This is a genomic window from Aeromonas sp. R7-1 (assembly GCF_040908115.1).
GTDB classification, from domain to species: Bacteria; Pseudomonadota; Gammaproteobacteria; order Enterobacterales; family Aeromonadaceae; genus Aeromonas; species Aeromonas caviae.
On the sequence record NZ_JBFODD010000009.1, the window covers coordinates 1 to 57,671 of the forward strand.

The 57,671-nt window shown below is 64.0% G+C and carries 40 protein-coding genes (1 of these 40 running past the window's edge); 27 read left to right on the plus strand and 13 right to left on the minus strand.

Annotation, left to right across the window (positions count from 1 at the left end; translation table 11 throughout):
• Nucleotides 1–158 precede the first annotated feature (158 nt).
• The 4 genes from AB5Y51_RS01020 (at nucleotide 159) to AB5Y51_RS01035 (ending at nucleotide 4,890) form a co-directional block, all read left to right on the plus strand.
• Entirely contained in the window at nucleotides 159–1,691 is a 1,533-nt protein-coding gene (locus AB5Y51_RS01020; protein WP_368177904.1) for a transporter substrate-binding domain-containing protein, read from the plus strand.
• A 172-nt stretch (nucleotides 1,692–1,863) separates the two neighbouring features.
• Complete coding sequence (locus tag AB5Y51_RS01025; RefSeq protein ID WP_368177905.1) at nucleotides 1,864–2,829, plus strand: tripartite tricarboxylate transporter substrate binding protein; 966 nt, start codon at nucleotides 1,864–1,866, stop codon at nucleotides 2,827–2,829.
• Nucleotides 2,830–2,886: 57 nt separating this feature from the next.
• Nucleotides 2,887–3,348 carry a tripartite tricarboxylate transporter TctB family protein gene (locus AB5Y51_RS01030; RefSeq protein ID WP_368177906.1) on the plus strand — a complete coding sequence of 154 codons (462 nt, stop codon included), beginning with the start codon at nucleotides 2,887–2,889 and terminating at the stop codon, nucleotides 3,346–3,348.
• Between the two features lie 9 nt (nucleotides 3,349–3,357).
• Complete coding sequence (locus AB5Y51_RS01035) at nucleotides 3,358–4,890, plus strand: tripartite tricarboxylate transporter permease (protein WP_039041029.1); 1,533 nt, start codon at nucleotides 3,358–3,360, stop codon at nucleotides 4,888–4,890.
• A 61-nt stretch (nucleotides 4,891–4,951) separates the two neighbouring features.
• Here AB5Y51_RS01035 and AB5Y51_RS01040 read toward each other — a convergent pair whose 3' ends face one another.
• From AB5Y51_RS01040 to AB5Y51_RS01055, 4 genes are all read right to left on the minus strand, one after another.
• Nucleotides 4,952–5,617 (minus strand): response regulator, encoded by a 666-nt coding sequence (locus AB5Y51_RS01040; RefSeq protein WP_042016544.1) that lies wholly within the window; start codon nucleotides 5,615–5,617, stop codon nucleotides 4,952–4,954.
• Complete coding sequence (locus tag AB5Y51_RS01045; RefSeq protein WP_319908412.1) at nucleotides 5,618–7,201, minus strand: sensor histidine kinase; 1,584 nt, start codon at nucleotides 7,199–7,201, stop codon at nucleotides 5,618–5,620.
• On the minus strand, nucleotides 7,198–8,409 hold the full coding sequence (locus tag AB5Y51_RS01050) for an ROK family transcriptional regulator (protein ID WP_029314606.1): 1,212 nt from the start codon (nucleotides 8,407–8,409) through the stop codon (nucleotides 7,198–7,200). Before AB5Y51_RS01050 ends, AB5Y51_RS01045 begins: the two co-directional genes overlap by 4 nt.
• A 104-nt stretch (nucleotides 8,410–8,513) precedes the next feature.
• Complete coding sequence (locus tag AB5Y51_RS01055) at nucleotides 8,514–10,181, minus strand: methyl-accepting chemotaxis protein (RefSeq protein WP_182936236.1); 1,668 nt, start codon at nucleotides 10,179–10,181, stop codon at nucleotides 8,514–8,516.
• Between the two features lie 128 nt (nucleotides 10,182–10,309).
• Between AB5Y51_RS01055 and AB5Y51_RS01060 the strand changes: the two genes are divergently transcribed.
• The 5 genes from AB5Y51_RS01060 (at nucleotide 10,310) to glpC (ending at nucleotide 15,325) form a co-directional block, all read left to right on the plus strand.
• Nucleotides 10,310–10,765, plus strand: a complete 456-nt coding sequence (locus AB5Y51_RS01060; protein ID WP_368177907.1) for a YchJ family protein — start codon at nucleotides 10,310–10,312, stop codon at nucleotides 10,763–10,765.
• A 220-nt stretch (nucleotides 10,766–10,985) separates the two neighbouring features.
• The gene (gene glpA, locus AB5Y51_RS01065) at nucleotides 10,986–12,665 is read left to right on the plus strand and encodes an anaerobic glycerol-3-phosphate dehydrogenase subunit A (RefSeq protein WP_368177908.1); all 1,680 of its coding nucleotides are present in this window, start codon (nucleotides 10,986–10,988) and stop codon (nucleotides 12,663–12,665) included.
• Nucleotides 12,655–13,932 carry a glycerol-3-phosphate dehydrogenase subunit GlpB gene (gene glpB, locus AB5Y51_RS01070; RefSeq protein ID WP_368177909.1) on the plus strand — a complete coding sequence of 426 codons (1,278 nt, stop codon included), beginning with the start codon at nucleotides 12,655–12,657 and terminating at the stop codon, nucleotides 13,930–13,932. The genes glpA and glpB overlap by 11 nt, the downstream gene beginning before the upstream one ends.
• A gap of 1 nt (nucleotide 13,933) precedes the next feature.
• The gene (locus AB5Y51_RS01075; protein WP_164882668.1) at nucleotides 13,934–14,071 is read left to right on the plus strand and encodes a hypothetical protein; all 138 of its coding nucleotides are present in this window, start codon (nucleotides 13,934–13,936) and stop codon (nucleotides 14,069–14,071) included.
• Nucleotides 14,072–14,122: 51 nt separating this feature from the next.
• Nucleotides 14,123–15,325 carry an anaerobic glycerol-3-phosphate dehydrogenase subunit GlpC gene (glpC, locus tag AB5Y51_RS01080; protein WP_368177910.1) on the plus strand — a complete coding sequence of 401 codons (1,203 nt, stop codon included), beginning with the start codon at nucleotides 14,123–14,125 and terminating at the stop codon, nucleotides 15,323–15,325.
• A 316-nt stretch (nucleotides 15,326–15,641) separates the two neighbouring features.
• On the opposite strand, the gene AB5Y51_RS01085 is transcribed toward glpC, so the two are convergent.
• Together AB5Y51_RS01085 and AB5Y51_RS01090 are read right to left on the minus strand one after the other, a co-directional pair.
• The gene (locus tag AB5Y51_RS01085; RefSeq protein ID WP_368177911.1) at nucleotides 15,642–26,723 is read right to left on the minus strand and encodes a retention module-containing protein; all 11,082 of its coding nucleotides are present in this window, start codon (nucleotides 26,721–26,723) and stop codon (nucleotides 15,642–15,644) included.
• A 93-nt stretch (nucleotides 26,724–26,816) separates the two neighbouring features.
• Nucleotides 26,817–27,029 carry a hypothetical protein gene (locus AB5Y51_RS01090; protein WP_324057070.1) on the minus strand — a complete coding sequence of 71 codons (213 nt, stop codon included), beginning with the start codon at nucleotides 27,027–27,029 and terminating at the stop codon, nucleotides 26,817–26,819.
• A 429-nt stretch (nucleotides 27,030–27,458) separates the two neighbouring features.
• Between AB5Y51_RS01090 and nrfA the strand changes: the two genes are divergently transcribed.
• The 11 genes from nrfA to AB5Y51_RS01145 all read left to right on the plus strand — a co-directional run bounded on the left by nrfA (nucleotide 27,459) and on the right by AB5Y51_RS01145 (nucleotide 39,659).
• Nucleotides 27,459–28,901: an ammonia-forming nitrite reductase cytochrome c552 subunit gene (nrfA, locus tag AB5Y51_RS01095; RefSeq protein ID WP_368177912.1), complete on the plus strand. Its 1,443-nt coding sequence runs from the start codon at nucleotides 27,459–27,461 to the stop codon at nucleotides 28,899–28,901.
• Between the two features lie 51 nt (nucleotides 28,902–28,952).
• The gene (nrfB, locus tag AB5Y51_RS01100; RefSeq protein ID WP_201893800.1) at nucleotides 28,953–29,546 is read left to right on the plus strand and encodes a cytochrome c nitrite reductase pentaheme subunit; all 594 of its coding nucleotides are present in this window, start codon (nucleotides 28,953–28,955) and stop codon (nucleotides 29,544–29,546) included.
• Nucleotides 29,543–30,235, plus strand: coding sequence for a 4Fe-4S dicluster domain-containing protein (locus AB5Y51_RS01105; RefSeq protein ID WP_368177913.1), 693 nt, complete (start codon nucleotides 29,543–29,545; stop codon nucleotides 30,233–30,235). Before nrfB ends, AB5Y51_RS01105 begins: the two co-directional genes overlap by 4 nt.
• A gap of 87 nt (nucleotides 30,236–30,322) precedes the next feature.
• Nucleotides 30,323–31,276: a cytochrome c nitrite reductase subunit NrfD gene (gene nrfD, locus AB5Y51_RS01110; protein WP_368177914.1), complete on the plus strand. Its 954-nt coding sequence runs from the start codon at nucleotides 30,323–30,325 to the stop codon at nucleotides 31,274–31,276.
• A gap of 162 nt (nucleotides 31,277–31,438) precedes the next feature.
• The gene (gene nrfE, locus AB5Y51_RS01115; RefSeq protein ID WP_368177915.1) at nucleotides 31,439–33,400 is read left to right on the plus strand and encodes a heme lyase NrfEFG subunit NrfE; all 1,962 of its coding nucleotides are present in this window, start codon (nucleotides 31,439–31,441) and stop codon (nucleotides 33,398–33,400) included.
• Complete coding sequence (locus AB5Y51_RS01120; protein ID WP_103260248.1) at nucleotides 33,397–33,972, plus strand: DsbE family thiol:disulfide interchange protein; 576 nt, start codon at nucleotides 33,397–33,399, stop codon at nucleotides 33,970–33,972. The genes nrfE and AB5Y51_RS01120 overlap by 4 nt, the downstream gene beginning before the upstream one ends.
• Nucleotides 33,969–35,159 (plus strand): heme lyase NrfEFG subunit NrfF, encoded by a 1,191-nt coding sequence (gene nrfF / locus AB5Y51_RS01125; protein WP_368177916.1) that lies wholly within the window; start codon nucleotides 33,969–33,971, stop codon nucleotides 35,157–35,159. The genes AB5Y51_RS01120 and nrfF overlap by 4 nt, the downstream gene beginning before the upstream one ends.
• Nucleotides 35,160–35,509: 350 nt before the next feature.
• Nucleotides 35,510–36,430: a serine hydrolase gene (locus tag AB5Y51_RS01130; protein WP_029314613.1), complete on the plus strand. Its 921-nt coding sequence runs from the start codon at nucleotides 35,510–35,512 to the stop codon at nucleotides 36,428–36,430.
• A gap of 161 nt (nucleotides 36,431–36,591) precedes the next feature.
• A complete protein-coding gene (locus tag AB5Y51_RS01135) occupies nucleotides 36,592–36,732 on the plus strand; it encodes a DUF2256 domain-containing protein (RefSeq protein WP_103254914.1) in 141 nt (46 codons plus the stop codon).
• Nucleotides 36,732–38,252: a cryptochrome/photolyase family protein gene (locus AB5Y51_RS01140; RefSeq protein WP_368177917.1), complete on the plus strand. Its 1,521-nt coding sequence runs from the start codon at nucleotides 36,732–36,734 to the stop codon at nucleotides 38,250–38,252. Before AB5Y51_RS01135 ends, AB5Y51_RS01140 begins: the two co-directional genes overlap by 1 nt.
• A gap of 153 nt (nucleotides 38,253–38,405) precedes the next feature.
• Nucleotides 38,406–39,659, plus strand: a complete 1,254-nt coding sequence (locus AB5Y51_RS01145) for a D-amino acid dehydrogenase (RefSeq protein WP_368177918.1) — start codon at nucleotides 38,406–38,408, stop codon at nucleotides 39,657–39,659.
• Nucleotides 39,660–39,737: 78 nt separating this feature from the next.
• Here the strand turns inward: AB5Y51_RS01145 and AB5Y51_RS01150 are convergent, their stop codons facing one another.
• Entirely contained in the window at nucleotides 39,738–40,862 is a 1,125-nt protein-coding gene (locus AB5Y51_RS01150) for an HPP family protein (protein WP_323916813.1), read from the minus strand.
• A 177-nt stretch (nucleotides 40,863–41,039) separates the two neighbouring features.
• Here AB5Y51_RS01150 and AB5Y51_RS01155 point away from each other — a divergent pair, with 177 nt between their 5' ends.
• Nucleotides 41,040–42,140: a glycosyltransferase family 9 protein gene (locus AB5Y51_RS01155; RefSeq protein ID WP_368177919.1), complete on the plus strand. Its 1,101-nt coding sequence runs from the start codon at nucleotides 41,040–41,042 to the stop codon at nucleotides 42,138–42,140.
• A 93-nt stretch (nucleotides 42,141–42,233) separates the two neighbouring features.
• Here the strand turns inward: AB5Y51_RS01155 and metE are convergent, their stop codons facing one another.
• On the minus strand, nucleotides 42,234–44,498 hold the full coding sequence (gene metE, locus AB5Y51_RS01160) for a 5-methyltetrahydropteroyltriglutamate--homocysteine S-methyltransferase (protein ID WP_039041274.1): 2,265 nt from the start codon (nucleotides 44,496–44,498) through the stop codon (nucleotides 42,234–42,236).
• 161 nt (nucleotides 44,499–44,659) lie between these two features.
• On the opposite strand from metE, the gene AB5Y51_RS01165 reads away from it, so the two are divergent.
• Nucleotides 44,660–45,595, plus strand: coding sequence for a LysR substrate-binding domain-containing protein (locus AB5Y51_RS01165; RefSeq protein WP_039041273.1), 936 nt, complete (start codon nucleotides 44,660–44,662; stop codon nucleotides 45,593–45,595).
• A gap of 73 nt (nucleotides 45,596–45,668) precedes the next feature.
• Here AB5Y51_RS01165 and AB5Y51_RS01170 read toward each other — a convergent pair whose 3' ends face one another.
• Together AB5Y51_RS01170 and AB5Y51_RS01175 are read right to left on the minus strand one after the other, a co-directional pair.
• On the minus strand, nucleotides 45,669–46,391 hold the full coding sequence (locus tag AB5Y51_RS01170) for a siderophore ferric iron reductase (RefSeq protein WP_368177929.1): 723 nt from the start codon (nucleotides 46,389–46,391) through the stop codon (nucleotides 45,669–45,671).
• 146 nt (nucleotides 46,392–46,537) lie between these two features.
• Complete coding sequence (locus AB5Y51_RS01175) at nucleotides 46,538–48,682, minus strand: TonB-dependent siderophore receptor (RefSeq protein ID WP_201926057.1); 2,145 nt, start codon at nucleotides 48,680–48,682, stop codon at nucleotides 46,538–46,540.
• A gap of 426 nt (nucleotides 48,683–49,108) precedes the next feature.
• Between AB5Y51_RS01175 and AB5Y51_RS01180 the strand changes: the two genes are divergently transcribed.
• Nucleotides 49,109–50,632: a diguanylate cyclase gene (locus tag AB5Y51_RS01180; protein WP_368177920.1), complete on the plus strand. Its 1,524-nt coding sequence runs from the start codon at nucleotides 49,109–49,111 to the stop codon at nucleotides 50,630–50,632.
• Entirely contained in the window at nucleotides 50,622–52,190 is a 1,569-nt protein-coding gene (locus AB5Y51_RS01185) for an EAL domain-containing protein (protein WP_368177921.1), read from the plus strand. Before AB5Y51_RS01180 ends, AB5Y51_RS01185 begins: the two co-directional genes overlap by 11 nt.
• Here the strand turns inward: AB5Y51_RS01185 and AB5Y51_RS01190 are convergent.
• Nucleotides 52,187–53,086 (minus strand): AraC family transcriptional regulator, encoded by a 900-nt coding sequence (locus AB5Y51_RS01190; RefSeq protein WP_324061895.1) that lies wholly within the window; start codon nucleotides 53,084–53,086, stop codon nucleotides 52,187–52,189. The two genes, AB5Y51_RS01185 and AB5Y51_RS01190, sit on opposite strands and share 4 nt — an antisense overlap.
• Nucleotides 53,087–53,202: 116 nt before the next feature.
• Nucleotides 53,203–54,102 (minus strand): LysR family transcriptional regulator, encoded by a 900-nt coding sequence (locus tag AB5Y51_RS01195; RefSeq protein ID WP_041215048.1) that lies wholly within the window; start codon nucleotides 54,100–54,102, stop codon nucleotides 53,203–53,205.
• A 100-nt stretch (nucleotides 54,103–54,202) separates the two neighbouring features.
• On the opposite strand from AB5Y51_RS01195, the gene AB5Y51_RS01200 reads away from it, so the two are divergent.
• From AB5Y51_RS01200 to AB5Y51_RS01210, 3 genes are all read left to right on the plus strand, one after another.
• The gene (locus AB5Y51_RS01200) at nucleotides 54,203–54,841 is read left to right on the plus strand and encodes an NAD(P)-dependent oxidoreductase (RefSeq protein WP_368177922.1); all 639 of its coding nucleotides are present in this window, start codon (nucleotides 54,203–54,205) and stop codon (nucleotides 54,839–54,841) included.
• Between the two features lie 347 nt (nucleotides 54,842–55,188).
• Nucleotides 55,189–56,211, plus strand: a complete 1,023-nt coding sequence (locus AB5Y51_RS01205) for an isopenicillin N synthase family dioxygenase (protein WP_368177923.1) — start codon at nucleotides 55,189–55,191, stop codon at nucleotides 56,209–56,211.
• A 92-nt stretch (nucleotides 56,212–56,303) separates the two neighbouring features.
• Entirely contained in the window at nucleotides 56,304–57,467 is a 1,164-nt protein-coding gene (locus AB5Y51_RS01210; RefSeq protein ID WP_368177924.1) for a PLP-dependent aspartate aminotransferase family protein, read from the plus strand.
• 83 nt (nucleotides 57,468–57,550) lie between these two features.
• Here the strand turns inward: AB5Y51_RS01210 and folD are convergent, their stop codons facing one another.
• Nucleotides 57,551–57,671, minus strand: the 3' portion of a protein-coding gene (gene folD, locus AB5Y51_RS01215; RefSeq protein ID WP_266136461.1) for a bifunctional methylenetetrahydrofolate dehydrogenase/methenyltetrahydrofolate cyclohydrolase FolD. The gene runs 737 nt beyond the window's last position; 121 of the gene's 858 nt are visible here — the last part of the coding sequence; the start codon falls outside the window, past its right edge; the stop codon is at nucleotides 57,551–57,553.

The window sequence follows — 57,671 nt, forward strand, 5'->3', positions numbered from 1 at the left end:
CATGAAAAAAGGGAGCCTCGAGGCTCCTTTTTTCATGGGCGGGCACTCCTGGATGGAATAGTGAAAATCGTGCTATGGGGACGGGTCTATCAAACCCAATAAGCTAAATCCTCTACAAGGTGCCACTTACACTCAATAAAACGAGCGAGGTGTAAGTGATGAAACGCGCATGGATGATTGTGATCTGGTGGTTCTGCTCCCTGACGCCAGCCTGGGGGGCCGAATCCGGCAAGCAGGTGGCCCCCGAAGCAGAGACGGAGAAAAGCGCCCTGAGCTTTGAAAACGACGAGCTTGCCAGACCCAGGCTGGGGGATCTCGACGTCATGCTGGAGCAGCGCACCATCCGAGTGCTCACCACCTACAACAAGACGGGGTTCTTCATCACCAAGGGCGTACAGCGGGGCGTCACCTACGATGCCTTCATGCAGGTGGAAAAGCGTCTCAACGAGCAGTTGCGCAAGCAAAAGGCGATCAAGCGTCACCTCAAGGTGCACTTCGTCTTCATTCCCGTTGCCCGGGAAGCGCTGCTGAGCTCCCTCATCGAGGGCAAAGGCGACATCGCCGCCGCCAATCTCACCATCACGGACAGGCGCAAGAAGCAGGGTATCGCCTTCACCGATCCCCTGCTTGAAAACGTGCGGGAGCTGCTCGTCTCCGGCCCCCTCTCCCCCAAGGTGGAAAGCGCCGCCGATCTCGGGGGCCAGCGCGTCTTCGTGCGCCCCTCCTCCAGCTACTACGAGAGCCTGCTCGCCTACAACCAGGCCCGCAAGTCGGCGGGAGAGCCCCTCATCGACCTCCAGCCCGCCTCGGAGGTGCTCGAAGATGAAGATCTGGTGGAGATGGTCAATGCGGGCCTGCTCCCCTTCATCGTCATGGACGAGCACAAGGCCCGCTTCTGGAAAAAGATTTTCCCCGGGATCACCATTCACGACCCCCCCGTGTTCCGGGAGGGGGGCGTCATCGCCTGGGCGGTGCGCAAGGAGAGCCCCCAATTGCTCGCCATGCTCAACGAGCAGATAAAGGCGCTGCGCGGCAAGGCGACGGGGGACGAGATCCTGGCCCGTTATCTCAAGCAGAACAAGTTCGTCAAAAGCGCCGCCGCCGAGGCGGAGCGCAAGAAATTCCTGCAGGTGGTGGATCTGTTTCGCGAGTATGGCGAACGCTATGACATGGACTGGCTGCTGATGGCGGCCCAGGGCTACCAGGAGTCCGCCCTCAACCACCAGGCCCGCAGCCATGTGGGCGCCATCGGCATCATGCAGATCATGCCCGCCACCGGCAAGGGGCTGAAGGTCGGCGACATCCGCAAGCTCGAGCCCAATATTCACGGCGGCGTCAAATACATGCGCTGGATGATCGATCACTACTATGCGGACGAGCCCATGACCGCCCTCGACAAGGCCCTCTTCTCGTTCGCCTCCTACAATGCCGGCCCCGCCCGGGTGGCCAGGCTCCGTGCCGAGGCCAGGAAACGGGGGCTGGATCCCAACGTCTGGTTCCACAATGTCGAGTACGTGGCGGCGGAGAAGATTGGCCCCGAGACGGTCACCTACGTGGGCAACATCTACAAGTACTACATCGCCTACAAGCTGGTGATGGAGCAGGTGGCTCTGCGCCAGCAGGCGAGTGACGCCCTGAAACAGGAGGCGAAGGAGGATGTCAGCACATCGGCGGCGAAACCGACCCAGTGATCCTTGCCGGACGAGGCGCTCACGGGCGCCTCGCTTCTATGTGCCCCCCTCTTCAACCCGTGAACAGAATGAACACAATGAGCACAACAGCCTTAATAGCCATTACGGTCAGATTGTTTTCCAGCCAGACATGATTAATTAACCTTCCTGCAACAATCACAAGGAGAGCACCATGTTGCAAGGAACCTTCAAGCGCACCCTGATCGGTAGCCTGCTCGCACTGAGCTTCGGCGCCCACGCCCAGATCAACGAAGTCCACTTCCTCATCCCGGGCGGCGCCGGCGGCGGCTGGGATACCACGGCCCGCGGCACAGGTGAAGTACTGGCCAAGTCCGGTCTGGTCAAGACCGTCTCCTACCAGAACATGTCCGCCGGTGGCGGCGCCAAGGCCATCGCCCACCTCATCGAGACCTCGGCCCAGTCCGACAAGACGCTGCTGGTCAACTCCACCCCCATCATCGTCAAATCCCTCTCCAAGGAGCTGCCCCAGTCCTTCCGTGATCTGACGCCGGTGGCCGCCATCATCGCCGACTACCAGGCGCTGGCGGTGAAGGCGGACTCCCCCTATCAGAACTGGGCCCAGTTGCTGGCCGCCTACGAGGAGAACCCGGCCAAGGTGAAGATCGCCGGGGGTTCCGCCCGTGGCAGCCTGGATCACCTGGTCGCCGCCCTGACCTTCAAGAACGCCGGTGCCGACGCCAGCAAGCTGCGCTACGTCGCCTACGATGCCGGCGGCAGTGCCATGGCCGCCGTGTTGGCGGGTGAAACCCAGGCCATCTCCACCGGCTTTGGCGAGGCGATGGAAGCGGTCAAGTCGGGCCAGATGCGGATCCTCGGGGTCACTTCCGACAAGCGCCTGCCGGGGGCGGAGCAGATCCCCACCTTCAGCGAGCAGAACAACCCCACCGTTTTTGCGAACTGGCGCGGTTACTTCGCCTCCCCCACCATCAGCCCGGAGAAATCCGCCGAGTTTGCCGCCCTGCTCAAGCAGATGTACGACAAGCCGGAGTGGGAAGTGGTCCGCACCCGCAACAGCTGGGCCAACCTCTACAAGTCGGGTCCCGAGTTCACCGCCTTCCTCGACGGCCAGGAGCAGCAGATCGGCGGCCTGATGCGCGAGCTCGGCTTCATCAAGTAACCCTCGTTGTCACATCGCAGGCGGGCGCAGGCCCGCCGCCCATGTTGGAGTCAAGAGATGAACATCACCAAGGAGCGACTGGGGGGCCTGCTGTTTCTGCTGCTCTCCCTCACCTATGGCTACTACGCCACCGAGATACCGGGCTACCCCGGCGACGAATACGAACCCTTCACCGCCAGTACCCTGCCCTATGCCCTGGCAGGTGTCGGGGTCCTGCTCTCCCTGATCCTGATCTGTTCCCCGGGAGGAGAGCGACTGGGCAAGGAGTCCGGCAACTGGCGGCTGGTGTTCGCCCTGCTGGGGCTGATGCTGGTCTATGGCCTAGCCCTTGGCTGGCTCGGCTTCCTCGTCGCCACCATCTTGTTCCTCATCGGCGGCATCCGGCTGATGGGCGAGCAGAGCCTCGCCTTCGCCTGCAAGGTGAGCATACCTTTCACCCTCATGTTCTGGGCCCTGCTGACCAAGGGGCTCAATGTCTATCTCGAGCCGGGTCGGCTGTTCACCCAGTTGCTGGGATAAGGAGAACCCATGTTAGACGGAATCCTGCAAGGGCTCGGCACCGCCATGATGCCCATCAACCTCTTCATGGTGGTGGTCGGCTGCTTCGTCGGCACCTTCATCGGCATGCTGCCGGGGCTGGGCCCGGTCACCGCCATCGCCCTGATGATCCCCATCACCTACGGGCTGGATCCGGCTTCCGGCATCATCCTGATGGCCGGGGTCTATTACGGCTCCATGTTCGGCGGCTCCACCGCCTCCATCCTGATCAACACCCCGGGCTGCTCCGCCAGCATGATCACCGCCATCGACGGCTATCCGCTGGCCTGCAAGGGGCAGGCGGGCAAGGCGCTGGCCATCGCCGCCTACGCCTCCTTCGTCGGCGGCACCCTGTCGGCCATCTTCCTGATGGTGGCGGCGCCCCTGCTCGCCAAGGTCTCCCTCGCCTTCCAGTCGGCGGACTACTTCGCCCTCATGGTGCTCGGGCTCTCCGCGGTGGCGGCTTTCGCCGGCAAGGGCCAGGTGCTCAAGGCGCTGATCATGGCGCTGTTTGGCATCATGATCTCCACCGTCGGCATCGACCGCAGCGTCGGGGTGGACAGATTCACCTTCGGTCTCCCGGACTTGCGCGATGGTTTCTCCTTCCTGCTGCTGGCCATGGCCACCTTCGCCCTGGCAGAGATCCTGATGACGGTGCTGCGCCCGGGCAAGGACACCAGCCAGGAGGAGGCGAGCAAGATGCAGCAGCTCGGCTCCCTCAAGCTGAGCCGGGACGAGGTAAAGGAGATAGCGCCCCCCATAGCCCGCTCCTCTGTGCTGGGCTTTCTCATCGGCGTGCTGCCGGGGGCCGGTGCCACCATCGCCTCCTTCATGGCCTATGGGGCCGAGCGCAACTTCGCCCGCAAGGGCAAACGGGACGAGTTTGGCAAGGGCAGTCTGACCGGCATAGCCGCGCCGGAAGCGGCCAACAACGCCGCCTCCAGCGGGGCCTTCGTGCCGCTGCTGACCCTGGGGATCCCGGGCTCCGGCACCACGGCCCTGATGCTGGGGGCCCTCATCGCCTACGGCATCCAGCCCGGCCCGCGCCTCTTCATGGAGCACCCTGACGTCTTCTGGTCGGTGATCATCTCCATGTATCTGGGCAACGTGGTGCTGCTGATCCTCAACCTGCCGCTCATTCCCTACCTGGCCAAGATCCTGCAAGTGCCGCGCCCCGTGCTCATCCCCATGGTGCTGCTGTTCTCGCTGATCGGGGTCTATCTGGTCTCCTTCAACACCATGGACATCTATGTGATGGTGCTGGTGGCCCTGGTGGCCATCGGGCTGCGCCTGCTTGACTTCCCCATGGCCCCCATGCTGCTCGGCTTCATCCTGGGGGGAATGCTGGAGGACAACCTGCGCCGGGCCCTGGTGATCAACGACGGCTCCCTGAGTTTCCTGTGGGAGCGCCCCATCACCCTGGGCTTCACCCTGGTCACCCTGGTGATGCTGCTGCTGCCGCTCTGGCAGTGGTGGCAGGCCCGTCGCACGCCGGTAGCGACCCTGCAATCCGACCCGACCTGATCCCAGCCATCACGAAAAGAGCGCCAAAAGGCGCTCTTTTTCTTGAGTTGGAACCGGCCACTCAGCGCTGACGGTAGCGCCGCTCCGGCCGCCCGACGGTGCCATATTCGAGCTCGGGGCTCGCCAGTTGCTGCCCCACCAGAAATTCCAGATAGCGGCGCGCCGTGGTCCGGCTCACCCCGACCCGGCTGCCTATCTCCTCGGCGCTGGCCCCCTCCTGATGGAGGGCCGCCAGCACCCTTTGCAGGGTGAGGGCGTCTATCCCCTTGGGCAGGCCGCCCGCCGCCACCTGTTGCAACGGGGAGCCAAGGAGCGCATCCACCGCCTGCTGATCGATGTCCGCCAGCGCCGCAAGCGCGGCGCGGCTCTGGCAATATTTGTCGAGCGTATCGCGCAGTCGCTCGAACACCACGGGTTTCAAGATGAAATCCACCACCCCGAGGCGCATCGCCTCCTGCAGTGCCGCGGCCTCACGGGCGGCGGTGAGCAGGATGACGTCGAGGTGGGCCCCGCGCTGGCGCAACTCCCGCAGCAGGGAGAAGCCCTCCCCGTCCGGCAGCCAGACATCCAGCAACACCAGATCGGGTTTGAGGATCTCTATCTGCTCTCTGGCATCGAACAGGGTGAGCGCCACCCCCAGCACCTCGAAACCGGCGAGGCGCTGCACGAAGCGACGGTGGATCTCGGCAATGGCCGGATCATCCTCGACGATCAGGATCTTGATCACTCATACCTCCTTGGGTATGTAACAGACGACACAACTTCCCTGCGCCGTGGCTTCGATGGTGATGGTCCCCTGCAGGGCATCCAGTGTCTTGCGCACCAGGGCCAGACCTATGCCGTGGCCGGGTTCGGCCTTGCTGCTGACCCCGCGCTCGAACAAGGTGTCCGCCAAAGCGGGATCGACGCCGCCGGCCCCGTCCTCCACCTCCAGAATGAGATCCTGGCCGAGATCGCTCAAAGAGACCCGGATCGGCTGGTAGGGGGCGCCATGGCCGCGGGTCGCCTCGAAAGCGTTGTCGATGAGGTTGCCAAGCAGGGTCACCAGCTGGGAGCCGCTGACCCGGGCGGGGATGTCGTGCAGGCGGGAATCCGGATCCACCTCCAGCACCAGTCCCAGCTCATGGGCTCTGTGGTACTTGCCAAGCAGCAGGCCCGCCACCTTGGGCTTGGCGATGGCCCCCATCAAAAAGCTCAGGAGGGTCTGCTCGGTGGCCGCCTCCCGGCCGATGAAGGCGAGCGCCTCCCGGGTGGCCCCCAGCTCGATGAGACCGGCGATGGTGCCGAGCTGGTTGTTGTGTTCGTGGGTCTGCACCCGCAGCAGATCGCTGTAGGCCTGCACCTGGGAGAGCTGGGCACTGAGCTCGGCCAACTCGTCCTTGCGCCGAAAGCTCGACACGGCGCCGATCAGCCGACCCTCCTGCACCAGAGGCAGCCGGTTGACGATGAGGGACTGACCGTTGAGCACTATCTCCTCGTCATACTGGGGCCGGGGATCCTGAATGAGGGAGAGCATGCGGCTGCCGGGCAGCAAGCGGGTGACGGGCTGGCCTATGGCGGCCTGCGCGGCCCGCTCATCGAGGCGCAGCAGCCGGATGCCGTTGGGGTTGAGGGAGGTGAGCCTGCCTTGCTCGTCGATGGTGAGTATCCCCTCGCGCACCGTGCGCAGGGTGCAGTCGAGCTCCGCATAGAGGCGGCCGATCTGCTCGGGCTCAAACCCCAGCAGGGCCCGCTTGTAGCGTTTGGCCAGCCAGGCCGCGGCGACGCTGTTGAGCAGCACTATGAGCAGTGTCATTGCGAGGCCAAAGCGCAGGAAGCCCTGCAGGTCCGCCTCTATGTCCCGCACCAGATAACCGACAGAGACCACGCCGATGACCCTGCCCATCTCATCCCGGATGGGCCCCTTGCCGCGCACCGAGACCCCGAGGGACCCTTGAGCGCGGGAGATGTAGAACTCCCCCCGTAGGGCGCGTCCGGGATCGTCCCCCATCATGGGTTTGCCTATCCTGTCCGCATTGGGGTGCACCAGGCGGCGCGCCTCCTTATCGCCGATGACGATGTAGCTGGCACCGACCTCGGCCCGCATCCGCTCCACCAGCACGTTGAGGCGGGTGCTATCGGCTCGCTTCACCCCGGCGATGACGCCGGGCTCACGGGCCACCAGCCGCGCCACGTCCAGGGCCTGATCCCCCACCTCCCGGTAGCGCTGCTCGGCGACATAGTAGTAACTGGCCCCGCTCAGCAACACCAGTTGCAACAGACTGACCAGACAGAGCATGAGCAGGAAGCGTCCTTGCAACCCGAGCCTCATGCCTCCTTGTCGCCTCGCAACAAGTCGAGCAGCAGACTGCCATCGCGCAAGGCCTTGTGCACCTGCACCGAGGTGGGTTTGGTGGGATCTTCGTAAAAGTGGGTGGATTCGATCTGCAGGCGTACCAGGTACTCGGCGGGCAACTGGCTTGCCAGGGACTGGTGCAGCATGGGGAAGAGCAATCGATCGGCCCGGGTGATCTCTCCCCCGAGCAGCAGCTTGCCCGGGTTGAGCAGGCAGATGAGGTTCGCCAGTACCCGGGAGAGGCGGCCCGCTGCCTGATGCAGGATGTCCTGACACAGGCTGTTGCCGGCCAGCGCCAGCTCGCACAGCTCGCGGATGGTGACGCTTTCGGGCAGATCGAACTCCTGCATCCGTTCGCGCAGCTCCCGATATTGCGCCTCCAGCGCCTGATTGGTCACCAGGGTGCAGGCGCAGCCGAAGCCACCGCAGTAGCAGCGCTGGCCATAGGGTTCGAGCTGCAGGTGGCTGAGATCCCCGAGCAGAGCCGACTCGCTCTCGATGAGCTGGCCATTGACCACCATGCCGACCCCGATGTCGTTGTGCACGAACACCAGCACCGCATCCGAGCAGTTCCTGGCGGCGCCCCACTCCCGCTCGGCCTGGATCCAGGTGCGCACGTCGCCGCTCACCAGCACGGGTACCGAGAAGGCCTCCTGCAGGGTGGGACCGAGGGGCCAGTTGCGCAGATCGTAATAGGGAAAATGCTTGACCATGCCGGAGTGGCGCTCCACCTGGCCGGGCAGGCAGAGGGCGATGCAGGCCAGACGCAGCGCCTTCTTGGGCAAAAAGCCCTCGATGGCCCGCACCAGGCTGGCCAGCAGCTCGGCACGCTCCGCCTCGTTGAAGACATGGCGATGGCGCGCCAGGGAGTGACCAGCTAGGTCAAACAGGGCCATGTCCACATAGCCGCGCCCCAGACGCATGGAGAGAAACTGGAAGCGGCGCTCGTTGATGCGCAGCAGGGTCTGGCGACGGCCACGCCCCACCGAGCTCTCGCCGCAGGTGACCACCAGGCCGCCGTCCAGCAGCTCGCGGGTGATCTTGGTGATGCTGGCCGGTGAGAGGCCGGTCAGACGGGACAGATCGGTACGGGACAGCTCCTTGTGCTCCTCCAGGCTGGCATAGACCAGGCCGTAGTTGAGCTGACGGATCAAATCGATACTGCCTTTCACGATCTCATTCATAGGGTTGGGGCTAACGAAAGGAACGAATGGCGCGATTTTCACACATTCTGCGCCGATCCCCAAATTTGCCGTCTGGAAATCCTGTCCAGACGGCAAAAATGTGATTAGTAACGGAAGCGGGAGACGAGTTGGCGCAATTTGTCACCCGTGCCTGCCAGGGCGCGGGTGGTGGTGCTGGACTCCCCGGACGCCTCGGTCAGCTCGCTGACGATCTGCTGGATGGCCACCAGGTTCTTGTTGATCTCCTCGGAGACCGCGTGCTGCTCCTCGGCGGCCGTGGCGATCTGGATGTTCATGTCGTTGATGGTGCCGACCGCCGCCACCATGCTGTCCAGGGAGCTGGCGATGTGGCTCGCCTCCTGCACCGTCTCCTGGCTGCGTGCCTCGCTGGCCTGCATCACCTCCACCGCCTGCTTCACCCCGCCCTGCAGGCGCTGGAGCATCTCGTTGATCTCCTTGGTGCTCTGCTGGGTACGGCCTGCGAGGGATCGCACCTCGTCCGCCACCACCGCAAAGCCGCGCCCCTGCTCGCCCGCCCGGGCCGCCTCGATGGCGGCGTTGAGAGCCAGCAGGTTGGTCTGATCGGCGATGCCGCGAATGACCTCCACCACGGAGCCTATCTTGCCGGTCTCGTGGGCGAGCTGCTCGATGACCCCGGCCGCCACATGCACTTCGTCCACCAGCCGGTTGATGCTGCCGATGGCGCTGTTCACCACCCCCCGGGCAGCATCGGACTCGCGGGCCGCATCGCTGGTGGCGCTGGCGGCGTTGGAAGCACTCGCCGCCACCTCCTGGGCGGTGGAACTCATCTCGGTTACCGCGGTCACCACCTGATCCGTCTCCTTGCCGTGGCCCTGCATCTGTCTGTCCGCATGTTCGCTCAGGCTATGCAGCCGATCCACGGCCCCCAGCAACTGGTGACTGGTTTCCCCCACCTGGCTCACCACCGACTGGATCCGCTCGACGAAGCGGTTGAAGGCGGCGGCCAGCTGCCCCACCTCGTCCTTGCTCTGCACCTTGAGGCGCTGGGTCAGATCCCCGTCCCCGTCGGCGATGTCGTTGAGTGCGGCAACCGCATCCGCCAGCGGGCGGGTGACCCGGTTGCCGATCACCACGGTGGCCGCCAGGGTCACCCCCAGGATCACCAGGATGAACAGCACCCCGGTTTTCAGGGAGCCATACATGGCCTCCTCCCGCTCGCTGCGCAGGGTGGCCAGCTCGTTGTCGATGTCGTCGATGTAGAAGCCCGTGCCCACGACCCACTGATATTTGTCGAGCACCAGGTTGAAGGAGAGCTTGGGGGCATCCCGCCCGATAGAAGGCTTGTTGGTCCAGTACTCCGAGAAGCCATCTCCTTCCCGCGCCGACTTGATGATCCCCTGAATGAGGAAGGCACCCTTGGTATCCTTGTCCTGCCAGCGGTTCTTCCCCTCCATCTCGGGCCGGGTCGGCAGCAGCACGGTATTGCCCTGATAGTCATAGACGAAGAAGTAGCCGTCGCTGCCATAGCGCAGCGGCCGCAATATCTCCTTCACCTGCTGGCGCACTTCGGGGCTGTCAGGCTTGCCGTAGCTGCCCTCAATGGCCGTCTTGGCCAGCATCAGATAACTGCTGAGCAGCGCCTTGCGCTCCTTGATCGCCCTCTCCCGCGCCACCACCAGATCCGACTCCAGATCGCTCCTGGCCACCAGGTAGTTGCTGAGATTGACCACCAGGGCCATCAGCAGCACGGGGATGGCCCCCAGTAACAGGATCTTCTGCTTAAGTGTCATTGTGTCACCCTTTGTGCTGTGTTCATTGCTGCATGATGTCTGCCTAAACGGCATGGGAAGCTGGCCGAAAGGGAAGTGCGTTCGCTACAATCCCGCCACCTTTCATTATCGACCAGATGAGCTGACTCATGAACCTATGTCCTTGCGGTTCCTCTCTTTTTCTTGCCAAGTGCTGCGGTGTACTCCACGCAGGTCAGCCCGCCGCCACCCCGGAGCAGCTGATGCGATCCCGCTACAGCGCCTTCGTGCTGGGATTGGGAGAATATCTGGTACACAGCTGGCACCCGGACTATCTGAACGGGTTGACCGCGGCCGACCTCTCATCGACCGACACCCGCTGGGATGGCCTCGAGATCCTCGCCAGCCAGGGCGGCCCCGATGACACCCTCGGCATGGTGGAATTCAAGGCCTGGTTCCTTGAGGGGGACGAACGTCACTGCCTCCATGAGCGCTCCCGCTTCGTGCGCCATCAGGGGCGCTGGGTCTACACCGACGGCGAGCAGGATCCGGCGCAGCTGCGGGTCGGGCGAAACGACCCCTGCCCCTGTGGCAGCGGCAAGAAGTTCAAGAAGTGCTGCGGCTGAGGTTTCCCCTACGCCGCCCTCTGGCCAGCCCCCGGGCTGGCCTTCTTTTCCCCGCCATGCTTCCCCCTGCCCGCCTCGACGGTGACGTGAGGTTCATCACATTTCGCTCATCGCCCCACATTTAATGAGCGTTTACGAACATTAATTTGGCCCATATCAAACATTTTACGTCGTGAAGGCGCCACACTGGCCTCATCTGGAAGAGATGAGACGGGCAAGAATGAAAAGAATCACCACACAAGTCGTCATCATAGGGGGGGGCGCCACCGGCGCCGGCATCATGCGCGATTGCGCACTGCGCGGCATCGACTGCATCCTGCTTGAGCGGGACGACATCGCCGCCGGCACCACGGGGCGCAACCATGGCCTGCTCCACTCCGGCGCCCGCTACGCGGTGACGGATCAGGAGTCCGCCCGCGAATGCATTCAGGAGAACCGCATCCTCAAGCGGATCGCCAGCCACTGCGTCGAGGACACCGGCGGCCTCTTCATCACCCTGCCGGAAGATGACATCCATTTTCAAAATACCTTCATGGATGCCTGCGCCCTGGCGGGCATCGACGCCCGCCAGCTGGATCCCGCCGAGGCGCTGCGCCTCGAGCCCAACGTCAACCCGGCGCTGATCGGTGCCATCCAGGTGCCGGACGGCACGGTCGATCCCTTCCGTCTGGCTGCCGCCAACGTGCTGGACGCGAAAGAGCACGGCGCCCGCATCTTCACCCACAGCAAGGTGCTGGGGTTGCTGCGCAACCAAGACAGAGTGCACGGGGTCAAGGCCATCAACACCCGCACTGGCGAAGCGTTCGAGGTGGAGTGCCAGGAGGTGATCAACGCCGCCGGCATCTGGGGCCAGCAGATCTGCGAGTACGCCGACCTCGGCATCCGCATGTTCCCCGCCAAGGGTTCCCTGCTCATCATGGATTACCGCATCAACCAGCTGGTGCTCAACCGCTGCCGCAAACCGGCGGACGCGGACATTCTGGTGCCGGGCGATACCATCTCCCTCATCGGCACCACGTCGAGTCGCATCGATTACCACAAGATTGACCAGCTCACCGTCGAGCCCGAAGAAGTGGAGGTGCTGCTGCGCGAGGGGATAAAACTGGCCCCCATCATGGCCCGCACCCGTCTGCTGCGCGCCTACGCCGGCGTTCGCCCGCTGGTGGCGGTGGATGGCGACGAGTCCGGCCGCAACATCAGCCGCGGCATCGTGCTGCTGGATCACAGCGATCGTGACGGCCTCCAGGGGTTCAACACCATCACAGGCGGCAAGCTGATGACCTACCGGCTGATGGCCGAATGGGCCACCGACTTGCTTGCCAAAAAGCTTGGCAACAGCAAGCCCTGCCGCACCGCCGAGCTGAGCCTGCCCGGCTCGCGGGATCCGGAGAAGGTCTCCGCCCCCGGCCTCTCGGTACCCGCCGAAGGCTCGGCCCAGTACCGCCACGGCGAGCGGGTCATCGCCTTTTTCCGCGACAACCCCAAGGCCAACGCCCTCATCTGCGAGTGCGAGATGGTGACCGCGGGTGAGATTGAATATGCCCTGCGGGAGCTCGACGTGGACAACCTGGTGGACTTGCGCCGCCGCACCCGCCTCGGCATGGGCCCCTGTCAGGGGGAGCTGTGCGCCTATCGCGCCGCCGGCCTGATGCAGGAGTATGGCAAGGCGGACGGTCGTCAGGCCTGCGTCATGCTGCGCCAGTTCCTGGAGGAGCGCTACAAGGGCACCCGGCCGGTGCTCTGGGGCGATGCCCTGCGCGAAGCCGAATTTACCTACTGGATCTACGAGGGGCTGTTCGGCCTTGGCGAGTGGACGGCCCCCCACCTGGTGGCCGAGCCACCCTTCCCGCTCGATGCCAGCACCGCCAATTCCACCAAGGAGCGCAGCCATGAAATTTGACAGCATCGTGATCGGCGGCGGCATGGCGGGCCTCTCCGCAGCCCTGCGTCTCGCCGAGGCCGGCCAGAAGACCCTGCTGATGGCCTCCGGCCAGAGCGCCCTGCACTTCTCCTCCGGCTCGGTGGATCTGCTGGAGAGCGAGGGAGATCCCCGCGCCGCCCTGCCCGCCTTTATGGCGGCCCATCCGGATCACCCCTACAGCAAAGTAGGCATGCAGAATATCGAGGGGAGTCTGGCCGATCTGCAACGCCACTGCGCAGAAGAGGGGCTGCCCCTGATGCGCCAGGAGCGCAACCACCAGCGGCTGACCCCCATCGGCACCCTCAAAGCCACCTGGCTCTCCCCCGACACTTGCGCCTGCATGACCGATGCCCCCGCCCCGGACGCCATCCTGCTCGCCACCCTGGAGGGATTTCGCGATTTTCACCCGGCGCTCGCGGCGGCGAATCTCGCGACCCACGCCCGCTTTGCCCACAGCCGCATCCTGACCGGGGAAATTCGCCTGCCCCAGCTGGCCGAGTTCAGCCGCAATCCCCACGAGTTTCGCTCCGCCGACATCGCCCGCCTGTTCGACAAGCAGGGGCCTGGCCAGCAGGACCTGCTGGCGGATCTGGCCCGCGAGATCAGCCGCATGGTGCAGGGATGCGGCGTGCCTGGCTGTCGCCATATCGTGCTGCCCGCCTGCCTGTCGCTGGGGCTGGTCGGCCCGCGTCTGAGCGAGCTGGAACGGCGCACCGGCTGCACCATCAAGGAGGTGGCTACCATGCCGCCGTCCCTCATCGGCATGCGGATGCAGGAGGCCCTCAAGCGCCGCTTCATGGCCCTTGGCGGCACCTTCCTCACCAGCGAGCGGGTGCTGGGCGCTCGCTATGACGGCGACAAGGTGATCGGGGTGCACAGCCAGCACGGGGAGGATCAGCTGTTCGAGGCGGACCACTTCGTGCTCGCCTCCGGCAGCTTCTTCAGCCGCGGACTGGAGTCGCGCCTCGGGGGCATTCGTGAACCCATCTTCGATGCCGACGTACTGAGCCTTGCCGAGCGCGACGCCTGGGCCGGCCGCCGCCTGTTCGACCACCACCCCTTCATGGGCTTCGGGGTCAAGACCGACGAGCGGCTGCGGGTGCTGCGCGGCGGCAGGCCCCTCACCAACCTTTACGGCGCCGGCAGCGTGCTCGCGCACTATGACCCCATTAAAGAAGGTTCCGGCTCCGGCGTGGCTGTTGCCACCGGCTGGCAAGCCGCTGGCCATATTCTGGCGGAGGGCTGAGATGAATCACATATTCCCACTCCAACGACACGGCGTGCTGGCCCACGACGATGCCCAATCCATGGCGGGCTCTGGCTCAGGTGTCGCGATCGCCACCGGCTGGCAGGCCGCCGGTCACATTTTGAGTTCAGCCCAATGATGATTTCGCCCCATATCCCGTGCCTTCACACCCAACGGGAGGAGAACTGACATGCTACTGGATCATGCCAACCAGACTTTCGATCAGTGCATCAAATGCACCGTCTGTACCGCCTACTGCCCGGTGGCCAAGGCCAACCCGGCCTACCCCGGCCCCAAGCAGGCGGGCCCGGATGGGGAGCGGCTGCGCATCAAGAGTCCCGAGCTCTTTGACAGCGCCCTCAAGCACTGTACCAACTGCAAGCGCTGCGAAGTGGCTTGCCCGAGCGGGGTGCGCATCGGCGACATCATCGCCAAGGCCAAGCACCAGTACAGCGGCTTCAAACCGGGGATCCGCGAGTTCGTGCTCTCCCACACGGATCTGATGGGCAGCATGTCCACCCTGATGGCCCCGGTGGTCAACTTCACCACCGGCCTCAAGCCGATGAAGCAGGTGCTGGACAAGGCGCTGGGGGTCTCCTCCCACCGGGACTTGCCCAAATATTCACAAGGCACCTTCCGCGGCTGGTACAAGAAGCAGAAAACGACTCAGGCCCGCTTTGCGCGCCAGATCGCCTACTTCCACGGTTGCTATGTGAACTACAACCACCCGCAACTCGGCAAAGAGCTGGTGCAGGTGCTCAACGCCATGAACATCGGTGTCCAGCTGCTTGCGCGGGAGAAGTGCTGCGGCGTGCCGCTGATTGCCAACGGCTTCATGGACAAGGCCAGGCAGCAGGCGGCCTTCAATATCCAGCAGCTGGAGAACACCCTGCTCGGCAACGAGATGCCGCTCTTGGCCACCTCCTCCACCTGCGGCTTCACCCTGCGGGACGAATATCCCCACCTGCTGGAGCAGGACAACCACAAGGTGCGGGATCGCATCTCCCTGGTGACCCGCTTCCTGTGGAACGAGTTCGATCGGGGCAACAAACCGGCCATGAAGCCCCTCAATCTGCGCATCGCCTACCACACCCCCTGCCACCTGGAGAAGATGGGGGGCGTCATCTACACCCTCGAACTGCTGCGGGCCATCCCCGGCGTCAAGGTGACGGTGCTGGACTCCCAGTGCTGCGGCATCGCCGGCACCTACGGCTTCAAGTCGGAAAACTACGACACCAGCCAGGCCATCGGTCAGGGGCTGTTTGATCAGATAAACCGGCTCAAACCCGATCTGGTCATCACCGACTGCGAGACCTGCAAGTGGCAGATCGAGATGAGCACGGCGTTTCGCTGCGAACACCCGGTGCACCTGCTGGCACGGGCGCTGGCCTGACCGCCATCCCCCGGTCCGCCCATCATCACGGGCACCGGCTTGGAGGCGACACGCCCCGGTCAATGCCTGCGCCCCCTCTGGCCGGCATTGACCGGGATCGGCGCGGCAAGGCCCTGACGCCGCCCGGGCAGCCCGATGGGAGGCCCGGGCGGCGAAACCTTTTGGTTGTTTGAACCACCCACACAGTGAAAAGCAGCAACAACACCCACCCCGTTAAAATCCATCTCCCATTACCACCACCAGGAAATATCAAGCCAGCATATTCAGCCAAAAAAAAGAGCCGGCATTCGCCGGCTCTTTGCATCATCTCACCCCATCAGGGGTGCTGGATGATCAGGCTGTGCTGATCCAGCATGGATTGCAGGATGTCGTGAGAGGAGGAGCCGCTCAGGTTCCAGCCACTCAGATCCACGTCCTTCAGGGTGATCTGCTGGGTGACATTGCCATCCCCCGCCGGGGAGACCGACAGGCTCACGTCACTCAGGCCATTGCCGGTGCTGGTCACCGATGCCTGGAGATGACCCAGCAGGCCATCCACGCTGTTGTCGGTCACCCCCTTGAGCAGGTCCGCCAGATCGATCCTGTCCCCCTCCTGGGGACGGAAGTCGGTGATGGTGTCTATCGCCGGAGAGGCCGTCGTCCCCTCGTCACCACTGCCCCACACGAAGAGATCGCTGCCGGCGCCACCGGTCAGGATGTCGTTGCCCTGACCGCCCCGCAGCACATCATCCCCCATGCCGCCCAGGAGGCGATCATTGCCGGAGGAGCCGAACAGCCAGTCCCCCTGATCCGAGCCCAGCAGATCGTGACCGCTCTGGCTGTGGATGGTGATGGTCTCCGTGGCCGAGCTCAGGGTGCTGCCACCCAGGCTGGATTCGGCACTCAGGGTGAGGGCATGATCCCCCGCCGGCAGATCCTTGAGGTAGATGGGCACGGACTGGTCCATCGGCAGCAACCAGTCGTTGCCATCCGCGTGGCCGACGCTCTGGCCGTGCTCGTCCACCACCTGGGCGTTGCCGAGGTTCTGGATCCGCACCGACAGCTCGCCCGGGGCCGGATTGACCACGCTGGCGCTGAGGTTGAGCGGCACCCAGGCCCCTTGCAGCGCAAGGATATCGTGGGTGCCGACCCCCAATTGGGGATCGTCCGGTTCGGCCGTCACCTGGATGGCAATCTGGGCGCTGTCGGTCAGGACGCCACCGGCACCGGTATTGCCCTGATCCGAGGTGGTGATGCTCAGGTTGTCCAGACCCCAGAAGTCCCTGGCTGGCTCGTAGTGCAGGTTGCCTGCCAGCAGGCCGTTGAGATCATCGAGCGACCCGACCAGGGTCACCACGCTGGTCCCCGCCCCCTGCACCGAGACGGCGCCTGCCGCCCCCAGCAGGGTCAGCACACCGTGCTCCACCCGCAGCACCATGGCGATGGGCGCACTGCCCGCATCCACGTCCTTCACGCTGATCCCGGTGAGCGACAGGGAGCCATCCTCTTTCACCTGCAATGAGCCCGGCACCTGGGTGACAGGGGCATCGTTGACCGGCTCGACCTCGATGGGCAGCACGTCGGTATCGCTCAGGGCGCCACCGCTGCCGGTGTTGCCAAGATCATTGGTCACCATGGTCAGGGCATCCTGGCCATTGAAGTCCTGCTCGCCCTGATAGGTCACGCCCCCTGCGAGCAAGGCATTGATGGCATCCTGGGAACCGCTCAGCACCAGGGTGTTGCTGCCGCTGCCGCTCACCGTCACGCCACTGCCCGCCGCCAGTTCCAGGGTGCCGTGCAGCACGGAGAGGGTGACAGAGAGGGGGCTGTTGCCCGCATCCACATCGCTCACCTGCAGCCCGTGAATGGTGAAGGGCTGATCTTCCTGCGCCACCTGGGGCGTCGTCGGCAGCAGGTTGACGGGGGCATCGTTGACCGGTTGTACCAGGATGGGCAGCACATCGGTGTCACTCAGGGCGCCACCGCTGCCGGTGTTGCCCCGATCGTCCGTCACCATGGTCAAGGCGTCATTGCCATGGAAGTCCGGGTCGCCCTGATAGGTGACGCCGCCCGAGAGCAGGGCATTGAGATCCGCCAGGGTGCCGGTCAGCACCACATCGCCGGTGCCGTTGCCGGTCAGGGTCACGCCGCTCCCAGCCGGCAGGGTCAGGGTGCCGTGCTCCACCGAGAGGCGCACTTCCATGATGCCGTTGCCCGCATCCACGTCCTTGACCTGCAGACCCTGGATGACGAACGGCTCGTCCTCCTGGGCCACCTGGGGATCATCGGGCAGCACGTTGACGGGGGCGTCGTTGACCGGGCTCACATCGAGATGGATGGTGCCGTTCACTTCCGGGCCGAGGGCGCCGTTGTCCAGGCTCTGGGCCGTCACCTTGATCGCCATGGCGCCATTGGCGTCATGGGTCACGAGCTCCACCGCGTCGAGCTTGCCCCCATCCGTGGTGACCTGCCAGCGGCCACCGCCGAGATCCACTACGGTGCCGCTCACCCCGCTCGGCAGGCGGATTTCTGCCCCGTCCGGCACCCCTTCCAGGGTGACGCGCACCTGCTCGGGCCCGTTCTCGTGCACATTGCCGGCATTGCCGCCGGTGGCCTGGGTATCCCGGGTCTCCACCCCCAGGTTCAGGGTGATCACATCCCCTTCGGTGCCGCTCGCCTGCTCCTGCATGTCGGTGATGACCGCATCCCCCACCGGATTGACGGTGACGGTGAAGCCCGCACTGGTTTCAAGGGGCAGGGTCAGCCCCTTGTCCAGGGTGAAGGCGCTCAGGGTCAGATCCACGGTGCCGCTGAAGTCCGCAGGCGGGATCAGGGTCAGCTTGGAGAAGTCGGTGCCCACAGGCACCTGCCACACCCCGCCGCCGTTGTTGACCGCCGGGGCGGACAGGGTGAAGCCATCCGGCACCCCCTTGATCTGCAACCCGACGATCTGCTCGGAGCCATCGTTGTCGATGAGGCTGGCCCCCAGCCCCCCCAGGCTCACGCTGCCATCTTCCTGGCCCGTGACGTTCTGGACCGTGAGGTTGGCAGGATCGTTCACCGGCAGCACCTCGAAGCTCACGTTGCCGCTCCAGCTCCCCCGATCCGTGCCCGTGGTGGCGGTATCGAGAATATCCACCGTCACCGCCAGCGGCACCTTGCCGCTGAAGTGCTCCTTGGGCACGAACACCAGATCCTTGAGGCCATTGGCATCCACCACCAGCGCCTGGACGGGATTGCCGCTGGCATCGAGGAAGTGGCCGTACTGGGCATCGACGGTCACTGTCACCTTCTCTACCGTCTCGAGGCCACCGTCGGCCACAGATGGGCTGATGTCCGCCAGCTTGACCGAGAGATCGAGGTGGATCTCGGTGTCTTCCAGGTTATCCGGCTGACCGTCACCGTTCATGTCCTTCACATTCAGATGCAGCTCAGGCATGCCGTCGGCACCGCCGTTTATATCCACCACTGGCTTCACATCTACACGAACTGTGCTGGAATCTGTCTTGATGTCACCACTCAATGTATCAGTATTGACCACTGTCACACTGATATTGAGGGATCCGGCAAAGTCATTGGGCAAGCCTAGAGTCAATCCTTCCAGTCCAGCCAGTGACGGCGGCACCTTGATCACATATTCGCCGGTTGAAATGTTGTATTCGGCGCCACTGATGGTGACACCATCAGGTAGACCTTTGAGGATAATCGTAACCTCATCGCTACCTTGATCTGCGGCCCCAATATGAATCGCCCCCTTGAGCTGGGCACCAAAATCAACTTGGATATCCTCTTTACCTGTCAGCACCGCATGGTCATCAATATCAACTGTTGCCGCTGGCGTCTTGTCCGTAACCGGGGTATTACCAAAATCGGCACTGGTTTCTAGGCTGACTTTGACATGCTCACTGGGGTCCCCATCCTCACTACGGTCCACCACCATGGCATCAATGCGGATTGGTTCAACCTTTCCAACAAAACCATCCGGTGCATGCAGTTGGAAGTTATTCAAATTACCCGCAGGCACGATCCAGCTACCATTACCATTGTTGATACCGCCGAGCACAACAAACTGATCTCCCATGCCACCATTGAGCACAGGCAAGTTGATCACCAGATAGTCGATCTCTTCGAGGCTGGACAGATCGATATCGTGGGTAAATTCAAAACGACCGGAGAGATCAATATCACTCCCCCCATGGCCCACAAGATCGCCACCCGTTTGACTCAAGACGCCGTTCGGTTCCACCACTGCCTGGATATCCACATGCAGATTGCCGACTATGGTGTCCTGAGCCGTAGCCGTTGGCGTTCCATCTGGGTTTTTGTCTATATCATATTGAGTGATGGTCACATGGCTCTGGATATTGGTGTCCCTGTCGCTGTCTTCCGGGGCCCGCACCAGCAGTTGGCCACCACTGAGCAGGCTCTGCAGATCCGCATCGCTCAACTCCACGACACCGCCGTTCACGCTGAGCTGGGTTTCGACACCGCCCACGCTTATCCAGATCTGGTAGCCGGGCTCGATGCCGGAGAGGCTGAGGTGAGTGACATGCTCGGCGCTGTCGCTGAGATCCGGTTGCCAGTTCAGCACCACGAACTCGTCTTCTAGGCCATGACTGGTCTTGGCGTAGTCACCGGCGTCGATGGCTGGCTCCACCTTGATGGTGAGCGGCACGTCGAAGCTCTTGTGATCCCCGTCGTTCTCGGTCACCACTACGTGGCCGATCAGGTGAATATCGGCGGTGCTGTTGGGCGGCGGCTGGATCTGCAGGTTGCCGAGATCTGACACATTGACCTGATAGAGGGGCTTGCCGTCTTTGAGCCCAGCAAAGGTCAGGGTCAGCTCGTTGCCACTGCCATCGAATACTTTGGCTCCTTCCGGCAAGCCTTCCAGCACCAGGTTGAGGCTTTCTGAGCCGTCCCCCGTCGTCTCCCCCGACTCCAGCTTGAAGTCCAGTGGAGCCTTGCCATCTTCGGCGATGGTGATGCTGTAACCGCCACCACTCTGGGTCCAGCCGGTGCTGTTCAGATCGAAGTGCGGGGCGTCCACCACCCCCACCAGATCCACGTGCAGGCTCTGGGAGCCGGTCTCCTTCTCGTTGACCACGGTATGGGGCTGGCCATTGGCATCGGTCAGGGTGGCCGTGTCCTTCACCACCCCCTTGATGGTGAGATCGAAGTCTTTGTTGCTGTCCTTGGGTGGCTGCAGCTGCAGCTCATGGATGCGAGCGTAGGGCACCTCGTAGTAGCCGTTTGTCGCATTAACCTGTTCAGCCCCAAGCCACAACGTGGCACCGGCGGGCAGGCCGCTGATGCGCACGAACAGCTGCTCGGAGCCATCCGTGGTGTCTCCCAGATGGGCGAGCCCAATCTTGCTGCCCAGATCGATCAGGGTATCTTCCTTGCCCTGGATCTCGCGCACCGTCAGCTTGGCGTCGTCCGCCAGCGGGTTTACGTTGACAATCACCTCCAGCGGATCGCCGAGGGCCGTCTCCTTGCCGGTCACCACCGGGGTCTTCTCCGTGCTCACCGGGGTCACAATGAGTTTGATGTCACCGCTGTAGTCCTTGCCGGGCACCACCGTCACCTTGTTGATGTCGCCACCAGCCACCGTATAGAGGCCGTTCGCCCCCGGGGTGAGCACCTTGCCGTTCAGGGTCAGCGTGCCCTGGCCGGACGCCCATTTGATCTGGTAGCTCAGGGTCTCGGAGCCGTCCGTATCGGTGAGACCCGCCTTGACGTTGAGGGCGATGCCGCTGCTGTCCTCGTCCGCGGTGTAGTGCTGGTGCGTGCTGCCCGCATCCCACAGGGGTTTGTCGGCAATGCCTTGCACCGTGATGTCCAGATTGCCGGTCAGCACCGGGGGCTTGCTCCCTTCGGTGACCCCCACCTGCAACTGCACCGGGAAGCGCAGCGCAGCACCTCCGTTGTTGTAGCTCGAGTAGTCGTGGTTCGGCACAAAGGTGACACCGGTGAGCTGGAACTTGTCATCGGTGGTGGCCACCGCCACCATGGCCGCGGGCGGCACCTCATACCAGGTCTTGCCCCCCTGGGTGATGGTGGTCAGTGCGACGCCGTTGAAATAGAAGGTGCCCTGGGCGTTGGCTGGCGCCTGGATAAGCAACTGCTCCACGTGCTCGCCCCGATCGAAATCCCCCACATCCAGGTTAATGGTGATGGGGATCCCCTGGCCCGGATCGCTCGCCCCCGCATCCTCCTGGCCGGTGACTGCGCTCACGGTGAGCTTGCCCGCCTCGTCCCTGATGGTCAGGGTCAGAAGACCGTCGTCGGTATCTCCGTCGCCATCCACCAGGTGGAAGCCTATCTGCTGTACCAGGGTGCTGTTGCTGTGATCGATGCCCGATTTGGCGGTGAAGCTGTAGTCACCCTCGGCATTGATCACCAGGGTGCCGATGATCTGCCCCGTGCCATCTGTCACCGAGATGGTGGTGTTGCCTGTGGCGGCGATGGGGTGCTCGGTGCCATTGATGGTCACCGCTCTCACCACCGCATCATCCGCCCCCTCGCTGGTAGTGGCCAGCAGATCGCCGGTCACTTTCGCCCCTTCATTCAGGGTCTTGCTCGCGTCCACGGCCACCGGCACGTCGTCCTGCACGCTCACATGACCGATCACTTCGGCGCTCAGATCCCCGTCACTGTCCCGTGCCTGCAATGGCAGCTGGATATCCAGCAGATCCTTGCCCTGGACGCTGTGATCCAGGTTGCCGGTCAGCTCGAAGGTGTAGCGGCCGGACACATCCAGGGTCAGCTTGAAGATGAGCTTGCCTGCGCTGTCCTTGCCAAGGTAGACACCCGGCTGGCTGTCTGCCCCTATGGTGACCGCCTTGCCCCCCGACGTCAGGGTATTGAGGGCGTTGAAGCGGGCTACATCCAGTTGCAGGGAAACCACCCGGTCACTCCCGGCGGCGATCGCCACCTGGCCGATGGCAACCTCTCCCGTGCCTGACGGGCTGGTGCCCCCATGCTGGCCACTGCCCCCGTTGAGGTCTGACTCCTTGACGGTCACCCCCTCGATGGCGGTGATCACGGGATCCGCCGCATCGGTGATCACCGCCGTGGTGCTGCCGGTGATCACACTGCCGTCGCTGTCCGTCACCTTCACCGGCAGGCTCAGGTTGAGCTTGTCGTCGGCACCGTGATCCAGGTTGGTGTGTACCGTCACCTGGTAATCGAGGGTTGCCTGGGTGTGGGCTTCGATGCGCCCCGGCACATTGGGCAGGGTCACCGTCAGCACCAGGGTGCCGCTCGCAGTCACTGCCTGGAAGCTGTGGCCGTTGCTGCCCGCCACCTCTTGCCAGGTGAGGGTCTCGCCATTGTGGGTGATGGCCTTGCCACTCCCATCCACGACTTGGCCCGAGAGGGTCAGCCGCACGTCCACCACGGGATCGGAGTCCGCCGTGATGGTCAGGGTGCCGGTGGCATGCTGATCATCGCCGGTCTGGTTGTTGGCGGCGCCATCGAAGCGCCCTTCACTCACCGTCACGCCGGTCAGGGTGAGGGTCGGTTTGTCCCCTTCCGAAATGCGGATGGTGAGGGTACCCGTGGTGCTGTCGTTGTTGCCGCTGCCCTTGTCGCTGTCGACAATATTGAGCTTGAACGGCAGGTCGGTGGCGTTGCCACCGCTCTGGTGAACCCCCTCGAACAGGGTCACCTTGTAGTCAAAGCCGTTGCTGGCGGCGTTGTCCAGCTTGCCCACCAGTTCGACCTGAAGCACCTCGACGCGCTGGCCATTGACTTCCACATAGCCCTTCAGCACCTGGTTGCCCGGGATGCTGGCATCGCCGTCCACCAGCTCGTATTTGACGCTCTGGCCCAGGGCGGTCAGGGCCGGCTGCTCGCTGATGTCGGCAAACGACACCTCGCTCACCCGATCAGAGCCCGCATTGACCTGGAAGTGACCTGTGCCGGTCAGGGTGTTGTGACCGTCGAGCCCACGCTCATCCAGGCTCACCCCGCTGCCCGCCACGAAACCTGGCGCATGGCCGTCCTTGATGGTGAGCGGCAAATCGGTGGAGACCCTGTCTCCGTCCTTGTCGGTCAGGGTGACGGTGAGCGGCAGGTCGAGGGACTCGCTCCCCTGGTGATCCAGCTCGGCCCCCAGGGTCACCCTGGCGGTGACGCTCCAGTTGCCGTTGCTCTCCACCAAATCCAGCTCGGCCCGCAGCACTTCACGGCCGTCCGCGCTGGTCCCCACCAGCTCGCCGTTGGCATCCAGGGTGAAAGTCACCGGGCTGCCGTGGCTGCTGTACTTGCCATCCAGGCTGCCTTGAATGGCTGCGATATCGAACTTGAGGCTGCTCGTGTCGAGCGCATCAGCCCCGTGGCTCACGGTGAAGCTCATGTGGCTCACCACATCCTTCGCCCCCTGGTTCGCCTCCGTCATCTCGGTGCCGGTCACGGCGCTGATGACCGGATTGGCCCCGTCGCCGATGGCCACGCTCAGGGTGGAGGAGACTTTATCTCCGTCACTGTCGGTCAGGGTAAAGCCCGCCTTGAGCAGACTGTCTGCGCTCCCCTGATCCAGCGGCTGGTTCAGGGTGAAGACGTAGTGACCGTTCTGATCCAGCGTCAACGTGAAGACGTTCTGGCCGTTGACGGCGCCGCTGATGCTGTTGCCGCTGATGGTGATGACCACGGGCTGGCCGCCGCTGGTGAGCCCTTGCAGGCCGGGCTGGCTGGCATCGAATGCGATGTTGACCAGAGGATCGGCCCCGGCGGTGATGGCCAGATCCCCGGTGAGGGTCTGGGCTGCGCTCCAGTCGCTGTCCTCCACCAGGGTGAGGGAGACGGGGTCGACCTGGGGCAGCACGCCGTCGGTGATATGGATATTGAGGGTGCCAAGGTTGCTCTTGTCCCCGTCAAAGTCGGTGCCTTGCACCTGCAGCCCCAGGTTGATGCTGTTGGTGCTGACCGGTTGATCCAGCACGCCGTCGAGCGCCACCTGGTACTTGCCATCCAGCCCCAGGGTCACGGTCAGAATAGTCTTGCCGCCCGCATCCAGCAGGGTGATGACGTTGCCGTTGACCTGATAGTGAGTCGGCTGGCCGCCGCTGGTGAGGCCATTCAGGCCGGGCTGGCTCGCCTCGAAGTTGAGCGACACCAGGCGATCGCTGCCCACGCTCACCGGCAACTGGCCATCCAGGGTCTGGCCAGAGGCCCCTTCCTGCAAGGTGACCCCGCTGTCGATGCCAAGGTGGGGATCCACACCGTCGCTGATGGAGACAACCAGATCGGCGCGGGTCTCGTCGCCGTCGATCTCCTTGGCGGAAACGGTGAGCCCGAGGGAGAGCTGGTCGCTGCCCTGATGATCCAGAGGCCCATTGAGGGAGACGGTGACATTGCCGTCGATATCACTGCCATGTTGGCTGGCGGTCAGCTCGGCCTTCAGCACCTCGACCCGCTTGCCATTACCATCCAGGTAATACCCCGTCAGCAGGCGATCGCCGGTGAATTCGAAGGTCAAGGCGTGGCCGTCGCTGCTGATGCCGCTGCCGTTGAGACGGGCCAGGGTTGCACTCTGATCCGCGAAGACGGCACTTGTTGCCACCAAGGGATCGGACTGATGGCCCACCACGAACTGGCTCTGTCCCACCACCGCCGCCGGATTGGTGAAATCATCCTCCGTGAGGCTGATGGGGGCGATGGTGAAGTCCGGTGGTGTGCTGTCCACCAGGTTGACGGTGAGATTGGCGCTCACCCGATCCCCGTCGCTGTCGCGGTACTCCAGAGCAAAGGGCAGGCTCAGGCTATCCTGGCCGTGATCCAGGCTCTGGTTCCAGACGATGCGATAGCTGCCGTCGTTGGCCAGGGTCAGGGTGAAGACGGTCACGCCCCCCGCGCTGGCGGTGAGGGTCTGGCCGCTGACCTGGTAGGCGAGCGCCGTCCCGTGGCTGGTCAGGCCAAGCTGATTGAGGGCACCTTGATCGGCGGCAAAACTCACCTGCAGGTTGCCATCAAGCCCGGCTCCGGTGTGCAGGGATCCGGTGGCACTCACCGGCCCCTTGGCGAGATCCGCCTCGGAGAGGGTCAGGGTATCGCTCTGACCGATGAGGGGAGCCCCGTCGATCACCCGGTTGCCCGCCAGATCCGTCACCTCGGCGCGTACCTCGTAGGGGCCCTGGATGCTGGAGAGATCCAGGCCTCCCAGTTGCCAGCGGCCGTCACTGCCCACCAGGGCACTGCCGTTGAAGAGGGTCTGGCCATTCTGGCCAATCAGGGTGATGGTCACCCGCTGCCCCGCCTCCACGTCCGTGGTACTGCCGCTCAGGGTGACCTTGTCATGGCCGAGAATGCTGTCGGTATCGAGATCGTCGATGTCGATGGCGGCACGGGTATCCACCGTCACCGTCAGGGTGTCGCTGGCCCGGTTGCCCGCGATGTCCACCGCATCGACGCGAAAATCATGGGCGCCATCGGCCAGGGTATCGGGGATCTGATATTGCCAGTTGCCGTTGCCATCCACGGTGAGCACGGCCATCACCTTGCCTTCCAGGGTCAGGGTAACGGTAGCGCCAGGCTCCCCCTTCCCTTGCAGCAGCGGTGTGGTGTCGCGGGTCAGGTCATCGGTCTGGCTGGTGCCGGTGTCGCTCTCGTCCGCCAAATCCAGAGTAATGGTGGTGATGGTGTCGAGCAGGGTCTGGCCGGTGTCGCTGGCCCGGTTGCCAGCCGCATCCTGGGTATCGGCCTGGATGGTCAGGGGGCCGTCCACCAGCTTGCCGGTGACGTCGCCGAAGTTTGCCTCCCAGACGAAGCCGGGCAGCACCACTGTGGTGGTGGTCAGGCGGTTGCCATCCTGATCTATCAGGGTGACGGTGACGGTCTGGCCGACTTCCACATCCTCGACAAAGCCGCGGATGATGACGCCGGTCGCCTCGTCGGCATTGATGATGTTGTCGTCGGTCTGGGGCTCTGTGATGGTGATGGCCGCCAGCAGATCCTGATCTTCGGCATAGAGCAGCTCGTCGCCCGGCTGACGCGCCTCATGACCGGTGTCAAACCCCGCCTCGGCCAGGGTGTACTCACTGTTGAGATCTACCACCACGAAACCGCCGGCGCTGGAGCCGACCACGCCACCAGTGGTACCGGCCCCGGCGTTGCCCGCCGCCGTCTCTTCAAACAATTTGGTCGGGTCTGCCCCCTGGCGGATCGCCTCCTGGAGGCTCGCCAGCTCGGCATCGGCACCGGCGGGCAGTGCCGCCTCGGGCTGGGTGGGCTCGGTGCGTTCGCTGCCCGCCTCCGCCAGCTCCACCTGTCCGTCGGATTCGGTGAGCAGGCGCATCCCGGGCTCCAGTTGCATGCCAGGGGTGGCACGGCGCAAAGAGCCGTCCGCATCCATCACAAACACAGCGCCCTCCACCTTGGCAATAAGAGTCGGTTTATCGATTCGCAGCTCGGCCATATATCCTCCAACGGGTAAACACAGACTTCCCAGCACATGAAGCGTAAAGGGAAAGTCTCCGTGACAGGCGGCTATTTTACCGTCAATCACCCCCTATAACCCTTCGTCATTTTCGAAAATATCGAAAGTAAATGCCGCCAACCGTCCTATTAAATTCAATAACACGCTACCAGGCCGCGAATATGCTGGAATAAAGCCCTTAATTTCTCTTTTATAAAAATAGATGGCTCTCTTGGCACCCATTTCTACGACAGCTTCTGTCACAGGCCCCTTGACAGGGGCCATGGGGATGGAAAACCGAAGCATCGCCCCTCCTTTTTCAAGCCAAAAATTGAATTTAAATTCAATAAAATCGGTTCACTCTCTCCCGTCATGCGCTGTATCTGCCCGCAGCCTCTTGCCCTGCTCCCCTCGCCAGCATGATGAACATCGTTTTTACCTATTTTCATCAAAAGAGAACGGGTGGAAATAACCCTCGGATGAGGTTCAATAATTCCACCTGGATCGCACTTCTGGCATCCCTCCATCCCCTCAATTGATCTAGCGCAACTCTCACGGGGATAAATGATTATCCATTTTACCCATTTGGTATTATTCCCCCGAGCAATTGCATAAACACCGATTTATATGCAGCCATAACAATGGATCGGCCTGCCATGCCCGTCGATGATGAGCACAGATGTCCACACCAAGATGGAACGGTCAGGCCCGACATGGACTTTTTATCTGGGAGTGATGACCGTGGGTTCATATGACAAGCTATTTCGACCAGGGCTGGCGGCCCTGCTGCTGACCGCCCTGCTGGGTACAGGCAGTCTGGCACAGGCAGACGACAGTGCCCCCAAGGGCAAGATCGAGGCGCGCAGCGAGCTGTTCGCCAAGGATCACGCCGATCAGTTCACCAGTTGGAAAGGCACCAGCGAGAGCCGCGAGCGCACCGACGCCCTGGCGGAAGATCCGCAGATGGTGGTGCTCTGGGCCGGCTACCCCTTCTCCAAGGATTACAACAAGCCGCGCGGCCACTTCTATGCGCTGACCGACGTGCGGGAAACCCTGCGTACCGGCGCCCCCAAGACCGCCGAAGACGGTCCGCTGCCCATGGCCTGCTGGAGCTGCAAAGGCCCGGACGTGGCCCGCGTCATCGACGAGAAGGGTGAGGATGGCTACTTCAAGGGGATGTGGGCAAAAGGCGGACCTGAAATCGTCAACACCATCGGCTGCGCCGACTGCCACGACACCGCCTCGAAAGAGTTCAAGGCAGGCAAGCCTGCCCTGCACCTCTCCCGTCCCTATGCCGACCGGGCCATGACCGCCATCGGCAAGCCGTTCAAGGAACAGGGGCGCTTCGATCAGCAGTCCCAGGTGTGCGGCCAGTGCCACGTGGAGTACTACTTCAGCGGCCCCACCAAGGCGGTGAAATTCCCCTGGGACAAGGGTACGACTGTTGAGCAGATGGAGCAGTATTACGATGAAATAGGCTTCGCCGACTGGACGCACGCCCTCTCCAAAACACCGATGCTGAAAGCCCAGCACCCCGAGTACGAGACCTGGCGCGCCGGCATTCACGGCCAGAACAACGTCGCCTGCGTCGACTGCCACATGCCCAAGGTGCAGAACGAGCAAGGCAAGGTCTACACGGATCACAAGGTAGGCAACCCCTACGATCGCTTCGATCAGACCTGCCGCAACTGCCACACCCAGAGCAAGGAGATGCTGCAAGGGGTGGTCAAGCAGCGCAAGGACGCCGTCACCGAAATCAAGCTCAAAGTCGAGAAGCAGCTGGTGCACGCCCACTTTGAAGCCAAGGCCGCCTGGGATGCCGGCGCCACCGAGGCCGAGATGAAGGACATTCTGCAAGACATCCGTCACGCCCAATGGCGCTGGGACTTCTCCATCGCCTCCCACGGGGTGCAGATGCACGCCCCGGAAGTGGCGCTGCGCATGCTGGGAACCGCCCTGGACAAGGCCGCCGACGCCCGCACCAAGCTGGCACGCCTGCTGGCCGCCAAGGGGATCAGCCACGAGATCGCCATTCCTGACATCTCCAGCAAGGAGAAGGCCCAGGCCGCTCTTGGCATGGACATGAAGCAGATGAACAGCGACAAGGCCCAGTTCCTCAAGACCACTGTCCCCGCCTGGGATGCCGAGGCCAAAGCGGCCGGACGGCTCGCACAATGACGAGGCATGCGGGCCCGCAGTGTCGGGCCCGCAGCCGGATGGAGGCTTCCTATGGGTGATTTAACAATGGATTTCTTACGACTGATGCTGATGGCAGCCATGCTGCTCACCAGCCTGCAGGGCCAGGCGGCCGATGCGGCAACCGCCCCGGCACCGACTACACATGAAGTGGAATTTCTGCGCAGTGCCGACAAGGCCTGCACCGACTGCCACAAGGAGCAGGTCGAAGGCATGCACGGCAAGCACGGCCAGGCGACCAACCCCAACAACCTGGCGCCGGTCACCTGCACCAACTGCCACGGTCAGCCCTCCCCCCAACACCGGGAAGGGGTCAAGGACGTGATGCGCTTTAGCGACAGCTTCAAGGACAAACAGAGTACCGAGCGCTACCCCATCGCCGAGCAGAACGGGGTCTGCATGAGCTGTCACGAGCCCAAAGTGCTGCGCGAGGCGCTCTGGGCCCACGACGTGCACGCCACCAAGCTCACCTGCACCAGCTGCCACCAGTTGCACCCGGCCAAGGAGCCCATGGTAGCGATCCCGGAGAAGTCCCGCATCAAGCTCTGCGTCGACTGCCACAGCAAGCAGCATGAGGCCGTCAAGGCGGCCAAGGCGAACACCACCTCGGGCAAGGAGGCACCATGAGCTGCTCTCGCCGTCACTTCATGGCGGGGATGAGCGCGGGGGCCCTCATCATGATGACGGGGGCTGCTCGTGCCAACACCCGCTCCCTTGCCACCCCCCTCGCCCACAGCCAGACCATCGACGGGGTACGCTTTGGCATGCTCCACGACGAGACGACCTGCATCGGCTGTACCGCCTGCATGGATGCCTGCCGGGAGGTGAATCAGGTGCCAGAGGGGGTCTCGCGCCTCGAGATCATCCGCTCCGGCCCCATCGGCGCCTTCCCTGATGCCGAGTACCACTTCTTTCGCAAGTCCTGCCAGCACTGCGACAACGCACCCTGCGTCCACGTCTGCCCCACCGGTGCCTCCCATATCCGCAAGGAGGATGGCATCGTCGACGTCAACCCGGATCTCTGCGTCGGCTGCATGTACTGTCTGGCCGCCTGCCCCTATCAGGTGCGCTTTATCAACCCTGTGACCAAGGTGGCCGACAAGTGCGACTTTTGCCGCAAGACCAACCTAGCGGCGGGCAAGGAGCCGGCGTGCGTGGAATCCTGCCCCACCAAGGCGCTGGTGTTCGGCAATCTGGATGACCCGGACAGCCCCATCGCCAAACGGCTGGTAAAGGAGACCACCTATCGCTACAAGCAGGCACTCGGCACCTCGCCCAAGATGTACCGCGTGCCCAAAGGGGAGATAAAGTCATGACCATGCAAGAGGCGTTTCACTTCCCTTCCCTCGTGTGGGGATTTGTCCGATCGCCATCTACCGCAGTAACAGAAGGAGGAATGGATCATGTTGCATGACGCATTTCACTTCTCCTCGCTGGTGTGGGACTGGCCGATCGCCATCTATCTCTTTCTGCTCGGCATCTCCGCCGGGGCCACCACCCTCTCGGTGCTGCTGCGCCGCAAGGGAGCCGGCAGCGAGAGCGGCATCATCAAGGCGACTGCCATTCTGGCGCCGGTGAGCGTAGTGCTGGGGTTACTGATCCTCATCTTCCACCTGGCCCGTCCCTGGACCTTCTGGAAGCTGATGTTCCACTACCAGTTCGACTCCGTGATGTCGATGGGGGTCATGCTGTTCCAGGTCTACATGGCGGTGCTGTTCGCCTGGCTGGCGGTGGTGTTTCGCTCCGAGATCGAGACATTGCGCAGTCACCTGCTGCAAGAGAAGTTCGCCTTTGTAGATGATCTCATCGCTTGGCTTGCCCGCATCGAGCGGCTGCTGGCGCCACTCTTGCTGCTGCTCGCCGTGCTCTTGGGGGCCTACACCGGCTTTCTGCTGTCGGCGCTCAAAACTTATCCGCTGTTGAACAACCCGGTGTTGCCGGTGCTGTTCCTCATCTCTGGCGTCAGCTCCGGCATCGCCTCCACCATCTTGCTGGCGGTCACCCTGTTCAAGGAGAACCATCACAGCCAGGGGGTGAGCTTTGTCCACCGCTTCGAGCGGCCGGTGCTGGCGGTGGAGGTGTTGCTGCTGGTCTGCTTCTTTACCGGCCTCTACTTCGGTGGCGGCCAGAAGGAGGCAGCCATGTGGGCAGCCATCGGCAGCGGCTTCTGGGCTCAGGTGTTCTGGCTCGGGGTGGTGGGGATCGGCATGCTGCTGCCCCAGTTGCTGGCCCTGCTGGCCCCCGCACCGCTGCGGGCCAAAAACGGCTATCTGGTGATGGTCTGCAGCCTGACCCTGGTGGGGATCCTGCTGCTGCGCTACTTCGTGCTCTATGCCGGCCAGATGACAGTCGTATAACGGTATGATCACCAGCGCCAGCCACCCTCGGGTGACTGGCGCTTATTTGTTGCGATGAGTTGTTGCGATTGATTGTTGCCAGAAATGTGGATGTTATCCCCCAGCGCCGGTACGGTGCAGACGCTGCGGCATAACATAGACGAATGATTGACTGGAGGTTGTGTGCTGGCGGAGCTCGGCTATCTCTCACTGTTGCTGGCGACCGGGCTCGCCCTGCTGCAAGGGCTGCTGCCCTGGCTGGGACTGCGGCTCGCCTCACGCCCGCTGCTGGGCTGCGCATCACCGCTGGCCCTCCTGGTCGCGCTCCTGCTCGGGGCCGCCCTGCTGCTGCTCGCCAGCTGTTTTGGCTTCGATGACTTCACCCTGGTCTATGTGGCCCAGCACGCCAACAGCGCCCTGCCCCTTGGCTTCAAGCTGGCGGCCGTGTGGGGCGGCCACGAGGGCTCCATGCTGTTCTTCGTCTTTGCGCTGGGACTGTGGGGCGCTTTGGTAGCTCTTTGCTCCAGGCGGGTCGATCCGCTGATCCGCACCCGGGTATTGGCCATCATGGGGCTGATCGTCGGGCTGTTCGGCCTCTATACCCTGATCTTCTCCAGCCCGTTTGACCGCCAGTTCCCGGGGCCGCTGGAGGGGCGCGATCTCAACCCCATGCTGCAAGACATCGGCCTCATCATTCACCCCCCCCTGCTCTATCTCGGTTACGTCGGCTTTGCGGTCAACTTCGCCTTCGCCATGGCGGCGCTGCACTCGGGTCGGCTCGATGGCGCCGTGGCCCACTGGAGCCGCCCCTGGGCGCTCGGCTCCTGGGTCTTTCTCACCGCCGGCATCGTGCTGGGTTCCTGGTGGGCCTATTACGAGCTCGGCTGGGGCGGCTGGTGGTTCTGGGATCCGGTAGAAAACGCCTCCCTCTTGCCCTGGCTGCTCGGCACCGCCCTGCTGCACGCCCTGGTGGTGTGCGAGAAGCGCGGGGCTTACGGCCACGCCGTGCTGCTGCTCTCCATCTTTACCTTTTCGCTCAGCCTGCTCGGCACCTTCGTGGTGCGCTCCGGGGTGCTCACCTCGGTACACGCCTTTGCGGTGGACCCCAGCCGCGGCCTCACCCTCTTGTTGCTGCTCGGTTTGCTATTGACCTGCGCCCTCACCCTGTTTGCTCTGCGGGCGGACATTCGCGCTCCCTATGCCCGCTTTGGCTTGCTGTCAAAAGAGGGGCTGCTCGGCGCCGCCATCCTGCTGCTTTGCGTGGCCTGCGCCAGCGTGCTGCTCGGCACCTTCTACCCCATGGTGTTCCAGTCGCTTCATCTGGGTTCGCTCTCGGTGGGCGCCCCCTATTTCAATACCATCTTCGTGCCGCTAGCCCTCTGCCTGATGACGCTGATGACCCAGCTGCCGCGCCTGCGCTGGCAGCATCTGGCAGCCCAGCGCCGCATCAAGGTGCTGCACCCATGCCTGTTCGGCCTGCTGGGAGGAGCCTTGCTGAGCCTCGCCTATCCCGAGCCGCTGCGGGCAAGCTGGCTGGGGCTTGCGGCCAACGTGCTGAGCCTCTGGCTGATGGCCAGCCTGCTGCTCCCGCTCTTGCAACCGACGTCGCGGCGCGAGCTCACCCTCAATCGGTTCGGTAGCCTGCTGGCCCATCTCGGGGTAGCGGTGTGTGCCCTAGGCATCGCGCAGGTGAGTCACCACAGTCAGGAGGGGGGCGCCGTACTCGCCGCAGGCCAGCCCTATCGGCTCGGCGCCTTCGAGTTTCGCTATGAGGGGAGCGAGCCGATCATCGGCCCCAACTACACCGCCGAGCGCATCACTCTCAGCGTGCATAAGAGCGGTAAAGAGGTGGCACGGCTGACGCCGGAGCGGCGCCACTACAGCGTGCGCACCATGAACATGAACGAACCGGGCATCGCGTGGGGAATGCTCGGCGATCTCTACGTGGTGCTTGGCGAGAAGATGAGACCCGGCGCCTATGCCATGCGGCTGCACTACAAGCCGCTGGTGCGCTGGATCTGGCTCGGTGGCCTGTTGATGATGACGGGCGGCGCCCTGCGTCTGCTCGCCCGCCGGCCGCTGCTGGCCCCTCGCCACAGCTCGGCAAGCTCGCCCCGCCCCCTGCTCAATCAGGAGCCATCATGAACGCCCGTCTGCGCCTGTTCGTGCCGCTCGTGCTCACCCTGGGGCTCGGTGCCCTGCTCTGGCTCGGCCTTGGCAACAACCCCTACAGCCAGGATGAGGCCGTCGCAGGGCGCACTCTGCCAGCCTGGCAGAGTGACGATCTGCTTGGCGGTGCCCCCATCCACACCGCGGCGCTCAAGGGGGAGCCCTTCGTGCTCAACGTCTGGGCCAGCTGGTGCCCCAACTGCCGCGCCGAGCATCCGCTGCTGGGTGAGCTGGCCAGCGCCGTGCCCCTCTATGGCCTCAACTACCGGGACAAGGTAGATGCCGCCCGCGCCTGGCTCACCGAGGCGGGCAACCCCTATCGCGCCGTGCTGGCCGACCCTGACGGCAAACTTGCCCTTGAGCTCGGCGTATACGGCACGCCGGAGACCTATCTCTTTGCCGGCGACGGCACCCTGCTGACCCGCCACACGGGTGAGCTCACACGGGAAGTCTGGCAACGCCAGTTTGCCCCCCTGCTTGCAAAGGCCCGCAGCAACACCGCTCGCCAGCCCGACGTGGAGAAAGAAGTGCGGGAGAGCAAGCCATGAGCCGTCTCTGCTACGCCCTGATCGCGCCACTCTTGCTGGCCTTGAGCCTCGGGGCCCTTGCCAGCGGGGTCGACACCTATGAGTTTCGCCATCCCGAGCGGCAGACCCGCGCTCAGGAGCTGGCCCGCGCCCTGCGCTGCCCCCAGTGTCAGAACCAGAACCTGGTGGAGTCCAACTCCCCCATCGCCCGGGATCTGCGGCTCGAGGTCTACCGCTGGGTGGACGAGGGGCAGTCTGATGAGCAGGTGATCGCCCGCATGACGGAACGCTTCGGCGATTTCGTGTGCTACGATCCCCCCTTCAAGCGCAGCACGGCGCTGCTGTGGGGCGGCCCCGCCCTCTTGCTGTTGCTGGCCCTCAATCGCCTGCGCAGGAGCCTGCATCGCCGGCAACCGGCGCGGGTGCCGCTTGTCGGCGACAGAGCCGAGGGGGTGCTCGCCCACGACCCCAGGGCCGAACTGAACCGGCTGATCATGGCCGAGCAGCAGGCGGGGCTTGCCCCCCACAGCCGCCTCTACCGGGAGCTGGAGCTGTCCCGCCTCGCCAACGCCACCCCAACCGCCGAGCAGGCCCTGCGCGAGCGGCTGGCCAAGGACCGCACCGCCCGTCCGCTGCCCTGGCTGCGCTCCTGGATGCTGTTTGGGGCCCTGCTGCTGGCGCTGATGGCCGGTATTTATGCCGGCACCGGCCGCTATCAGGCGTGGCAGGCGTATCAGGCGCGCCCCGATCCGCTGGCGGGATTGAGCACGCGGGATCTGCAGGACAAGGAGCTGGGCGCCCTGCACCAGCGCCTGCAAGCCAACCCCACCGATCTCGACGGCTGGGCGGCGCTCGGCCAGCTCTATCTCTATCGGGACGAGTACGACAATGCCCTGCTCGCCTACCAGCGTCTTGCTCTGCTGGAGGGGGGCGCCAGCGCGGCGACCCAGGCCGCACAGGCTACCGTGCTCTATTATCAGGCGGGCCAGCAGCTCACCCCGGAGGCGCTGCGTCTGCTTGATAGCGCCCTCAAGCAGGACAAAGGCGAGGTGAGCGCCCTGATGCTGCTCGCCTCCGATCACTTCCTGCATGGTCGCTACAGCCAGGCCATTGCGCTGTGGCAGCAACTGCTCGATGAAGAGCGACCCCGTATCAACCGGACCGCGCTGATCGAGGCCATTCAGACCGCGCGGATGATGGGAGGATGACGCGGGGCAAAACAGCGATAATGCAGCGGGCCATCTTCCCTGCCGGGCGCCGTTTTTATCGCCATGGTCGCCATTAACGACCCCTTCATCATCCCAAGGCGCCGAAAGGTGCAAAAAGAGTCGTCATCCCGCCCCTCGCCAGCATATAGTGCGCCCCCGTGGTGGCGTGTCTGGCATGGCCTGACAGGCCTCTATGACTCCCTTTTGCGGGCCCAATAGCCCCGATGCGGGGGATTTCAAGGTGCGCCAACCCATAAAATGGAAATATCCGGCCACCAGACGTTGTGAAGCGTCAATTACCGTCATATAACTTAGCCAAATGTCCCTGTGAGTCGTAGTAGAGTCAAATCATGAACCTTCGTCCTTTTCTTCCCTTGCTGCTCGGCGCCTTCCTCCTTCCCGCCAGCATGGAAAGCGCCCATGCCAACCCGTTTTCTGCGACCTCTTCTTCCACCAACAGCCTGCTCGAACCCCGCAGCAACCTGCCGCTGAGATCCGATGCCTACGTGGTCGTCAACCCGAAAACCGGCGAGACCCTGGCAGAGCGCAACGCCAACCGGGTGATGTCCATCGCCTCCATCACCAAGCTGATGACAGCGCTGGTGGTACTGGATGGCAATCAGCGCCTCAACGAGACCCTCACCGTCACCATGGATGACGTGGACAGACTCAAGGGCACGGGGTCGCGCCTCGCGGTGGGCTCGCGTCTGAGTCGCGCCGACATGCTGCACATCGCACTGATGTCCTCTGAAAACCGCGCCGCCTCCGCCTTGGGACGGCACTACCCAGGTGGCCGCAAAGCCTTTATCGAGGCAATGAATGCCAAGGCCCGCATGCTCGGCATGTGGAGCACCCATTTCGCCGACAGCACCGGGCTCAACCCCCGCAACGTCTCCACCGCACACGATCTCGCCAAACTGGCTGCTGCCGCATCCACCTACCCGCTGATCCGCCAGTACACCGCCTCCGAGCAGCGTCTGGTACGCAACGGCAAGCGCCAGCTGCACTACCTCAACTCCAACCGCCTGGTACGGGAAGGAAGCTGGCCCATTCTGGTCTCCAAGACCGGTTATATCCGCGAGGCGGGGCGCTGCCTGGTGATGGGAACCCGGGTCAACAACGAGCCCGTGGTCATGGTGCTGCTCCACGCCAACACCACGGATGAACGGGTCGCCGATGCCAGAAAGATCAAGAGCTGGCTGGAAACCTCGGGCCGCATGACCCTGACGGCGCAGTCCACTCCCCAGCCCAGGCTCTTCAGCAGCCAGTAACGGCTACGAGAACAAGGGCCCCCGAACCGGCAGATGCGGGGGCCTTTTTCATGAGTGGCAATCCCCCCCTATTGCCTCTTTCTGCTCCCCCGGTGATCCCGATCGTATGGTGCTTCGTTAAGGAGGCAGAGAGAAACCAAGGGCATCAACAGGGCCGCCACATGCACCTCAAACCCCATCTACCCGAGAAGATCTGTCCCGTCTGCCTGCGTCCTTTTGCCTGGCGGCGCAAGTGGGCCCGCTGCTGGCAGGAAGTGCGCCATTGCAGCGAACGCTGCCGTCGTCGGAAGGAGCACCCCTGATGGAGCTGCGCCTCATTCTCGGGGATCAACTGAACGCAGGTCACAGCTGGTTTCGCACGCAGGATCCCGCTGTCTGCTACCTGATGGTGGAGCTGCGCCAGGAGACGGACTACTGCCGCCACCATCGCCAGAAGGTGCTCGCCTTCTTTGCCGCCATGCGCGCCTTCGCCGCCGCCCTCACCAAGGCGGGCCACCGGGTCTGCTACCTGACTCTCGATGAGAGCGCCCCCTGGCCCGATTTGCCGAGCTTGCTGGCGGCCCAGCTAGAAGCGCATCAGGCCGAGCACTTCGCCTGGCAGAGCCCGGACGAGTGGCGCCTTGCAAGCCAGCTGACCCAGTGGGCCTCAGGCCTTGCCATCCCGACCGCTGAGGTGGACAGCGAACATTTTCTCACCCCCCGCGATGGCTGGCGACGCTACCCCCACAGCCGGATGGAGTTCTTCTACCGCGCCCTGCGAAAGCAGTACCGGGTGCTGCTCGATGAACGCGGCCAGCCCCTTGGGGGGCGCTGGAACTTCGATGCCGAGAATCGCGCCAAATTGCCGGCGAGCCAACCCATCACGGCGCCCCTCACCTTTGCCAACGAGGTGAACGACATCGATGCCATGCTGACCCGCCACGGCGTCGCCACCATTGGCAGTGCCGATGCCGACGCCCTGCCCTGGCCCGTCACCCGGCGCCAGAGCCGCGCACTGCTTGAACACTTCCTTGCGCACTGCCTGCCCCACTTCGGTCGCTATCAGGACGCCCTGAGCGAGCGGGGCTGGAGCCTGTTCCACAGCCGCTTGTCGTTTTCCATGAACAGCAAGATGCTCCATCCCCTCGAGGTGATCCGCGCTGCGCAAGCTCACTGGCAGGCCAATCAGGCCACCATTTCCCTGGCGCAGGTGGAGGGGTTCATCCGCCAGATCCTCGGCTGGCGCGAGTTTGTCCGCGCCCTCTACTGGGAAAAGATGCCCGAGTATCGGCGCACCAACTTTCTCGGGGCCGAGCGACCCCTGCCCGGTTTTTTCTGGAATGGAGAAACCAGCATGGCCTGCGTACGTCACGCTATTCGACAGTCTCTGGAGCACGCCTATGCCCACCATATCCAGCGGCTGATGGTGACCGGCAACTTCGCCCTGCTGGCGGGGATCCACCCTGACGAGGTGGATGCCTGGTATCTGGGCATCTATGTGGACGCCATTGAGTGGGTGGAGCTGCCCAACACCCGCGGCATGAGCCAGTTTGCCGATGGCGGTCTGATGGGCAGCAAGCCCTACGCCAGCAGCGGCGCCTATCTCGAGCGGATGGGCCACTACTGCAAGGGGTGTCACTATCAGGTGAAGGCCCGCAGCGGGCCGGACAGCTGCCCCTTCAACAGCCTCTATTGGCACTTTCTCTGGCGCAACCGGGACAAACTTGGCAACAACCCTCGCCTCGCCCTGCCTTATGCCAACTGGGATGGCCAAACCACAGAACAGCAGCGAGCCATCCTGACGACGGCAGAGCATCATCTGCTCCACCTGGAGCGGCTCTGAATCGACCGGATTTCATGCCAGAAAGTGAGCAAATGACAACATTGAGAGCCAGTTAACAAAATGTGAATAGCGATAACCACCAATGACATCGACACCAGTTGAATATCCTGTGGCGGCTGATTAAGGTGGAGGCCCCAGTCAAGGAGAGACAAGATGGACATAGTGGTACTCGGTGGTGGCGTGGTCGGTGTGACCAGCGCCTGGTATCTGGCCAAGGCCGGTCACAAAGTGACCCTGCTGGAGCGGCGTGACGGGGTGGCCCTTGAAACCAGCCATGCCAACGCGGGTCAGATCTCCCCGGGTTATGCTTCCCCCTGGGCTGCCCCCGGCATTCCCCTCAAGGCCGCCAAATGGCTGCTGCAAAAGCACGCCCCCTTCACGGTGCGACCCACCTCGGACCCCTTCCAGCTGCGCTGGATGCTGAAGATGTTCGCTAACTGCACGCCGGCAGCCTATGCAGTCAACAAGGGGCGCATGGTGCGGCTGGCCGAGTACAGCCGCGACTGCATGAAGCAGTTGCGGGGCGAGCTGGCGCTCGACTACGAAGGGCGCCAGCTCGGCACCCTGCAACTGTTTCGCAGTCAGGCGCAGCTCGATGCCAGCCAGCGCGATATCGCCGTGCTCGAGGAGTACGGCGTCCCCTATCAGTCTCTGAATGCCGACGGCTGCGAGGAGGTCGAGCCCGCCCTGGCAAGGGTGCGTGGCAAGGTGGTGGGGGGCCTGCGCCTGCCGGGGGACGAGACGGGGGATTGCTTCCGCTTCACCCAAGCCCTAGCTGACGAGGCCCGCAAGCTCGGGGTGAGCTTCGTCTTCAACTGCGCCATCGACGAGGTCGAGATCGCGAAGGGACGCGCCGTAGCGGTCCGTGCCGGCGAGCAGCGCTTCCAGGCCGACGCCATCGTCTGTGCCCTCGGCAGTTATGGCACCGGCTTCCTGCGCCCCCTCGGAATTGAGCTCCCCGTCTACCCGGTCAAGGGGTACTCCCTCACCCTGCCGATGACGGATGCCAAGGGTGCCCCACGCAGCACCGTGCTGGACGAAACCTACAAGGTCGCCATTACCCGCTTCGACGAACGGATCCGGGTGGGCGGCATGGCCGAACTCTCGGGCTTCAACCTGGCGCTCAACCCCAGACGCCACGATACCCTGGCCATGGTGGTGAGGGATCTCTTCCCCCAGGGGGGAAATCTGGAGCAGGCCACCTTCTGGACCGGGCTGCGCCCCATGACGCCGGACGGCACGCCCCTGGTGGGCCCAAGTCCCATTCCCGGGCTCTGGCTCAATACCGGCCACGGCACCCTGGGCTGGACCATGGCGGCAGGATCGGGCCAGTTGCTCAGCGATCTCATCTCGGGCAATACCCCGGATATCAGCGACGAGGGGCTCACCCTGGCCCGCTACGGCTAGGCATTGGCCACCGTCTGTGCAAGTCTGCGAAATGAAGAGGGCGTGCCTGGCACGCCCTCTTTTTTCTTGCCCCCCTGGCTATGACGACACCGGGGTCGCCTCCTCGCTCGTCAGTCCGGGTTTCAGGGCCAGGGTGAAGAGCGCCGCCACCATGTCGGACTGGGTGATGATGCCCACCAGCTGCTCCCCCTCCACCACCGGCATGTGGTGCAGCCCCCCGTCGGAGAAGGCCTCCACCAGATCGTAGAGAGGCTGGTAGCGCCGCGCCGTCTGCACCTCCCGGGTCATCAGATCCGCGACCTGCTGCTGTTCAAGGGCCTCCTTCCCCCTCGGCTGGTGACCCGCCCGGTCGATCATCAGGTCGTGCAGGGTGATGATGCCGACCAGCCTCTCCCCCTCATCCACCACCGGCAGCGCCTTGATCTGGTGGTGGGAGAGCAGATGCCACGCTTCCATGGCGAGCGCCTGTGGCGTCGTCACGACGAGATCCCGCGACATCACATCCTGGCAACGCACCGTCCCCACCCGCTCGCGCAGGGCGTGCAACTGGGCCTCCTGCAGCAGCTCCTGCAGATCCTGGCGGCTGATGTCCAGCAGCTCCCCGTGTTTTTGCAGGGCAAAGTCGATGTCCTGGGTGGCGAGCCGGGCACTCGGCTGGGGATCCGCCGTCTGGTGGCGATTGGGCGCCACCTTGCCGCCATGGGGATAACGACGCCCCAGAGCGCGGTTGTAGAGCAAGCCCAGACTCAGCAGCAACAGGGAGTTGAGCAGCACCGGCAGCAGCACGTAGCCGACCCCGAGCGCCCGGATCCCCTCGCCGCCGATGACGGCGGTCAGGGCCACGGCGCCGCCGGGCGGGTGCAGGCTGCGGGTGAGGAACATGGCGGCGATGGCCAGCATCACCGCCAGGGCCGAGGCGATAGCCATGTCCGGCACCAGGCTCGCACTCAATACCCCCATCAGGGCCGACACCCCGTTGCCCACAAGGATGGACCAGGGCTGGGCCAGGGGGCTGGCGGGCGCGGCAAACAGCAGCACGGCGGAGGCCCCCATGGGCGCGATGAGCCAGTGCACCTCGAGCCCCAGCCCCCAGCGACACAGCAAGGCGGTGCCGAGCAAGCCGATGAGGGCGCCAAGAGCGCCGTAACAACTCTCTTTGACGCTGGTATTGGTCGATACCGGCAAAAAATCTCTGAACTGCATGGTACTCCCGCTGGCGATAACATTTATTTCAAATGCGCAATTCTAGCCACTTTCCCCCCTCCCGCACCAGCACCCCGCTCCGCCATGGCTATCATCCGCACGCTTTTTCCCTTCTTAACATTGTCTTAAGAGTCCGCTGGCACCCTCTACACCATCCCAACACTGGAGCCCAACGGTATGACTCACCTCAACGATGCCCTGCGCCGCTTCGACGGCCAACGCCGGGTCTGGACGGCGGGACTGGAGCGAACCCTGCTCGGCTGGCTTGCCAGTCGCAGCGCATTGCCGCCCTCTTCGCAGGCACCCCGCCGGATCCTGGTCATTCGCAGCACCAACCGCATCGGCAACAACCTCTTCCTGCTGCCCTTCCTGCACCAGCTTCATCGCGCCCATCCCCACGCCGAGCTGGAGCTGGTGTGCAGCCCCACCACCCTGCTCCCCTTCCTGGCCGATCTGCCCCTGCGGCGCATTCATCAGATCCGGTTGCAGGGCAGACACCTGCCGGGCGCTCTCTCGGCACTCTCGCGTCTGCGCCGCCAGCACTACGACAGGGTCTACGTCCCCTTCGCCTCCAGTACGGATCACTTCATCGCCGCCTGGGTACAGGCCCGTGAGAAATGCGGCTTCGACGATGGCCACGGGGATCTCATCTTCCAGCGTCCGCGGGCTGCGGACAGTGAGTGCCACTACGCCCACCAGCCCCTGCAACTGCTCGGCATACCGGGCAATCCGGCCGAACCCATCCCCCTTGGCAGCCTGTTGCAGGGGCCAAGCCCGGCCTTGAGTGCGCTGCGACGAGCCCATCCTGGCCGTCCCCTGATCGGCTTTTTCACCGGCGCCCGCAAGGGCAAGGGGCTCTCCCAGCCCCAGTGGCAGCGGTTGCTTGGGGATCTGCGCCGTCACAGCCCGGATGCCCTGCTGATCCAGCTCGCGGATCCCGCCGCCCCCGAGCACCTGCTCGAGGACGTGCACGTTTCCCTTGGCAACATGGGGGAGCTGGCCCGCTTCACGGGCGGCCTCTCCCTCTTCGTCAGCGCCGACACAGGTCCCCTGCACCTGGCTGCCGCCAGCGGTGTGCCCTGTCTTGGCCTCTTTACCCAGACCGACCCCGCCCGCTACGGGTGCCTGGGCGCCCAACACCTCAATCTGGTGATCGAGGATCGCAATGCCATCCCCCTCGACCGCCAGTGGCTGGCCGAGGCGCTCGCAAGCGCCCCTCACCCGGTGACGATGTCGGTTTCCCCCACCCGCTACCGGCCCGCCCTGATCCCCCTCTAGGGGGCGGCCATGCAAAAAAGAGGGAAGGCTGTCGCCTTCCCTCTCTCGTCTTGGTGACACTCACCGGGCGCTCGTCCGGGTGAATGGAAGCCCTCAGGCCAGCTCGGCGCGCAGCGCCCGGGTCGCATCGACCATCACCTTCAGGGCAGCGGTGGTCTCTTCCCAGCCGCGGGTCTTGAGGCCGCAGTCCGGGTTCACCCAGAGCCGGTCTGCCGGGATTTGTTGCGCAGCCTTGCGGATGAGGTCTTCAATCCAGCCCTGGCTCGGTACGTTCGGCGAGTGGATGTCGTAGACGCCCGGGCCGATCTCGTTGGGGTAGTTGAAGCGCTCGAACGCTTCGAGCAACTGCATCTGGCTGCGGCTCGTTTCGATGGTGATCACATCCGCGTCCAGCGCCGCCACCGCCTCGATGATGAGGTTGAAGTCGCTGTAACACATGTGGGTGTGGATCTGGGTGCTGTCCACCACCGGGCTTGCGCTCAGGCGGAAGGCGCGCACCGCCCAGTCCAGGTAAGCCTGGTGATCCTGCTTGCGCAGGGGCAGCCCTTCGCGGATCGCCGGCTCGTCGATCTGGATGATCTTGATGCCGGCGGCTTCCAAGTCAGCCACCTCGTCGCGAATGGCGAGGCCAATCTGCAGGGCGGACTGCTCGCGGCTCACGTCTTCCCGCGGGAAGGACCAGCATAGAATGGTCACGGGGCCGGTCAGCATGCCCTTCACCGGCTTGTCGGTCAGGCTCTGGGCAAACTTCGTCCACTCAAGGGTCATGGGGGTCGGACGGTCGATGTCACGGGTGATCACCGGCGGCTTCACGCAGCGGGAGCCATAGCTCTGTACCCAGCCAAAGCGGGTGATGGCAAAGCCGTCCAGCAGCTCCCCGAAATACTCCACCATGTCGTTGCGCTCGGCCTCGCCGTGCACCAGCACGTCGAGCCCGATGGCCTCCTGGCGCTCGATGGCGTCCTTGATCTGGGCCTGGATGCCCGCCTCGTAGGCCTGGTCATCGATGCGCCCGGCACGCCAATCCTGGCGCAGCACCCGGATTTCAGAGGTCTGCGGGAAGGAGCCGATGGTGGTGGTGGGCAGGAGCGGCAGCTTCAGATCCGAGCGCTGCGCGTCGGCACGCACCGGGTAGGCACTCTGGCGATCGAAGTCACTGTTGGTCAGGCTGGCGAGTCGTGACTGCACCGCCTTCTTGTGAACCCGGCTGTCGGACTCCCGATCCACGATGGGCTGGCTGTAAGCCTCGATCTTGTCCAGGGCGCCACCGTCCAGGTAGTCGGACAGCAGCCCCAGCTCATAGCACTTTTGCAGGGCGAAGGCGAACCAGCTGCGAGTCTGGGGATCCAGCTCGTGCTCCAGGGTCAAATCCACCGGGCTGTGCAGCAAGGAACAGGAGGAGGCCACCCAGAGGCGCTCGCCAAGCTTTTCTTTCAAGGCCTTGAGGGTCGGCGCCAGCTTGGCCAGGTTGGCACGCCAGACGTTGCGGCCGTTGATGACACCCGCCGAGAGTACCCACTGGGCCGGCAGGTGCGGGACCAGGGTCTCGAGCTGCTCGGGGGCAGCCACCAGATCCAGGTGCAGGCCGTCCACCTTCAGACTGGTGATGATGTCCCGCTGATGGGCCACGGACCCGAAGTAGGTGGTGAGCAGCAGCTTGCAGGGGCCGCTCAGGCGCTCATATGCCTTGAGGTAGGCCAGGCGCCACTCATCCGGCAGGTCCAGCGCCAGAGCCGGCTCGTCGATTTGCACCCACTCCACCCCCTGGGCCGCCAGTTTGGCCAGGATCTCCTGGTAGACGATCAGCAGGCGATCCAGCAGTTCGAGGCGGGAGAAGCCGCTCTCTTTCTCCTTGCCAAGCCACAGGTAGGAGACGGGGCCCAGCAACACCGCCTTGACCGGCAGCCCAAGGGCCTTGGCCTCTTCCACCTCGTCAAAGAGCTGGCTCCAGCCCAGCTTGAAGCGCTGGTCACGGTAAAATTCCGGCACCAGGTAGTGATAGTTGGTGTTGAACCATTTGGTCATCTCGGCAGCGGCCGCCGCCGGACCGGTCGGCGCACGGCCACGGGCCACCCGGAACAAGGTGTCGAGGTCGGTGTCGCCGTGGCGGTGACGGGCAGGCACGGCGTCTACCAGCAGGCTGGTACCCAGCACCTGATCGTACCAGGCAAAATCCCCCACCGGCAGCAGGTTGACCCCGGCGGTACGCTGGGCCTGCCAGTGGCGCTCACGCAGGCTCTTGCCCACGGCGACCAGCTCGGCCTGGGTGGTTTCGCCACGCCAGTATGATTCGAGGGCAAATTTCAGTTCGCGCTTGGCGCCGATTCGGGGAAAGCCCAGGGTGTGTGCGAAGGTCATAGGTTCCATTCCTTATGCTCGTTTATCTGATGAGGATCTGGATTGTTTGGCCATCCAGATGTTTACACATCCAAAATGACAAGATAAGGTGGCCTTGGCTATTGAATCCTCTTCAACTGGCTCTCAAGAATTTCTCAACTGACGCACAAAGGAGCAGTGCCATGGTCGCGCCCACCCCATCCAGCCCCCCTCAGAGCAGCAATCTGGGCATCGATCTCAAACACCTGAAGACCATCAGCGCCCTGGCCGAGCAAGGGTCCCTGGCCGGGGCCGCACTCACCCTCAACCTCACCCAGTCCGCCCTCTCCCACCAACTCAAGGAGCTGGAGACCCGCCTCAATCTGGAGCTGTTTCTTCGAAAAAGCCGCCCTCTGGTGCTGACGGCGGCAGGCCAGCATCTGCTGGCCCTGGCCCGTCAGGTGCTGCCCGCCCTGGCCCAGACCGAGCGCCAGCTGGTCGCCCTGCACAGCGGCGAAGCGGGCAGGCTGCATCTGGCCCTCGATTGCCACAGCTGCATCCAGTGGCTGCTGCCGCTGTTGCCGGACTTTCGCCGCCAGTGGCCCGGCGTGGATCTGGAGGTGGAGTCGGTGCCAGGTTTCGATGCCATCAGTGCGCTGCTTGGCGGCCAGCTCGATCTGCTGCTCACCTCGGATGTACAGGCCCGCGGGGATCTTCACTTCGAGCCGCTGTTCGCCTTCGATCTCACCCTGGTGATGGCGCCGGATCACCCCCTCTGCCAGCAGCGGCGCATCGCACCGGACGATCTGCGACCGGAGGTACTGCTGGTCTACCCGGTGGAGCGGGCGCGCATGGACGTGTTCAGCCGTTTCCTGCAACCGGCCGGGGTGGAGCCCGCCCGCTGCAAACCGGTGGACAACACCTCTGTCATGCTGCAGATGGCCGCCGCCGGGCTCGGGCTCGCCGCCCTGCCCCGCTGGGCCAGCGAGGAGTTCGTGCGCCAGGGCCTGCTTGAGGCGCGCCCTCTCGGGGAGGGCATTCGCCGCCACATGTATGGCGCCGTGCGCGCCGCCGACAAAGATCAGGCCTGCCTGCAGAGCCTGTTCGAGCGCATCCGCACCCGGATGGCGGCCCAGTAAGCCGGACACAAAAAAGCCGCCAGGATCAGGCGGCTTTCATCACGGGTTGCCCGCGCAGACGAAGAGTCGGGCATCAGCACTCGTCACCCCTCGCCCCACCCAGCCTTCGCGGGCAGTTGCCACAAAGCTCCCCATCCCGGCGCTTGTAGTGCAGGCAGCAGCGCTGGCGCACATAGCCCGGGAAGGCCTCGTCCCGGGGCAGGCCCGCCTCGCGCCAACCCGTCAGATGTGCCGACGGCAGGCCACAGGATTCAAGCCAGAGGGGGGCATGGGCCCTCACCTCCTCCCGACTCACTTCCCCGAAGAAATCGGGCACCCGCACCAGGGCCGCCAGCAGATCGTCCGCCAGGAGCGGGCGCACGAAACCGGGGCGCAGCCGCTGCGCCGTCCCAAGGAGGGTGAACAGCCCCTGCCAGTGCGCCTGGAGTCGCTCCCCGGCCGTTTTGATCAACACGCCGGCCTCCCCTCTGATCATGGGCTCGGCCGGCAGGGTAAAGCCCGACACCACGCCGGCCTCATGCCCCTGTCCCAGCCTGTCGAGGGCAGGCACGGCCTGATGGCGATAGACGGCCACCATGGCGAGATAGATGGATTGCCAGCAGAGCATGCCCCAGCTGCGGGTGAGCCAGTAGGCGGGCCCCGCCTCCGAGTGTGCCTGCTGCCAGTGCGCATGGAGGGCTGCGGCCACCTCGGCCGACGTCGCTCCGGCGGCATCCGTCAGTGGCGGGCGCACGTCACCGACCGCCACCAGGTTCCCCTTGAGGGACGGGATCAGGCTGGCCGCCGCCGCGAACAGGGCCTGGTGATCCGAGACGAGGGCGCGTTCCGCGTCCGCTTTCTCCCGGCCAAGGCCGTGCTCCCGACCAAGGCTGCGCGGCACACCGCGCGCCCTCTCCTCGCCCATTCGTTGAAAGGGCCCCGGGCGCGTGCCGGGGCGCAAGGTCAGAATGCGTATTTGAGTCGCGCCTCCACGCTTCGTTCGGCCCCGAACCAGCAGTTGTTCTGGTCGTAGCAGGAGTAGTAGGTCTTGTTGAACAGGTTACTGGCGCCAAGTGATACCCCTACCCCTTTCAGGCTTGCGCTGAGGGCGGCGAGATCGTAGGAGGCGGACATATCCATCAGGAGGTAGTCCGGTACCTTGTCGGTGTTGGCGGCATCCATCTCCGCCTCCCCCACGTAGCGCAGGCCGGCGCCCACTCGCATCCCCTCGAGGTTGCCGCCGGGGTAGTAGTTGCTCCACAGCGACGCCATCTGTCTGGGGACCCAGACCGGCGTCTTGCCCTGCAACGTGGTGGTATCGCGCGTGATCTCCATGTCCATCAGGGTGTAGTTGAGGGCCAGATCCAGCTGGCTGGTGAGATCGGCTCTCCCCTCAAGCTCGATGCCCCTGGAGACCGTCTCCCCGGTCTGCAGCTTGGGCCCGTAGACATTGTCCGGGTCCGTCACCAGGGCATTCTTCTTGGTGATGTGGAACGCCGACAGGGTCGCCGTCTTGCTCATGTCGTCGGAGAGGAACTTGACGCCCCCTTCCCACTGATGACCGGTCGCCGGTTTGAACGCCTGACCCTGCTTGTCCGCCCCCGGCACCGGCTCGAAACTCTCGGCATAGCTCGCATAGGGGGAGAAGCCGCCATCCAGCTCATAGAGGGCGCCGACGCGGAAGGAGAGGTTGTCCTGATCGATGTGGGCCAGGGACTGGCTGTCCGCCCCCTGATAGAGGGTCCGGCTGTCGGTGTCCATCCGATAGCGGTCGTAGCGGGCGCCGCCGATGGCCACCAGCCGATCGAGGCGCACCTGATCCTGCAGATAGACGCCGGTCTGGGACTGACGGATCACCTTTTTATCCTGGTAGTTGAAAGTGAGTGCCTCTGGGACTATCTGGCTATGGTTCGGGTTGAAAATGTCGATGCTGGGCGCCGAGTAGTCGAGGGTATCCCGGTAGAGGATATGGGCATCTAGGTACTGGTAATCGACCCCGAGCAGCAGGTTGTGCTGGGCAGAGCCCGTCTGTACCTTGCCCGCCAGCTGGTTGTCGATGACAACGCCCCGGGACTCTTCATCGGTGAGATAGGCGTTGCGGGCCAGGGTGCGGTTGTCCGCCGCCAGGGCCGCGTTGTAGGTGTTGCGCTGATAGGCGGACGCATCCATGTAGCGGGCATTTTGCAGCACCTGCCAGCGCTCGTTGAAGTCGTGGCTGAGCTTGTAGCCCAGCAGGGTCACATCCCGGTTGTACTCGTTCCAGTTCTCGTCACCAAGGAAGGTGTCGCTGCCAAGCTGCCCCAGGGGGTTGGACTTGGCCGAGCCGCTGGCGGGCACAGTGGTGTAGATGCCGGCCTCGGGATCCTTCTGGTAGTAAAGGTTGAGGTTCAGCAGGGTGCGCTCGCCGAGCTGCCAGTCCAGGGACGGCGCAAAGACGTAGCGCTCCTCCTTCGAGGTCACCGCCTGGCCATCCTTCTCCCGGGCCAGTCCCACCAGCCGATAGGCGAGCTGCTCGTTGATGGCACCGGTGCTGTCGAGGGTCATCTCCTTGAGAGTGCCCGTGCCGGTCGCCACGCTCACGTTGTGCTTGCTCTCCCGCTGGGGGCGCTTGGCGATGAGGTTGACCATGCCGCCGGGGGGCATGCTGCCATAGAGCACCGATGTCGGCCCCTTGAACACCTCCAGCTGCTCGATGGCCACCGGATCGATCTGGGGTTGCAGGTTCCAGTCGTTGTACTGGAGCAGCAGGCCGTCATAGAAGTTCTGGTAGTTGTCAAAGCCACGGATGTTGAACAGATCCAGCCGGTTGACCGCCCCGCCCCGCAGCTCGGTGTTGACGCCGGGCACGTAGCGCAGCGCCTCGCTCACCGAGCTGACGCCGCGCAACGACAGGGTCTCCCCATCCACCACCGAGATGGCCTGGGGCGTCTCGATGGGGTCGAGCCGGGTCTTGGTCGCGGTGTTGCGATAGGTCTGGCCGAGCACGGTCAGGGTCTCGTCGGCGGTGGCCGTATCCTGGCTGTCGGACGCGGCGGCCTGTACAGAGCCTGCAAGCAGGGTGGAGATGGTCACGGCGACCAGGGTCAAAGGGGGGTGAACAAGCTGCATCTGATCCTCGATTACTTACTGCATGTGAATAGTAACAAATATCATTTGCATTTTATTGTTCTATTTTGCCCCGATATTAACAATTTGGGGCATGTTGGCGGGGAAGCGGGGAAAGCGAGGGTGGCAGGCACGCCATCTCCTATCGGAGGCAACATGGCAACGCCGTCGAAGCTCTCAGGGAGGGCTCATCATGGCCGCCTGATGAAGGTCACCGCCTTCACTTGCATCGTCAACCGGCGAGTAGCCATCACATATTCAGAACATGGCGGCATTTTCACCACCATATTCACACTCATCAGACAAGTATGGTCGCGATCTCCCTCTCCTTGTTGATCCTGGTCAATCGCTATTGATAAACGAGGCGATAGCATGCCCACCCTTTTATCAGCCCTGATTGAGACAATACCAAGCCATCAGCACACGCCTATGAATGAGACCGCCCACCAAAATCTGCACTGCGATACCCAGCTCAACGTCACCTTCGGAGTCATCATCCTGACCCTGCTTATCGCCCTGATGGCCGTCAGTGTCAGCATCCGGACCTCTGCCGAGCGCAAGTACCACAAGGTGGCGGCCATGTTCGTGCACAACATGGCGACCCAGTCCATCGAGCCACAGTTCAAGTCACTGGAGCATGTCCTCAACGAAACGGGCAGTGTCATCGATGAATCAGGCCTGGATGCCTTCCTCAATGAGGGCAACACGCCCCTTGGCCTCTCCCTGATGCAAACGTTGGCGCTCACCCCCTATGTGAAGAGCATCCTGCTCGCCGATCCGCAGGGGCGGTTCAACTCCATCCCCCATCTGCCGGTCGGGGAGCACTTTGATGCCAGGGAGCGCCCCTGGTTTCTCGCGGCCGCCGTGCGAACCCTCTTCGTGCACTACACCGACCACTACCCCAGCAAGTTCGATGACAAGAGCCGCAGCGTCTCCGTCTCCCGCCCCCTGCTCGACAAGGAGGGGTTCTTCCTCGGCACCCTGGCCATGAACGTGGATCTCGAGCAGATGAGCTATCCCCTGCGTCAGCTCATGAGCCCTCTCAAGGGGGAGTTCTACCTGGTCGATCGGGCGGGCGACATCCTGCTGCATTCGGATGTGGGGAACCTGTTTCGCCATCGCGTGGACCGCCGGCTCATCGAGCAGATGACCAACGGCGCCGACCACCTCTTCGATGCAAAGCGCCAGACCCACCTCTATTACTACTCCTTCTCCAACCCGGACTGGTTCGTCATCTATGCCGTCAGCGATGCCAGGTTCAAGGAGGTAAGCAGCAGCGAGTCCCACCAGCTCCAGATCACCCTGGTGGGCTGCATGCTGATCTGCCTGCTCTGCTGGTGGTCCTTGCGTCATGTGCTCAGCAAGATGATTTTCGAGATCATCGCCCTGATGCGCACCGGACGCATCCACGCGGGCAAACCGGGGGATCAGTTGCGCCAGGAGATCCAGAGCGGCCATCGCCAGATGCTGGAAGCCGTGGAGGCGTCCAACACGGATGCCCTGACGGGTCTGTTCAATCGCCGCTGCTTTGACAAGGCACTCGACGACCAGCTGATCGCCGGCCGCCCTTTCTGCCTGGGGTTGATCGATCTGGACAACTTCAAATCCATCAATGACACCCACGGCCACCCGGTCGGTGACGACGTCCTGCGGGCGGTTGCCCGGGAAGGGCGGCAGATTGCAGGCCAGGAGGCCACCCTCTACCGCTACGGCGGCGAGGAGCTGGCCATCATCATTCCCGGGGATGACAGCACCAGAGCACGGACGATGCTCGAGCAGTGGCGCACCCAGGTGGCACAGCGACCATGGCGCGAACCGGACCTGGTGGTGACCTTCTCTGCCGGGCTGGGACTGTGGCGACAGGAGTCCGCCGAGCAACTGCTGGCGCGGGTCGATCAGGCGCTCTATCAGGCCAAGGGTGCCGGCAAGAATCGGGTGCATCATGCCGATTGATCCCCTGGCACAGCGTCTGCGTCTGGCCATCGTGCTCGGGCTCCTCTTGCTGGTCGGCCTCACCGCCCTCAACCTCCTGCAGGCGGCCAGCGGCCTTCGCAAGGACAACGCGCGCAGCCTGAACCATGCTAGGGCCATGATAGAGAGTGCCATCAACGACAGTCAGTCCCTGGTCAAGGCCGCCCACCCCCTCGCCATGGGCCGCTGCCAGGATGAGCAACTGGCCCTGCGCGACCTCATCACCGCCTCCCCCTATGCGCGGGCACTCTATGTGCTGGGGGGGCAGCAACTGCGCTGTACCACCCTGCACAGGCCCATCCTCACCCGGGATATTCCCCGTGGCCCGGCGGGCAACCAGACGCTGATCCTCGCCAGACACAGCCCCATCACCGGGCAGACCGCCATCCTCTACCGTCAGCCATCCGGCGATCGCACCCTGCTGGTGGAGCTGGACGGCTTCCACATCTTCGGCGCCTTGCAGGCCGTGATGGGAGAGGACAACCTCTTCTTCCTCCTCGGGGACCAGGCCCTCGATGGCCACGGCAGGACCCTGCCCGCAGCCCGCCTACTGGAAGGGGGACAGCGTCTGCAACAGAGCGAGCCCACCGCTCATCCCTATCGCCTGGTGGCGCTCAACGGTTACAAGGAAGTGCTGGCGTTTGCCTGGGCGTACAACCAGGAGAACCTGCTTGCCGCCCCTGTGCTGGCGCTGTTGCTGGGGCTGCTCACCTTCTATCTGAGGGGGCGCAGCGGCTCCCCCCGCAGCGAGCTTGCCAGAGCCATGGCGGCCCGGGAGTTCATCCCCCATCTGCAACCCGTGATGGACAGGCAGGGGCGCCTGTGCGGTTGTGAAGTGTTGATGCGCTGGCGTCATCCCACACAAGGGATGATTGCCCCCAACCACTTCATCCCCCTCGCGGAGGAGTGCGGCTACATAGTGCCGATGACTCGCCAGTTGATGGCCCAGACCCGGGATTATCTGGTCGGGGTGGCCGACAGGCTGCCCCCCGGCTTTCACGTCGCCGTCAATGTCTGCGCCCAGCACTTCAAAAACCAGGACATCGTCGCCGAGTGCCGCGACTTTCTTCGCGCCTTCCCGGGCCAGGATCTGCGCCTGGTGCTCGAGGTGACGGAGCGGGAGATGGTGGATGCGGACGAGCAGACCCGCGCCATCTTCGATGCCCTGGACGAGCTGGGCGTGCTCATCGCCATCGATGACTTTGGCACCGGCCACTCCAGCCTCTGCTATCTGCAGATGTTCCATGTGGACATCATCAAAATCGATCGCAGCTTTATCAAAGGAATGAAAGAGGAAGGCCCCTCCCGCCATATCGTCGAAAACATCCTGGATCTCGCCCATCGCATGGGGCTGGCTCTGGTCGCCGAGGGGGTGGAGACCCAGGAGCAGGTCGAGATGGCACGCCACTATGGCATCGACTACTTGCAGGGCTTCTACTTCGCCAAGCCGCTGCCACCGGCCCAGTTCACTGATCTCCTGGCCAGCGCCACACGCCCGGAGCCATCCCGGCGCCATGCCGAAATGAGCCTCCTTCCCTAACGGGGGGCGACGGGCAGCCAGTACTCCATGGTGGCGTCGGGCTGCTGGCCGTCAAAGCCGGGGGCATAGCGCTCCAGTTCGAAACCGTCCAGCCCCCGGTATGCCGACTCCGGCAGCCAGTGCAGGATGAACCAGTGCAGGCTCTCCCCCAGCTGGGCAATGGGTCCTTTGTGGGTGAGCACGGCATACTCCTGAGCCGGCACGTTGAGACTCGACAGGCCGGGGGGCGTAGGCGCCGTCGTGGCCACTCCGGCCCAGTAAGGCAGCCGCTCCCCTGCCCCCGACACATCCACCACCCCCAGCCATTCCCTCGACAAGCCCAGCGCCCCCGTCTCGCGCAGCGCTCGCCAGATGGCGGGCACCGTCTGCTGAAAATCCGGTGAGGCATCGAACAACCCCCGGATCGTGCCCCTGACCCCCAACAAGGTGAACGCCGGCAGGCTCTCTATGCGCACCTGCACCAGGTTGGGAGAGGCAGAGCGGGGGACCGCCGCCCGCACCAGGGGCGTGCGCAGCCCCAGCCGCAGGCCCCGCTTGCGATACGCCAGCGGCGAGCAGCCAAATTGCTGCTTGAAGGCGCGGCTGAAACTCACTTCCGAGCCAAACCCGTGATCCAGCGCCACATCCAGCACCCGCAGCCGGGTGGAGAGCAGCGCCTCCGCCGCCATGCTCAGCTTCAGCTCGCGCACATAGTGAGCCACCGTCTGGCCCGTCTCATGCAGGAATACCCGTTGCAACTGCCAGCGGGACCAGCAGCTCTGCCGGGCCAGCGCCTCCAGGGAGAGCGGCTGATCCAGATTGGCATGGATGTAGTCGAGCACTCGCTCGACGCGGGTGAGGTGGGCGTACGCCTCGGGCGCCGGCTCACGGGATGGGAGGGGAGAAGTCGGTGTCATGATGCGCTTGAGACCACGCCAGCAGAGGGCGCTCTGGCCCGGGAGGGCCACATTAAACAGGGGTGTCGCGCCGACCGCAAGGCCGGCGCACCGCCAGGCTATTCATCCCGCCCCGCTCAAGGTAGACGGCTCTGGCCATGCTCGGCAAAGTGGCTGCGAAGGGCGCTGATCACCCGCCGCACCTTCTCCGGGATCTCCCGCTGGGGGGTGATGGCATGGATCTCCATGGGAGGGGCCAAAAAGCCCGGCAGCAGCGCGAGCAATCGACCGGTGGCGAGATCTTCTTCTATTTCACCTTCCGGTTGCAGCGAAATCCCCTGCCCTGCCAGGGTGAACTGGCGCAGGGGCAAGACGTTGTTGCACAGCACCCTGGGCTTGGGCTTGATCTTGTGGGCCTCCCCCTTTTCGTCCAGCAGCAGTATCCCGCCCCCCAGCATGTCCGAAGCCAGCCAGTCGTGGGCCAGCAGATCCGCCGGGCTGCGCGGCGTGCCCTTGCGTGCCAGATAGGCGGGCGAGGCACACAGCAGCATCCGGGTCTGACCCAGCCTGCGTGCCACCAGGGTGGAATCTTCAAGCGTGCCGACCCGCAGCGCCACGTCGATGCGATCCTTGATGAGATCCCGCTTCTCGTCGTCGGCAATGATCTGGATGCCCAGGCCGGGGTGAGCCTGCAGCAGCGGCGAGAGCGCCCGCGCCAGGGGCTGGCCCGCCATCCCCACCGGCGCGGTGATCCGCACTTCTCCGAGCAGGCTGTCGCGCACCTCCGAGAGGCGCAGCTCGGTGTCGTTCAGGGTCTGCTGCAACGACTGGCAACCCTGCCACACCACCTCCCCCGCCTCGGTCAGGCTGAGACGGCGGGTGGAGCGGTGCAGCAGGGGCAGACCGAGCTGGCTCTCCAGTTGACTGATATGCTGGCTGACGGCGGACGGGGTCATGCCGAGGGCCTTGGCGGCGCCGGTCATGCTGCCCGCCTCCACCACGGCGGCAAAGATGGCGTAGCGTCTGAGCTGATCCATTATGAAGCCCTGCTTACAAGTGAATACAATTTTAAGTGGATTATTAAATCACACTCGGGGGCGTAGGATAGCCCCATTCCCACAGTGAAGGAGAATTCCCATGAAGATTGCCCTCATCGGTGCCAGCGGTTTTGTCGGTTCAGCCATCCTCCAGGAGGCCGTCAGCCGCGGTCATCAGGTCACCGCCATCGTGCGTGACGTGAGCAAGGTCGCCGCCCATCCCCTGGTCACCGCCGTGGCGGTGGACGCCCAGGACAGCCAGGCACTGGCCAGGGTGCTCAAGGGGCACGATCGGGTGATCAGTGCCTACAACCCGGGCTGGAGTGCCCCGGACATCTACGATCAGTACCTCAAGGGTGCCAGCGCCATCGTGGCCGCCGCCGTCGCGGCCAACAGCTGGCTGCTGGTAGTCGGCGGTGCCGGCAGTCTGGAAATCGCCCCGGGCGTGCAGCTGGTGGACACCCCGGAGTTCCCGGCAGAGTGGAAGCAAGGGGCCCTCGCGGCCCGGGATGGTCTCACCGCCCTTCGCCGGGAAACCACCCTCGACTGGCGTTTCGTCTCCCCACCGGTGTTCCTCGAACCCGGCGAGAAGCGCGGCGATTACCGCCTTGGCACGGATCAGGTGCTGTTCAGCGGCGATCAGCCCGCCGGGATCACGGTCGGCGATCTGGCGGACGGGGTGCTGAACGAGGCGCAAGCACCGGCTCACCTGCGCCAGCGTTTCACCCTGGGTTATTGAGGAAAGGCGCGCCAGCAACCCTTCCCATGACAGTCACACGGAGGGAGGCGGATGCCTCCCTCCGCCTTTTCTCTCCCGCGTCTATCCCGTCACGCCAATGTCGCTCTCACCCGGTACGGCAGATCGCTGCCTGAGCCGCCCGTTGCTCGTTCCATTCGCTCAAGTCCGAATTCCATTTCGAATTTTGTATATAACTAAGAATATTTTGTTGCTTCCACCTTATAACCTCGAACAGTAGCATCACCCTCAACCCAAACGGCGCCACTCAAGAAGGGTGCGCCCCGGTTTCGCAACACCCCGCACGCCGGGGCACGCAGACCCCGTTCACGGAAAGTGAGGAGATGCCCATGACCACCCCATCATTGCCGATCATCGATCTCGCCGCCCTCAAGGGCACCCCGGCTGCACGCAGCCAGATGCTGGCGCAGCTTGGCCAGGCCGCCCGCGAAGTGGGCTTTTTCTATCTGGTGGGCCATGATCTGAGCGAATCGGCGCGCCAGGAGACCCTGGCGCTCGCCGCCCGCTTCTTCGCCCTGCCACTTGAAGAAAAACTGGCGGTGCAGATGGTTCACTCCCCGCACTTTCGCGGCTACAACCAGGTGGGGGCAGAGCTCACCCGGGCACGGCCGGATCTGCGGGAGCAGTTCGATATCATGAATGAGGCCCAGTCCCTGCCTGTGGTGCACATTCGTGAACCCTGGCAGCGCCTCATCGGCCCCAATCAGTGGCCCGCCGCCCTGCCCGAGATGAAAACACGTCTGCTGGCATGGCAGGATCGACTGAGCGACATCACCCTCACCCTGCTGGACGCTTTCGCAGAGGTGCTGGGGCAGCCCGCCTGCGTATTTGACGAGAGCATTCGCGGTGCCCCCTACCAGCACATGAAGCTCATTCACTACCCCGGACAACCAGAAGGCAGCAGTGGTCAGGGGGTAGGTGCCCACAAGGATCCCGGCTACCTGACTCTGGTGATGCAGGACGATCACTCCGGGCTCGAAGTGGAGACGGCGGATGGCTGGATCCCCGCGCCCCCCCTGCCGGGCGCCCTGGTGGTCAACATCGGCGAGCTGCTGGAGCTCGCGTCCGACGGCTACCTCAAGGCCACCCTGCACCGGGTGGTGAGCCCCCCTCCCGGGGTATCGCGCCTCTCCTGCGCCTTCTTCATGGCGGCAAGGCTGGATGCGACTGTGCCACTGCTTAGCCTCTCCCCCGAGCTGGCGGCGCTGGCCGAAGGGCCCCAGAGCGATCCCGCCAACCCGCTCTTTTATCAGGTGGGGGAGAACGTGCTCAAGGGGAGGCTGCGCTCCCACCCGGATGTGGCGGCCCGCCACTATGCAGGCGAGCCGCAGCGCGAGCCAGCGCTAGTCTGACAACCCGCCACTCGACATTAAAAAAGGGGCGCGACGGCGCCCCGGATAACACAAGCAGTCGGGCAACGACCTGACAATGACGGAGTACAAAAATGAAATTCAAGACCATGAGCGTACACAGCGGCCAGCGGATCGACCCCCAGACCGGAGCCCTCACCACCCCGCTCTACCAGAGCAGCACCTTCAGCTACTTCAACGCCCAGGCGGGCAAGGAGCGCTTCGCAGGTCAAGCCCCCGGCTTCATCTACAGCCGCTTTGGCAACCCCACCACCGCCGAACTGGAGCAGAAGCTGGCAGCCCTCGAAGGTGCAGATGAGTCACTGGTGGTGGCCAGCGGCATGGCGGCGGTGAGTGCCATCATGTATGCCCTGGCAGACAGCGGTGATGAAGTGGCCTATATCGGCCCCCTCTACGGCGGCACCGATGCCTTCCTCAAGCAGACCTTCAGCCGCGCCGGCATCAAGATCACCGCCTACGAGAGCGATCAGGCGCTGCTGGCCAACATCCGCCCCGCCACCAAGGTGGTACTCTTTGAAACCCTGACCAATCCCACCCTCAAGGTGGTGGATCCGCGGGTGGTGGTGGAGGCGGCCCGCAAGGTGGGTGCCATCACGGTGTGTGACAACACCTTCCTCACCCCCTATCTGCTGCGCCCGCTCGAGCTTGGCATCGACATCGTCATGCACAGCGGCACCAAGTACCTGGGCGGTCACGGCGACATCATCGCCGGGGTGGTGGCGGGTCGTCATGAGCTGATGAAGTCGATTCGCACCGTGGCCCTCAAGCACATCGGCTCCCCCATCGGCCCCCAGGAGGCCTACCTGCTGCAGCGCGGGGTCAAGACCCTTCCCCTGCGCATGGATGCCCACCTGCACAACGCCCAGAAGGTGGCTGACTTCCTGGCCGCCCACCCGGCAGTGAAGAAGGTGATCTACCCGGGCCTTGCCAGCCATCCGGGCCACGATACCCTCGGCGCCTTCGCCAGCGGCTTTGGCGGCATGGTGAGCATCGAGCTGGAAGGCGGGTTTGAGCGCTGCGCCACCCTGCTCGACAACCTGCAACTCTTCGTGCAGGCGGTGAGCCTCGGCGATCTCGAGAGCCTGGCCTGCCATCCGGCCAGCACCACCCACGCCGCCATGGACGAGACGAGCCGCCTCGCCGCCGGAGTCAATGACGATCTCATCCGCTTCAGCATCGGGGTGGAAGACGCCGACGACCTGATTGCCGATCTGGCCGCCGCCCTGGCCCTCCTCTGATATCCAGTAGCGATCCGGGCGAGTGACGCAATAAAAAAGGGAAGGCAATGCCTTCCCTTTCTCTTTTCTGCCCGTCGCCCTCATCAGACGTCGTGGTAATCCTGGCAGGCGCTCAGGGTGTTCTCCATCAGGCTGGCGACCGTCATGGGGCCCACGCCCCCCGGTACCGGCGTGATGAAGGCGGCGTGATTGCGCGCGGTCTCA

Bases quoted from the DNA above. Each gene is read 5' to 3' on its own strand.
- AB5Y51_RS01205 (WP_368177923.1), top strand. From the start codon at position 55,189: ATGACCACCCCATCATTGCCGATCATCGATCTCGCCGCCCTCAAGGGC.
- AB5Y51_RS01140 (WP_368177917.1), top strand. From the start codon at position 36,732: ATGGAGCTGCGCCTCATTCTCGGGGATCAACTGAACGCAGGTCACAGC.
- AB5Y51_RS01045 (WP_319908412.1), bottom strand. From the start codon at position 7,201: ATGAGGCTCGGGTTGCAAGGACGCTTCCTGCTCATGCTCTGTCTGGTC.
- AB5Y51_RS01135 (WP_103254914.1), top strand. From the start codon at position 36,592: ATGCACCTCAAACCCCATCTACCCGAGAAGATCTGTCCCGTCTGCCTG.
- AB5Y51_RS01020 (WP_368177904.1), top strand. From the start codon at position 159: ATGAAACGCGCATGGATGATTGTGATCTGGTGGTTCTGCTCCCTGACG.
- AB5Y51_RS01155 (WP_368177919.1), top strand. From the start codon at position 41,040: ATGACTCACCTCAACGATGCCCTGCGCCGCTTCGACGGCCAACGCCGG.
- nrfA (WP_368177912.1), top strand. From the start codon at position 27,459: ATGACCGTGGGTTCATATGACAAGCTATTTCGACCAGGGCTGGCGGCC.
- AB5Y51_RS01050 (WP_029314606.1), bottom strand. From the start codon at position 8,409: ATGAATGAGATCGTGAAAGGCAGTATCGATTTGATCCGTCAGCTCAAC.
- AB5Y51_RS01165 (WP_039041273.1), top strand. From the start codon at position 44,660: ATGGTCGCGCCCACCCCATCCAGCCCCCCTCAGAGCAGCAATCTGGGC.
- AB5Y51_RS01175 (WP_201926057.1), bottom strand. From the start codon at position 48,682: ATGCAGCTTGTTCACCCCCCTTTGACCCTGGTCGCCGTGACCATCTCC.
- glpC (WP_368177910.1), top strand. From the start codon at position 14,123: ATGCTACTGGATCATGCCAACCAGACTTTCGATCAGTGCATCAAATGC.
- nrfF (WP_368177916.1), top strand. From the start codon at position 33,969: ATGAGCCGTCTCTGCTACGCCCTGATCGCGCCACTCTTGCTGGCCTTG.
- AB5Y51_RS01090 (WP_324057070.1), bottom strand. From the start codon at position 27,029: ATGCTTCGGTTTTCCATCCCCATGGCCCCTGTCAAGGGGCCTGTGACA.
- AB5Y51_RS01145 (WP_368177918.1), top strand. From the start codon at position 38,406: ATGGACATAGTGGTACTCGGTGGTGGCGTGGTCGGTGTGACCAGCGCC.
- AB5Y51_RS01105 (WP_368177913.1), top strand. From the start codon at position 29,543: ATGAGCTGCTCTCGCCGTCACTTCATGGCGGGGATGAGCGCGGGGGCC.
- metE (WP_039041274.1), bottom strand. From the start codon at position 44,498: ATGACCTTCGCACACACCCTGGGCTTTCCCCGAATCGGCGCCAAGCGC.
- AB5Y51_RS01085 (WP_368177911.1), bottom strand. From the start codon at position 26,723: ATGGCCGAGCTGCGAATCGATAAACCGACTCTTATTGCCAAGGTGGAG.
- AB5Y51_RS01180 (WP_368177920.1), top strand. From the start codon at position 49,109: ATGAATGAGACCGCCCACCAAAATCTGCACTGCGATACCCAGCTCAAC.
- AB5Y51_RS01035 (WP_039041029.1), top strand. From the start codon at position 3,358: ATGTTAGACGGAATCCTGCAAGGGCTCGGCACCGCCATGATGCCCATC.
- AB5Y51_RS01195 (WP_041215048.1), bottom strand. From the start codon at position 54,102: ATGGATCAGCTCAGACGCTACGCCATCTTTGCCGCCGTGGTGGAGGCG.
- AB5Y51_RS01190 (WP_324061895.1), bottom strand. From the start codon at position 53,086: ATGACACCGACTTCTCCCCTCCCATCCCGTGAGCCGGCGCCCGAGGCG.
- AB5Y51_RS01150 (WP_323916813.1), bottom strand. From the start codon at position 40,862: ATGCAGTTCAGAGATTTTTTGCCGGTATCGACCAATACCAGCGTCAAA.
- AB5Y51_RS01030 (WP_368177906.1), top strand. From the start codon at position 2,887: ATGAACATCACCAAGGAGCGACTGGGGGGCCTGCTGTTTCTGCTGCTC.
- AB5Y51_RS01130 (WP_029314613.1), top strand. From the start codon at position 35,510: ATGAACCTTCGTCCTTTTCTTCCCTTGCTGCTCGGCGCCTTCCTCCTT.
- AB5Y51_RS01120 (WP_103260248.1), top strand. From the start codon at position 33,397: ATGAACGCCCGTCTGCGCCTGTTCGTGCCGCTCGTGCTCACCCTGGGG.
- glpB (WP_368177909.1), top strand. From the start codon at position 12,655: ATGAAATTTGACAGCATCGTGATCGGCGGCGGCATGGCGGGCCTCTCC.
- AB5Y51_RS01185 (WP_368177921.1), top strand. From the start codon at position 50,622: ATGCCGATTGATCCCCTGGCACAGCGTCTGCGTCTGGCCATCGTGCTC.
- nrfB (WP_201893800.1), top strand. From the start codon at position 28,953: ATGGGTGATTTAACAATGGATTTCTTACGACTGATGCTGATGGCAGCC.
- AB5Y51_RS01075 (WP_164882668.1), top strand. From the start codon at position 13,934: ATGAATCACATATTCCCACTCCAACGACACGGCGTGCTGGCCCACGAC.
- glpA (WP_368177908.1), top strand. From the start codon at position 10,986: ATGAAAAGAATCACCACACAAGTCGTCATCATAGGGGGGGGCGCCACC.
- AB5Y51_RS01060 (WP_368177907.1), top strand. From the start codon at position 10,310: ATGAACCTATGTCCTTGCGGTTCCTCTCTTTTTCTTGCCAAGTGCTGC.
- AB5Y51_RS01055 (WP_182936236.1), bottom strand. From the start codon at position 10,181: ATGACACTTAAGCAGAAGATCCTGTTACTGGGGGCCATCCCCGTGCTG.
- AB5Y51_RS01200 (WP_368177922.1), top strand. From the start codon at position 54,203: ATGAAGATTGCCCTCATCGGTGCCAGCGGTTTTGTCGGTTCAGCCATC.
- nrfD (WP_368177914.1), top strand. From the start codon at position 30,323: ATGTTGCATGACGCATTTCACTTCTCCTCGCTGGTGTGGGACTGGCCG.
- AB5Y51_RS01210 (WP_368177924.1), top strand. From the start codon at position 56,304: ATGAAATTCAAGACCATGAGCGTACACAGCGGCCAGCGGATCGACCCC.
- AB5Y51_RS01025 (WP_368177905.1), top strand. From the start codon at position 1,864: ATGTTGCAAGGAACCTTCAAGCGCACCCTGATCGGTAGCCTGCTCGCA.